The sequence below is a fragment of the Mycobacterium sp. 852002-30065_SCH5024008 genome, assembly GCF_001665645.1.
Lineage (GTDB): Bacteria > Actinomycetota > Actinomycetes > Mycobacteriales > Mycobacteriaceae > Mycobacterium > Mycobacterium paraffinicum.
Window position 1 is genome coordinate 1 of record NZ_LZSZ01000175.1, and the last position, 54,673, is coordinate 54,673.

At 67.4% G+C, this 54,673-nt stretch carries 59 protein-coding genes and 1 pseudogene (1 of these 60 cut by a window edge); 34 read left to right on the forward strand and 26 right to left on the reverse strand.

Annotated elements, in window-relative coordinates; genetic code table 11:
* Positions 1 to 126, forward strand: a pseudogene (locus A5781_RS22430) (cutinase family protein); the annotation flags it as partial.
* Between the two features lie 12 nt (positions 127 to 138).
* Here A5781_RS22430 and A5781_RS22435 read toward each other — a convergent pair.
* The 3 genes from A5781_RS22435 to A5781_RS22445 are packed head-to-tail and all read right to left on the reverse strand — an operon-like array spanning position 139 to position 2,202.
* Positions 139 to 906 carry an Rv3717 family N-acetylmuramoyl-L-alanine amidase gene (locus A5781_RS22435; RefSeq protein ID WP_067212107.1) on the reverse strand — a complete coding sequence of 256 codons (768 nt, stop codon included), beginning with the start codon at positions 904 to 906 and terminating at the stop codon, positions 139 to 141.
* A gap of 16 nt (positions 907 to 922) precedes the next feature.
* Complete coding sequence (locus tag A5781_RS22440; protein ID WP_067212115.1) at positions 923 to 1,579, reverse strand: enoyl-CoA hydratase-related protein; 657 nt, start codon at positions 1,577 to 1,579, stop codon at positions 923 to 925.
* On the reverse strand, positions 1,576 to 2,202 hold the full coding sequence (locus A5781_RS22445; protein WP_067212117.1) for a TetR/AcrR family transcriptional regulator: 627 nt from the start codon (positions 2,200 to 2,202) through the stop codon (positions 1,576 to 1,578). Before A5781_RS22445 ends, A5781_RS22440 begins: the two co-directional genes overlap by 4 nt.
* A 119-nt stretch (positions 2,203 to 2,321) precedes the next feature.
* Between A5781_RS22445 and A5781_RS22450 the strand changes: the two genes are divergently transcribed.
* The 3 genes from A5781_RS22450 to A5781_RS22460 all read left to right on the forward strand — a co-directional run bounded on the left by A5781_RS22450 (position 2,322) and on the right by A5781_RS22460 (position 4,256).
* Entirely contained in the window at positions 2,322 to 2,531 is a 210-nt protein-coding gene (locus tag A5781_RS22450; protein WP_231990780.1) for a three-helix bundle dimerization domain-containing protein, read from the forward strand.
* Positions 2,532 to 2,601: 70 nt separating this feature from the next.
* Entirely contained in the window at positions 2,602 to 3,027 is a 426-nt protein-coding gene (locus A5781_RS22455; protein WP_231990782.1) for a DUF6636 domain-containing protein, read from the forward strand.
* A 59-nt stretch (positions 3,028 to 3,086) separates the two neighbouring features.
* Positions 3,087 to 4,256: an acyl-CoA dehydrogenase gene (locus A5781_RS22460; protein ID WP_067212121.1), complete on the forward strand. Its 1,170-nt coding sequence runs from the start codon at positions 3,087 to 3,089 to the stop codon at positions 4,254 to 4,256.
* On the opposite strand, the gene A5781_RS22465 is transcribed toward A5781_RS22460, so the two are convergent.
* Positions 4,253 to 4,810 carry a TetR/AcrR family transcriptional regulator gene (locus A5781_RS22465; protein WP_067212124.1) on the reverse strand — a complete coding sequence of 186 codons (558 nt, stop codon included), beginning with the start codon at positions 4,808 to 4,810 and terminating at the stop codon, positions 4,253 to 4,255. The genes A5781_RS22460 and A5781_RS22465 overlap by 4 nt on opposite strands.
* Positions 4,811 to 5,038: 228 nt before the next feature.
* Between A5781_RS22465 and A5781_RS22470 the strand changes: the two genes are divergently transcribed.
* A complete protein-coding gene (locus A5781_RS22470) occupies positions 5,039 to 6,292 on the forward strand; it encodes a hypothetical protein (RefSeq protein ID WP_369817782.1) in 1,254 nt (417 codons plus the stop codon).
* 116 nt (positions 6,293 to 6,408) lie between these two features.
* Positions 6,409 to 7,257 (forward strand): SDR family NAD(P)-dependent oxidoreductase, encoded by an 849-nt coding sequence (locus A5781_RS22475; RefSeq protein WP_067212128.1) that lies wholly within the window; start codon positions 6,409 to 6,411, stop codon positions 7,255 to 7,257.
* Here the strand turns inward: A5781_RS22475 and A5781_RS22480 are convergent.
* Positions 7,254 to 8,213 carry an SMP-30/gluconolactonase/LRE family protein gene (locus A5781_RS22480; protein ID WP_067212137.1) on the reverse strand — a complete coding sequence of 320 codons (960 nt, stop codon included), beginning with the start codon at positions 8,211 to 8,213 and terminating at the stop codon, positions 7,254 to 7,256. The genes A5781_RS22475 and A5781_RS22480 overlap by 4 nt on opposite strands.
* Before the next feature lie 178 nt (positions 8,214 to 8,391).
* Positions 8,392 to 9,186: a hypothetical protein gene (locus tag A5781_RS22485; RefSeq protein WP_067212140.1), complete on the reverse strand. Its 795-nt coding sequence runs from the start codon at positions 9,184 to 9,186 to the stop codon at positions 8,392 to 8,394.
* Positions 9,187 to 9,408: 222 nt separating this feature from the next.
* Between A5781_RS22485 and A5781_RS22490 the strand changes: the two genes are divergently transcribed.
* Positions 9,409 to 9,852 carry a DoxX family protein gene (locus tag A5781_RS22490; RefSeq protein ID WP_067212143.1) on the forward strand — a complete coding sequence of 148 codons (444 nt, stop codon included), beginning with the start codon at positions 9,409 to 9,411 and terminating at the stop codon, positions 9,850 to 9,852.
* A gap of 169 nt (positions 9,853 to 10,021) precedes the next feature.
* Positions 10,022 to 10,282, forward strand: coding sequence for a hypothetical protein (locus tag A5781_RS25295; protein ID WP_197504020.1), 261 nt, complete (start codon positions 10,022 to 10,024; stop codon positions 10,280 to 10,282).
* Positions 10,283 to 10,389: 107 nt separating this feature from the next.
* On the opposite strand, the gene A5781_RS22495 is transcribed toward A5781_RS25295, so the two are convergent.
* Both A5781_RS22495 and A5781_RS22500 read right to left on the reverse strand, forming a co-directional pair.
* Positions 10,390 to 11,163: an evbL gene (locus A5781_RS22495; protein ID WP_067212147.1), complete on the reverse strand. Its 774-nt coding sequence runs from the start codon at positions 11,161 to 11,163 to the stop codon at positions 10,390 to 10,392.
* 416 nt (positions 11,164 to 11,579) lie between these two features.
* The gene (locus tag A5781_RS22500; RefSeq protein ID WP_067212150.1) at positions 11,580 to 12,032 is read right to left on the reverse strand and encodes a VOC family protein; all 453 of its coding nucleotides are present in this window, start codon (positions 12,030 to 12,032) and stop codon (positions 11,580 to 11,582) included.
* Positions 12,033 to 12,117: 85 nt separating this feature from the next.
* On the opposite strand from A5781_RS22500, the gene A5781_RS22505 reads away from it, so the two are divergent.
* The 4 genes from A5781_RS22505 (at position 12,118) to A5781_RS22520 (ending at position 16,633) form a co-directional block, all read left to right on the forward strand.
* On the forward strand, positions 12,118 to 13,371 hold the full coding sequence (locus tag A5781_RS22505; protein WP_067212151.1) for a cytochrome P450: 1,254 nt from the start codon (positions 12,118 to 12,120) through the stop codon (positions 13,369 to 13,371).
* Positions 13,372 to 14,550 carry an alpha/beta hydrolase gene (locus tag A5781_RS22510; RefSeq protein ID WP_067212156.1) on the forward strand — a complete coding sequence of 393 codons (1,179 nt, stop codon included), beginning with the start codon at positions 13,372 to 13,374 and terminating at the stop codon, positions 14,548 to 14,550.
* Positions 14,547 to 15,548 carry a tocopherol cyclase family protein gene (locus A5781_RS22515; RefSeq protein WP_067212158.1) on the forward strand — a complete coding sequence of 334 codons (1,002 nt, stop codon included), beginning with the start codon at positions 14,547 to 14,549 and terminating at the stop codon, positions 15,546 to 15,548. The genes A5781_RS22510 and A5781_RS22515 overlap by 4 nt, the downstream gene beginning before the upstream one ends.
* Positions 15,549 to 15,619: 71 nt before the next feature.
* On the forward strand, positions 15,620 to 16,633 hold the full coding sequence (locus tag A5781_RS22520) for an NAD-dependent epimerase/dehydratase family protein (protein ID WP_067212159.1): 1,014 nt from the start codon (positions 15,620 to 15,622) through the stop codon (positions 16,631 to 16,633).
* A gap of 327 nt (positions 16,634 to 16,960) precedes the next feature.
* Here A5781_RS22520 and A5781_RS22525 read toward each other — a convergent pair whose 3' ends face one another.
* The 5 genes from A5781_RS22525 to A5781_RS22545 form a co-directional block, all read right to left on the reverse strand.
* Positions 16,961 to 17,857 carry a 2-oxo acid dehydrogenase subunit E2 gene (locus A5781_RS22525; protein ID WP_197503933.1) on the reverse strand — a complete coding sequence of 299 codons (897 nt, stop codon included), beginning with the start codon at positions 17,855 to 17,857 and terminating at the stop codon, positions 16,961 to 16,963.
* A gap of 185 nt (positions 17,858 to 18,042) precedes the next feature.
* Positions 18,043 to 19,476, reverse strand: a complete 1,434-nt coding sequence (locus A5781_RS22530) for a serine/threonine-protein kinase (protein ID WP_067212168.1) — start codon at positions 19,474 to 19,476, stop codon at positions 18,043 to 18,045.
* A gap of 161 nt (positions 19,477 to 19,637) precedes the next feature.
* The gene (locus A5781_RS22535) at positions 19,638 to 20,783 is read right to left on the reverse strand and encodes a serine/threonine-protein kinase (protein ID WP_369817781.1); all 1,146 of its coding nucleotides are present in this window, start codon (positions 20,781 to 20,783) and stop codon (positions 19,638 to 19,640) included.
* A gap of 132 nt (positions 20,784 to 20,915) precedes the next feature.
* Complete coding sequence (locus A5781_RS22540) at positions 20,916 to 22,751, reverse strand: alpha/beta fold hydrolase (protein WP_067212171.1); 1,836 nt, start codon at positions 22,749 to 22,751, stop codon at positions 20,916 to 20,918.
* Positions 22,748 to 23,377: a TetR/AcrR family transcriptional regulator gene (locus A5781_RS22545; RefSeq protein WP_067212173.1), complete on the reverse strand. Its 630-nt coding sequence runs from the start codon at positions 23,375 to 23,377 to the stop codon at positions 22,748 to 22,750. Before A5781_RS22545 ends, A5781_RS22540 begins: the two co-directional genes overlap by 4 nt.
* A gap of 78 nt (positions 23,378 to 23,455) precedes the next feature.
* On the opposite strand from A5781_RS22545, the gene A5781_RS22550 reads away from it, so the two are divergent.
* Together A5781_RS22550 and A5781_RS22555 are read left to right on the forward strand one after the other, a co-directional pair.
* A complete protein-coding gene (locus A5781_RS22550) occupies positions 23,456 to 24,106 on the forward strand; it encodes a polysaccharide deacetylase family protein (protein ID WP_067212291.1) in 651 nt (216 codons plus the stop codon).
* A 16-nt stretch (positions 24,107 to 24,122) separates the two neighbouring features.
* Complete coding sequence (locus tag A5781_RS22555; protein ID WP_067212176.1) at positions 24,123 to 25,508, forward strand: FAD-binding oxidoreductase; 1,386 nt, start codon at positions 24,123 to 24,125, stop codon at positions 25,506 to 25,508.
* Here the strand turns inward: A5781_RS22555 and A5781_RS22560 are convergent.
* The 3 genes from A5781_RS22560 to A5781_RS22570 all read right to left on the reverse strand — a co-directional run bounded on the left by A5781_RS22560 (position 25,505) and on the right by A5781_RS22570 (position 27,880).
* Positions 25,505 to 26,320 (reverse strand): 1-acyl-sn-glycerol-3-phosphate acyltransferase, encoded by an 816-nt coding sequence (locus A5781_RS22560; protein WP_067212294.1) that lies wholly within the window; start codon positions 26,318 to 26,320, stop codon positions 25,505 to 25,507. The two genes, A5781_RS22555 and A5781_RS22560, sit on opposite strands and share 4 nt — an antisense overlap.
* Before the next feature lie 238 nt (positions 26,321 to 26,558).
* Positions 26,559 to 26,876 (reverse strand): antibiotic biosynthesis monooxygenase, encoded by a 318-nt coding sequence (locus A5781_RS22565; protein WP_067212180.1) that lies wholly within the window; start codon positions 26,874 to 26,876, stop codon positions 26,559 to 26,561.
* A gap of 368 nt (positions 26,877 to 27,244) precedes the next feature.
* Positions 27,245 to 27,880 carry a TIGR03085 family metal-binding protein gene (locus tag A5781_RS22570; protein WP_067212297.1) on the reverse strand — a complete coding sequence of 212 codons (636 nt, stop codon included), beginning with the start codon at positions 27,878 to 27,880 and terminating at the stop codon, positions 27,245 to 27,247.
* Positions 27,881 to 28,123: 243 nt separating this feature from the next.
* On the opposite strand from A5781_RS22570, the gene A5781_RS22575 reads away from it, so the two are divergent.
* From A5781_RS22575 to A5781_RS22585, 3 genes are read left to right on the forward strand one after another with little or no spacing between them, the layout of a single operon-like run.
* Positions 28,124 to 29,791, forward strand: a complete 1,668-nt coding sequence (locus A5781_RS22575) for a nitrite/sulfite reductase (RefSeq protein WP_067212182.1) — start codon at positions 28,124 to 28,126, stop codon at positions 29,789 to 29,791.
* A gap of 17 nt (positions 29,792 to 29,808) precedes the next feature.
* Positions 29,809 to 30,546 (forward strand): phosphoadenylyl-sulfate reductase, encoded by a 738-nt coding sequence (locus A5781_RS22580; RefSeq protein ID WP_067212185.1) that lies wholly within the window; start codon positions 29,809 to 29,811, stop codon positions 30,544 to 30,546.
* Positions 30,543 to 31,259 (forward strand): sirohydrochlorin chelatase, encoded by a 717-nt coding sequence (locus A5781_RS22585; RefSeq protein WP_067212190.1) that lies wholly within the window; start codon positions 30,543 to 30,545, stop codon positions 31,257 to 31,259. Before A5781_RS22580 ends, A5781_RS22585 begins: the two co-directional genes overlap by 4 nt.
* Here the strand turns inward: A5781_RS22585 and A5781_RS22590 are convergent.
* Entirely contained in the window at positions 31,256 to 32,188 is a 933-nt protein-coding gene (locus A5781_RS22590) for a LysR family transcriptional regulator (RefSeq protein ID WP_067212193.1), read from the reverse strand. The genes A5781_RS22585 and A5781_RS22590 overlap by 4 nt on opposite strands.
* A 103-nt stretch (positions 32,189 to 32,291) precedes the next feature.
* On the opposite strand from A5781_RS22590, the gene fdxA reads away from it, so the two are divergent.
* On the forward strand, positions 32,292 to 32,618 hold the full coding sequence (gene fdxA / locus A5781_RS22595) for a ferredoxin (RefSeq protein ID WP_067212196.1): 327 nt from the start codon (positions 32,292 to 32,294) through the stop codon (positions 32,616 to 32,618).
* A 21-nt stretch (positions 32,619 to 32,639) separates the two neighbouring features.
* Positions 32,640 to 33,914 carry an alpha/beta hydrolase gene (locus A5781_RS22600; protein WP_067212200.1) on the forward strand — a complete coding sequence of 425 codons (1,275 nt, stop codon included), beginning with the start codon at positions 32,640 to 32,642 and terminating at the stop codon, positions 33,912 to 33,914.
* Positions 33,915 to 33,918: 4 nt separating this feature from the next.
* On the opposite strand, the gene A5781_RS22605 is transcribed toward A5781_RS22600, so the two are convergent.
* Entirely contained in the window at positions 33,919 to 34,533 is a 615-nt protein-coding gene (locus tag A5781_RS22605) for a TetR/AcrR family transcriptional regulator (protein WP_067212203.1), read from the reverse strand.
* Positions 34,534 to 34,594: 61 nt separating this feature from the next.
* On the opposite strand from A5781_RS22605, the gene A5781_RS22610 reads away from it, so the two are divergent.
* Complete coding sequence (locus A5781_RS22610) at positions 34,595 to 35,023, forward strand: DUF1707 domain-containing protein (RefSeq protein ID WP_197504022.1); 429 nt, start codon at positions 34,595 to 34,597, stop codon at positions 35,021 to 35,023.
* A gap of 10 nt (positions 35,024 to 35,033) precedes the next feature.
* Entirely contained in the window at positions 35,034 to 35,795 is a 762-nt protein-coding gene (locus tag A5781_RS22615) for an SDR family oxidoreductase (protein WP_067212206.1), read from the forward strand.
* Between the two features lie 21 nt (positions 35,796 to 35,816).
* Here the strand turns inward: A5781_RS22615 and A5781_RS22620 are convergent, their stop codons facing one another.
* The 4 genes from A5781_RS22620 to A5781_RS22635 form a co-directional block, all read right to left on the reverse strand.
* On the reverse strand, positions 35,817 to 36,296 hold the full coding sequence (locus A5781_RS22620) for a hypothetical protein (protein WP_067212209.1): 480 nt from the start codon (positions 36,294 to 36,296) through the stop codon (positions 35,817 to 35,819).
* Between the two features lie 54 nt (positions 36,297 to 36,350).
* Positions 36,351 to 36,785 (reverse strand): protease inhibitor I42 family protein, encoded by a 435-nt coding sequence (locus A5781_RS22625; RefSeq protein WP_067212301.1) that lies wholly within the window; start codon positions 36,783 to 36,785, stop codon positions 36,351 to 36,353.
* A gap of 189 nt (positions 36,786 to 36,974) precedes the next feature.
* Positions 36,975 to 37,784 (reverse strand): SDR family oxidoreductase, encoded by an 810-nt coding sequence (locus A5781_RS22630; RefSeq protein ID WP_067212211.1) that lies wholly within the window; start codon positions 37,782 to 37,784, stop codon positions 36,975 to 36,977.
* 4 nt (positions 37,785 to 37,788) lie between these two features.
* Entirely contained in the window at positions 37,789 to 38,697 is a 909-nt protein-coding gene (locus A5781_RS22635; RefSeq protein WP_067212214.1) for an RNA polymerase sigma-70 factor, read from the reverse strand.
* A gap of 129 nt (positions 38,698 to 38,826) precedes the next feature.
* Between A5781_RS22635 and A5781_RS22640 the strand changes: the two genes are divergently transcribed.
* The gene (locus tag A5781_RS22640) at positions 38,827 to 40,419 is read left to right on the forward strand and encodes a Na+/H+ antiporter (protein WP_067212218.1); all 1,593 of its coding nucleotides are present in this window, start codon (positions 38,827 to 38,829) and stop codon (positions 40,417 to 40,419) included.
* Between the two features lie 33 nt (positions 40,420 to 40,452).
* Positions 40,453 to 41,610, forward strand: coding sequence for an AAA family ATPase (locus A5781_RS22645; protein ID WP_067212222.1), 1,158 nt, complete (start codon positions 40,453 to 40,455; stop codon positions 41,608 to 41,610).
* Between the two features lie 23 nt (positions 41,611 to 41,633).
* Here the strand turns inward: A5781_RS22645 and A5781_RS22650 are convergent, their stop codons facing one another.
* Positions 41,634 to 42,047, reverse strand: coding sequence for a VOC family protein (locus A5781_RS22650; protein WP_067212225.1), 414 nt, complete (start codon positions 42,045 to 42,047; stop codon positions 41,634 to 41,636).
* Positions 42,048 to 42,187: 140 nt separating this feature from the next.
* Between A5781_RS22650 and A5781_RS22655 the strand changes: the two genes are divergently transcribed.
* From A5781_RS22655 to A5781_RS22675, 5 genes are all read left to right on the forward strand, one after another.
* Positions 42,188 to 42,835, forward strand: a complete 648-nt coding sequence (locus A5781_RS22655) for a TetR/AcrR family transcriptional regulator (RefSeq protein WP_067212227.1) — start codon at positions 42,188 to 42,190, stop codon at positions 42,833 to 42,835.
* Positions 42,828 to 44,351 (forward strand): FAD-dependent monooxygenase, encoded by a 1,524-nt coding sequence (locus A5781_RS22660; RefSeq protein WP_067212230.1) that lies wholly within the window; start codon positions 42,828 to 42,830, stop codon positions 44,349 to 44,351. The genes A5781_RS22655 and A5781_RS22660 overlap by 8 nt, the downstream gene beginning before the upstream one ends.
* Positions 44,352 to 44,484: 133 nt before the next feature.
* Positions 44,485 to 46,167 (forward strand): acetolactate synthase AlsS, encoded by a 1,683-nt coding sequence (gene alsS / locus A5781_RS22665; RefSeq protein WP_067212233.1) that lies wholly within the window; start codon positions 44,485 to 44,487, stop codon positions 46,165 to 46,167.
* Between the two features lie 5 nt (positions 46,168 to 46,172).
* The gene (budA, locus tag A5781_RS22670) at positions 46,173 to 46,964 is read left to right on the forward strand and encodes an acetolactate decarboxylase (protein WP_082939480.1); all 792 of its coding nucleotides are present in this window, start codon (positions 46,173 to 46,175) and stop codon (positions 46,962 to 46,964) included.
* 91 nt (positions 46,965 to 47,055) lie between these two features.
* Positions 47,056 to 48,201, forward strand: a complete 1,146-nt coding sequence (locus tag A5781_RS22675; protein WP_067212236.1) for a glycosyltransferase — start codon at positions 47,056 to 47,058, stop codon at positions 48,199 to 48,201.
* Here the strand turns inward: A5781_RS22675 and A5781_RS22680 are convergent.
* Together A5781_RS22680 and A5781_RS22685 are read right to left on the reverse strand one after the other, a co-directional pair.
* Positions 48,198 to 48,629 carry a hypothetical protein gene (locus A5781_RS22680; protein WP_067212239.1) on the reverse strand — a complete coding sequence of 144 codons (432 nt, stop codon included), beginning with the start codon at positions 48,627 to 48,629 and terminating at the stop codon, positions 48,198 to 48,200. The genes A5781_RS22675 and A5781_RS22680 overlap by 4 nt on opposite strands.
* A 14-nt stretch (positions 48,630 to 48,643) precedes the next feature.
* Positions 48,644 to 49,111, reverse strand: coding sequence for a hypothetical protein (locus A5781_RS22685; RefSeq protein WP_231990786.1), 468 nt, complete (start codon positions 49,109 to 49,111; stop codon positions 48,644 to 48,646).
* A gap of 114 nt (positions 49,112 to 49,225) precedes the next feature.
* On the opposite strand from A5781_RS22685, the gene A5781_RS22690 reads away from it, so the two are divergent.
* Complete coding sequence (locus A5781_RS22690) at positions 49,226 to 50,080, forward strand: sulfurtransferase (protein WP_067212241.1); 855 nt, start codon at positions 49,226 to 49,228, stop codon at positions 50,078 to 50,080.
* A 3-nt stretch (positions 50,081 to 50,083) separates the two neighbouring features.
* On the opposite strand, the gene A5781_RS25305 is transcribed toward A5781_RS22690, so the two are convergent.
* Positions 50,084 to 51,148, reverse strand: a complete 1,065-nt coding sequence (locus tag A5781_RS25305; RefSeq protein ID WP_231990792.1) for a hypothetical protein — start codon at positions 51,146 to 51,148, stop codon at positions 50,084 to 50,086.
* On the opposite strand from A5781_RS25305, the gene A5781_RS22700 reads away from it, so the two are divergent.
* The 5 genes from A5781_RS22700 to A5781_RS22720 form a co-directional block, all read left to right on the forward strand.
* Positions 51,105 to 51,902: an alpha/beta hydrolase gene (locus tag A5781_RS22700; protein ID WP_067212245.1), complete on the forward strand. Its 798-nt coding sequence runs from the start codon at positions 51,105 to 51,107 to the stop codon at positions 51,900 to 51,902. The genes A5781_RS25305 and A5781_RS22700 overlap by 44 nt on opposite strands.
* 7 nt (positions 51,903 to 51,909) lie before the next feature.
* Positions 51,910 to 52,692 carry an SDR family NAD(P)-dependent oxidoreductase gene (locus A5781_RS22705; protein ID WP_067212248.1) on the forward strand — a complete coding sequence of 261 codons (783 nt, stop codon included), beginning with the start codon at positions 51,910 to 51,912 and terminating at the stop codon, positions 52,690 to 52,692.
* A complete protein-coding gene (locus A5781_RS22710) occupies positions 52,689 to 53,561 on the forward strand; it encodes an LLM class F420-dependent oxidoreductase (RefSeq protein ID WP_067212251.1) in 873 nt (290 codons plus the stop codon). Before A5781_RS22705 ends, A5781_RS22710 begins: the two co-directional genes overlap by 4 nt.
* Positions 53,561 to 54,292 (forward strand): hypothetical protein, encoded by a 732-nt coding sequence (locus tag A5781_RS22715; protein ID WP_067212310.1) that lies wholly within the window; start codon positions 53,561 to 53,563, stop codon positions 54,290 to 54,292. The genes A5781_RS22710 and A5781_RS22715 overlap by 1 nt, the downstream gene beginning before the upstream one ends.
* Positions 54,293 to 54,376: 84 nt before the next feature.
* On the forward strand, positions 54,377 to 54,673 hold the 5' portion of the coding sequence (locus tag A5781_RS22720) for a lipoprotein LpqH (protein ID WP_067212255.1). It continues 198 nt past the right edge of the window; 297 of the gene's 495 nt are visible here — the first part of the coding sequence; it begins with the start codon at positions 54,377 to 54,379; the stop codon falls past the right edge of the window.

Here is a 54,673-nt window from a genome sequence, read left to right on the forward strand (position 1 = left end):
GCCCACAACACCTACGCCGACGACGGCGCCATGATCGACAAAGGCGTCGCCTTCGCATCCAGCCACCTCGACGCGGGAACCGGCGGCCCCGCGGGGTCGCCGGTCAGGGGCTTTTCGGGCGGCTGAGCGACCGCTCGGCTAGCGTTGGCCGCCTTTGGTATTCAGGTAGGCGACGATCCCCTGGGTGACCGCGGCGGCATACTTCGCCCGGCCGTCCGGGCTTTGCATCCGCGCGGCGTCGTCGGTGTTTTTCATGTTGCCGAGTTCGACGAGGATCGCCGGGTACTGGGCCAGGTTGAGCCCCGCGAGGTCGTCCCGGCCATACAGGCCGCCCGAGCCGATGTAGTTGGCCGGCTGGAAACCGGCCTGCACTAACGCATCCCGCATCGTGTTGGCCAGCTGGACGGCCGGGCCGGCCTGCACCTCGTTCAAGGGCGGGCTCGAGTAGTTCACGTGGAATCCGCTGCCGGACGCGGGTCCGCCGTCGGCGTGGATGCTCACGATGGCGTCGGGACGCATTGCGTTGGCCGCCGCCGCGCGCTGGTCCACGCAGGGGCCGACGGAGTTGTCGTCACCTCGGGATAGCTGGGTGCGAACGCCCATCTGGTTGAGCGACTCGTTGATCAGCGCCACGACCGCCCAGGTGAACGCGTGCTCGGGATAGCCGTCGTTGGTGGCAGCGCCGGACGCCTGGCACGCCTTGGTTCCGCCCCGGCCGTTGGGGACCTGCTGGTTGATCGAGGCGTCGTTCACGGCGTTGTGGCCCGGGTCGAGGAAGACGGCCGAGCCGGCGACACCGGCGGCGGCGCGCGGAGCGGTCATGAGCCCGGCGCCGATAAGCACCGGCGCGAATTTCAGCACGTCGCGTCGCGAAACGGGTCCCGGCCGGCCGGGGTGGTCACGCATCGCGCGATGGTAGCAATCAGACGTCGGTCAACGCCCGGGCCGCTGCGCGGAACATGGTCTGCTTGATCGCGCCGAGCGTGCCGGGGTCCTTGCCGGCCAGCGGACGCAGCAGGTCGGTGGCCGCCGCGGTCACCTCGCCCTCGGCCGCGGTAGCGTCGACGATGCCGAATTCGGCGGCCTCTTCCCCGCCGAACCGCCGCCCGGTCGTCATCGAGGCCACCGCGGCGCGGGGCGTGAGCTTGGCCTGGATCAGCGCGGCCATGCCGTCGGTGAACGGAATCCGGATGTCGACTTCGGGGAAGCAGAAGAACCCTCGGTCGGCGCGCATCACTCGCACGTCGTGGGCCATGGCGAGCATCGCGCCGGCGCCGAAGGCGTGCCCGGTCACCGCGGCGGCGGTCGGCATCGGGAAGGTGAGGACGCGAGCCAGCAGGGCCTGCACCCGCGCGACGTACGCCTGAGTCTGGTCGGCATGGGCGCCCAGCCAGTCCAGGTCCAGCCCGTTGGTGTAGAACTTGCCGCCCGCGGTCGTGACCAGGCCCTGGGCACCGGCCTGCTGGATCTCGTCAAGCTGCTCGTTGATCGCATCGAGAAACTCCGGGGAGAACCGATTCTCGTCCTCGCCGAGGTGCAGCACCGCGATCTTGTCGTCCCAACTGCATGTCGGTGTCATGTCGTGTCCTTCTCTCTGGTTTTACGCCGGGGTTCCCCGACGTCGAGCACGGCGCGGACCGCGGCGCGTAGCCGCTCCCGCGCCTCCGGATCTTTGATCCTGTTGCGGCGCAACAGGATCGCGGTCGGCAGATCGACGATGCAGGTTGTGATGACGTCGACGGCCGTGGCGTCCTTGCGGTCCCACAGGCGGCGGGCCAGCCGAATCATCGATTCCACCAGCTGCCGGTCCAGGTCGCGCAGCTGTGCCGCAATGTCGGGCGGCGTATCGGGACCCAGCAGCTCGTCGCGGCGCACCGTGAGTAGCAGCTGCGACGACTCCGGGTAGCTTTCGGCGAATACCGCGGGCGCCTCGGCCGCCGCCACCACGGCGGCAACACCATCCCCATCGGGCGCGGCGTGGATCAATTCGCCTTGGGCGCTGAGGAATCGGTGCCCGGCCCGCAGCCAGGCGCGCCCGACGAGGCCCGCCCGCGAGCCGAAGGTGTGGTACAGCGCGCCGTTGGAGACCCCGATCGCGTCGCCGACGGCTCTGATCGTGACCGACGCGGGCCCGGACCGCACCGCCAACCGTTCGACGGCATCCAGGATTTGGTCCTGGTCGTGAACACGCGGCCGCGGCATTCCGGCATAGTAACAGAGCAGACGCTCTGTTATAGGCGTGCGCCCAGTTCACGCGATTGCAGCGCCCTCTTAACGCGAAACCCGTTTGATCGCGAGCGCCGATCGGGAACCCCCTGCCCATGGGTAAGGTCACTCAGGTCAACGAAAAGATGCTGTTGGCGGATATCGAGCGGCAACTGATCGACGAGTTCCCGCAGATCCCATCAGAGGTCGTCGACGCCCTCATCCGCGAAGAGCACGCCCGGTTCACGCACAGCCCCGTCCGCGATTTCGTTCCGCTGTTCGTGGAAAAACACACCCGCGAGCAACTGCGGGCGCGGTCCAACTGAGGAAACGGCTACCGGCCAGATTCTCGGCTTTCCGCCCCGGACGGGGCGGATCTGCGCCTACGCTCAGCAAATGGTCGGTCGCCAATGGGTCGCGCTGGGCATCGGCGCGATGGTCGCGGCGGCCACCGCCACGCCCGCGACCGCACGCGCCGACACCGTGAACTTTCAATCCCCGTCCGGGAACATCTACTGCGTTCTGGACAGCGCATTTGTCGCGTGCGACATCAGTGACTTCGATTACCAGCCGCCGCCACCCCCGGAGTGCGGCAAACACCTCGCCTGGGGAAATCGCTTCGTCCTGACCCAGGGTCAACCGGCCGCCATCCACTGTCACGGCGACACCCTGCGCGTCGCCGGCGAGCCGACACTCGACTACGGCCAGTCCAAGTCCGCCGGGACGCTCACCTGCGACAGCGAGCCGTCGGGCATGACATGCACCGACAGCAGCACCGGGCATTACTTCCGGGTGTCGCGGGATTCCTACGATCTGGGCTGAGAGCCGTTCCGCTCCAACCGCTTACATGACCGTACAAAATAGTATGGTACGGTCGCGCCATGTCCGCGGTCGATACTCGCCCGACGTATGGGATCACCGACGACTTCGTCGCCCGCTTGGCCGAGCGCGCCGACGAGGCCGAAAGGCTGCGCCGGCTGCCCGCGGCGACGATCAGCGAGTTCCGGGAAACCGAGCTGTTCCGGCTGTTGCTTCCGGCCCGGTTTGGCGGCATCCAGGCGTCGTTTCCCGGACTGCTGGAACCGATTCGGCGGATGGCGCACGGGTGCGCGTCCAGCGCCTGGACGCTCGGTTTCTACGCCCTGCACAACTGGATGCTGTCGCTGTTCGACATGCGGGTCCAGCAGGAGGTGTTTGCCTCGGGGCCGGTGCTCGCGCCCGCTCCCCTGGCCCCCACCGGCCGCGGCGTCCCGGCTGAGGGTGGGGTGCGCTTGACGGGCCGCTGGTCGTGGGCCACGGGTGCGATGGATGCGGATTGGGTGATGGTCGGGGCGCTCATCGAGCGACCCGATCGCATCGACCCGGCGCTGGTGCTGGTGCCCGCCGACCAGGTCGAGGTCGTGGACACCTGGCACACCGCCGGGATGCGGGGCACCGGGTCCCACGACGTCGTCGTCAGCGACGTCCTCGTGCCGGAGCACCGCATGGTCGCCGTGGCCGATATCTATGCCGGGACGACGCCCGGCGCCCGGGCCCATGACGTGCCGACGTACCGGTGGCCGATGGTCCCCGCGCTCGCGCTGGTGGCGTCGATGCCGGTGCTCGGTGCCGCCGAGCGGGTGACCGAGCTGTTCGCCGAACGACTGGGCGGGCGCGTCCTGGCGTATAGCGGTGCGGCGCAGAAGGATCAGCCCGCCGCGCAGATCCGGCTGGCGAGTGCGCGGGTTCGGTTGCGCGCTTTGAGGGCGCTCGTCGACGACACCGCCGACGGGATCGACCGGATGGTGGCCGCCGGCGAGCGGGTGCATCGATCGGTGCGGGCCGAGGCGCGGCTGGCGGCCGCCCACACGGTGCACGAGAGCAAGGCAGTGATTGCCGATTTGCTGGACGCCTCCGGCGCCAGCGCGCAATTCCTATCGAATCCGCTGCAGCGGTTCAAGCGCGACGTGGACATCGCGGCCGGGCATGTCGTCTTCGACTACGACGTGAGCCGAGAGTTGGCCGGCGCGTTGGCGATTGGCGCCAAGATCTCCCCGATCGCGATGGTCTAGTCCTTGAGCATCAGCTCGAGGAAGCGTTCGCGCTGCGCGATCTGTTGCGCCTGCTGCGCCGAACCGGCCAGGTGCAGCAGCCCGATGCCGGCGGCGAAGGTCAGCTCGGCGCGCAGCTTGGCGTCGTCGGGGCTGAAGCCGTAGTCGCTGTAGGCCTTGGTGACAGAGCGCAGCAGGCGCCGGTCGGCCGCGCGGATGTTGGCCGCGGCGGCCGGATCGGTGCGGGCCCATTCGCGCATCGCGCGTTCGAGCGTCCAATGCCCCGGGCTGGTCAGCGCGGTCATCATGGCGGACAGGCGTTCTCGCGGGGGCAGCGCGTCGAGCTCGGCCAGGGACTGCCGGTCCTTCTCGAGGAAGGTGTTCCACGATTCGACCAGCGCGGCCCGATAGCTGTCCATGTCCTGGAAGTGCCAGTAGAAGCTGCCCCGGGTGACGCCCGCCTGCTGGCACAGGCGCTCGATCTTCAGGGCGCGCACCCCCTGCTCGGCGAGCAGCGTGTAGCCGGCCTGCAGCCAGTCCTCCACGGACAGACGCGGGGGCTTGCGCGCGGTCACAGATGAAGGTTACGGGGGACGCTTCCGGGCGCGGATCCGTCTGTCATCAGGGGCCCTGCGTGGGTCCGGGTGAACTCCTACCCAACACCTGGCAAAGCGGAGCGGTCGGCCGCACACATGGGTGTAATGTCCGGGTTTGCTAGCCGACAAATTCCTGTTAACTCTTGGCACGCTTGCTGGGATGCCGAAGGATCAGGAGGTGCCGTGAGCACAGCCGAGGTGTCCGACCTGTCGGCGACGATCGACAACGACGAGGTCGTGGTGTCGTTGCACGACGAGGCCCTGCTGCTGGGCGGTGACCCCGCCGCTGTCGAGTCCTATCTGACCCGGCTACGCGCGACCGCCGGCCACGCCATGCGAGTCGCCGGTATCGACAGTGCCTCGCTCGCGAACGCGGCGATCGCCGGGCTGGCTTCCTTGCTGGCCGACTCCGGCAAGTACGTGCAGTTGCATCGCGACACCGTGGAGGCGCTGAAGGAAGGCAACCTCGTTCCCCTCAGCGACGGCTTCTTCCGGCTGACCACGGGCGCCGATGCCGGCGAGCTCCTGGCGCAACTGCAATGGCGACCGGAACTGCTCGGACCGGAGGTGATGCTGTCGGCGCAGATGATCGCGGTGCAGATGGCGTTGAAGTCCGCGGTCGCCGAGGTCGAAGACGCCGTCCGTCGCGTGGAGGACAAGGTGGAATCGGTGCTCGAAGTCGCCCGCGCGCAGCGCGCCGGCGATGTCCTGGGCACAAGCCTCACGATCTCGCGGATGGTCGACTCGTTGGACAAGTACGGGTCGCTGCCCGATGCGTACTGGGATTCGGTGGCCATGCTGGGGCCGGCGCTCAACGTCACCGTCGAGCAGCTGCGCAACCACGTCAGCCGCATCCTGGTGTCGTTCGATCACACCCTGGGTGTGCAGCAGCGCGCCGGGAAGCTGCGAAACGCCATCAGCGAGAACCGGCTTGGCGACACCCTGAGCCTGCTGGTCATCGCCGAGGAGGCGCTGCACAAGTGGCAGCGGCTGAACCTCGCCCGCATCGAGGCGAAGGAGCCCGAGCAGCTGCTCCGGGCTATCGACGAAGCTCGCGAGCTCGTCGACCACCACCTGCGCGAAGACCTCGACATCTACCGGAGCGCGAAGGAAGTCCTCGACCGGTTCGGGAAGACGGCGGCCATCGACGGCTTCCGCTTCTGGGCGGTGCGCGAGCTGGCCAAGCAACGCGGCGAGCTGCGCGACGAGCTCGACCGCTTCGCCGCGGCCCGTCAGCACCAGGTCGAGACCTGGGAGGACTTCCACATCCCGAGCGTGCTCGACGCCGCCCTGGCCACCCTCGAAGCCGTCGGAAGCGTTACGGGCCGAGCGCTTGTGGCCGCCGGCCGGGGGGTCGTCTACCTGGGCGGGCAGGTAGCGGGCCCGTTCCGGGGCAAAGGTAGCGATGAACCCTCTCAGGCGAGCAGCTCTGAACTCGAGGAACACCAGTCGGCGTCCTGACTGGGCACGGTGCGTCGTCATTGACTGTGGTCGGGGCTGCCTCGATACTCCACCAGTACCGCCGTCGACCATCAACGGCTCGCGGCTAAAGTGCTTGGCGCGCAGAGGAGGTCGACGTGATCGATTTGGGGCTATCCGGCAAGCGCGCGGTTGTGTCGGGTGCGGGCTACATCCCCGAGCGGGCGGGCCACGGCTGGTTCACGTCGTTGGCCCTGGCCGAAGCCGGCGCCTCGGTGGCCTGCATCGATATTGACGAGCAGCGCGCGGAGCACATTGCCGGCGAGATCGTCGGCAGGGGCGGCACTGCGGTCCCGATCGTCGCCGACATGACCGACCCCGTGCAGGTCGGTCGGGCGATCGATGACGCCGTCGCGGCGCTGGGCGGTGTCGACGTGTGCGTCGACATCATCGGTGGGGCGACCTGGTCAAAGGTCGAGGACTTCACCACCGAGCTGTGGGACGCGGCGATCCACTACAACCTGACCCAGGTGTTCTACCTTTTCCAGGCCGCGGCAAGGTACATGATCGCCCAGGGCAGCGGCGGATCGTTGGTGGCCATCGCATCGGTCGACGGCATTGCCTCGGCCACCTACCACGCCGCCTACGGCGCCGCCAAGGCCGGCGTCATCTCGCTGGTCAAAACCTTCGCAGATGAACTGGGCCGGTACGGCATTCGCGCCAATGCGGTCGCGCCGGGCAACGTGGGCTCCGGCAACGAGGACCAGCCGCCGAACGAATACGCCGTCAACGGAATCAACCCGCTCGCGGCCCCCCGCGCGCATGACGTCGCCAACGCCGCGTTGTTCCTGTCTTCTGAGCTGGCCGCCCGCATCACCGGTCAGACCCTAGTCGTCGACGGCGGTGCCACCATTCGCCAGCTGTGGGGGCTGGGCGAGTCGATGATCCCGGCCAACCCGGACGATGCGCTGCCCGGCTTCATGCGGCCCGGCCCGTCGGGCGGCTAGCGCTGGTGCATCATCGGCAGGCCCGGCACCGAGCTTCTCCCCTTGAGAACGTATGGGGTTGTGATCGAGCCGATGTAGATGTCGCGCATGTCGTGCCCGCCCCAGGCGATGCTGGTCGGGCCTTTCAATAGCGCGCCCTCGGGATCGTCGAGGACCACCGTGGCCGTGCCGTCCGGGCGGATCGCCACGATCCTGTTCGCCAAAACCAATGTGACCCAAAGGTTTCCCTCGGCGTCGAACGCGCACCCGTCGGCCATTCCCCACCGGCGACCAACCTCCGGGTCGGCCATGGACAGGCCGGCGTCGGGGCCATACTCGTCGGGGCGCCGGCCGCCCAGCGGAGGACCGTATTGCTCCTGGGGGCCGAGTGTTGCGCCTTCGATCGGGAATCGCACCACGTCGGCGGCCACCGTGCGGACCACGTACAGGTAGTCCTCATTGCGATCGAGCGCCATGCAGTTGGGGAAGCTCACCGCTTCGGCGACCACCTTCGCCGATTGGCGATCCGGTGCGACCCGAAAAATGAATCCATCGGCGGTGCCCCGCGCGATGGTATCCATGAGATCGTCAGCCATTGTGCTCACCGAACACCACAGCGCCCCAACGGAATCCACCAGGACAAAGTTCAACCATCGCAGCGGGCGTCCATCGAGTTGTCCGCCCAGCACCGTCGTGTTCGCGCCGGTCACCGGGTCGAGGTCCTGCAACACACCCAAGCCCCAATTGGCGATCAGAAAGTGGCCGTCGCGATCGAGCGCGATCCCGTTCGGCTCGCCGCCCGCCTTACCTATACGTCGAATCGTGTGTTCGTCGATGAGTTCTGCGACAGCAGAGGCCTTATCTGAGGCGAACACCTTGCCATCGCCGGCCACGAGGACGTGTTCGGGGCGATCGACGCCGCGCCCGACGGGGTGGAGATCGGTTACCGCGATTGTGGTCTCGCCCGTTCCGCTCATCGATTCCCCTCGTGGACTCGTAGCAGCCCAATGTCAGGCTAGTGGAGGTTACGAGCTCACCGGGTCGAGCAGCCCAGCATGAGACACCCTCATCCCGTCGGCTGATATGCACCCGCCCGTTTCGAGCTGCGGTCAAAGGGGCTGAGGAACCGAGTCGGCGCTGGGCGGGCCAGTGTGCTCAGGCCGTGGTGCCGCTGGCTATTTCTGACGATTGGGCAATGGCTGCGAATTGGCGTTTGAGCATTTGGTATCCCCAGGCGAGTACTAGCCAGGGCGCGATGAGCCAGGGCATGTTGAGCATGATGAACTTCACGCCCAGGTCAAAGAAACTCGAGGTGTTCACCGACGGCAAGCCGCCGATGATTTCGCTGCCGTAGTAGTACCAGGTCAGCACCGTGTGGGTGACGGCCGTGGACATGACGAGCAAAGTGCCGCGGTAGTCGGTGAATTGCGAGCGTTTGAGCATGATCAGACCCGTGACGCCGACGCAGGCGTTGATGACCGAGAGCACCTCGATCATCAAGAAATGGGGATTTGGGTTGAGGTAGCGCAGATCTCCACCGTCGATGTAGGCCCACCACGGGTAAGCCCAGGCGCTTTCGCGAGCGCCGGCGATCGGCTTGTGCAGGATCAGCCACCCCAACTCCCACGTCAGGTGGGTGGCGTAGGAGCAGATCACGAACGGCAGCACGACCCCCTGCAGGCGCTCGAACCTGGTCCAGCGCCGCAGCGACGGGATCGGCAGAAAGGCCGCAAAGATTCCCACGAAGTAGGCGGCCGTAGCTTGAGTGGCCAGCAGGTTGGCCATCAGCCCGCGGTCCATATGGCCGTGGAACACCAGGTACGTGTAGAGCGGGAAGCCCAGCACAAGCGAACCGAACGCCAAGGTCCACATCAATCGCAAACCCCGGGACGGCGCCAGGGCGCTGATGACAGGCTTCGCGGTAGCCGGGGGGACTGCGGTGGCGGTCATCAGTGCTCCTTGGTGACTTTCACAAGCAGAATAATGATTACTGCAGGAACGGACATAGTTACCCCCGCCGCCCAAGCCGCTACCGAAGCCGGCAAGATCACCCGACGTCCCGCGATCCAAGCGATGTATCACAGACCTCAAGTCGTCGGCGGTCACGTTTTGGCGTCGTGGCGTGTCGTAGCAGTAGACCACTCGTTACGACACATCGCCGGAGACTCTGAAATGACTGCGATCACAAAAACCCGCGAGATGCGCACTCGCGCCCAGGTGACCACCTACTGGATTGCCACCGCCCTGCTCGTCGCTGAGCTGACACTGGGAGGCATCTGGGATGTGCTCCGCGTTCCGTTGGTTCGCAACGTCGTGACGCACTTGGGCTATCCGACGTACTTCTTGGTTTTGCTTGGGACATGGAAACTGCTCGGCGCGGCTGCCCTCGTTGTGCCGCGGCTTCCGCTGGTCAAGGAGTGGGCCTACGCCGGCATCTTCTTTGTCTTTTCGGGGGCCATCGTGTCGCACTTGACCACGGGCAAGGATGTCCAAGAAGTCGCGATCTGCTCCATTGTGCTCGTACTGACGGTTGCGTCATGGGCCCTGCGTCCGGCGGCACGCACGCTCCACAAACGCGAACACGACCAGGACATAAGCGTGGCGGAGTCAACATGACCTTAGTGGCCGGCTGCTCGGGGCGCCCCGAACTTCTCTGAGCTGCAAGAGATGGCGCTGCCCAGCTGCGCGCGGATCGGGTCGATGTCAGGGGCGCTGCTGCGGCGCGACGTTCAGTGAGCTGCCGACAAGACGACCGAAAGATGTCGCCGTTGCGGCGCCACGCAGGGTGGAGCCGATCGCGTCGTCCACGATTGACGAAGGCCAACGCCTTGCCGAGGAGTTCGTCACCCAGTGTCACCAGGATCGTCGTTCCTATGTGTACCTCAATCTGCAACTCGCCGAGTACAATTCGCGGCTATCGCTCGATGTTGCCCTGTCGAATGCCGACGCACCCGGGACCTTAGTGGTTTTTCGCAATCAGCGTCCGGCAGCCGGCACAACGGTGGCAGTCTCCGCGCCACCCGGAGTGACGATGCCAACCGTCTGACCCCGACCGCACCCGGCGCTTCGGGTCAGCCAGCCGGATTCGGTTGGACGACAACGCATCCGGCCTACGCTGACCGACTCAATGCGTGCGATCCCCGCCTCGGTGCATCACCCATTGGCCGGTAAGGTCGCGGCGCTGGCTTTCAGCGACTCCAAAGCGGCGGCGCTGAGCCGGGCGAGTTCGTCCGCCTCGTCGGGAGTGAGGGCGGCTGCGAAAATTTCGGCCATCCGGCGGTTGGTCGCCTCCTCGACCTCGGCGTAGCGGTCCTTTTTGTCCGCGCCGTCGGCGAACGGCTCCGACCAGCCGAACATCGCGGCATACTGATGCCCCTTGTTGAGCATGTGGGCCTCCACGGGGGTGATACCCGAGATCGTGAGGGCGTTGAAATGCACTCCGGCCCGCAGCTCCCGCAGGACGTGCATCACCTGCAGCGTCCGCGCGGGCGGGTCCTCGTCCAGCGGCATGGTGCGCCACCCGGCGTACAGCGGCAGGCCCCCATCCGGTGTCGCCGCGACGATCTTTTCCCCCAGCGCGGCGATGCGGTCCAGCCCCTCGCCGCCGGCCAGGTGCCTACGCGCGAAGCCGGCGGCCTGTTCCCAGTACACCTCGGCCGCGCCCATCGCGCCGCGAACCGCGACGCCCTCCTCCCACAGGCTCCGCAGGGAGGTGGGCTCGAACACCACGAACACCGAACTGACCGCGACGCCGGTGGCCTCGCCCAGCACCCCGCCGCGCCCCGCAACGTATCCGGCGAGCGGGTTCTGGTAGCCGGCCGCGACGCTTTCGGCGAGATTCTCGGGGTGCAGCATGAACATCCCGACCGCTTGTCCGATGGACGAACCCGCGGTGACGGCGGCGTCGAGCACGTCGTTGTGACTCATGGCTTTTCTCCTTGTCAGGCAGTCGCGTTCATGTCAGTTTCCCTGCTGCGTGGGTCGCGTCGACGCTACTCCTGGTGGTCCGTAGCGACTGCGCAGGCAGCGGCGAACCTTTGCTCCGTCCGCGGACGCCAGTCCAAGCGATGTGTCGTTCACGCAATCAACAGGCCCACACGTAGCGCCCATACCCCAACAACCCGGCTCATCGTGCGACCCGAATTACTCGGGCGCCTGCGTTCCCATCGCCAGTGATGTCGACTGTGCCGGCGGTAGCGGTAACGGTCCCGCCTATGTCTCGGGACCCGTAACTGTGGCCGGAAAGGACATTTACGGCCTCGGCCGAGACGGTAATGGCGTGGGGTGCGAATAGCCGCTTCCCACCAGTACTCGTACTTCACCCGCGCGTCTCGCCGCCCGGTTTACGGCCGAGGCGGCAACGCCGCCAACCACCCATCCGAAAGCAGCTCCAATAGTTGCCCATCCGGATCACGAACCATCGCCATCGCCCCGGTCACCGTCGCGTCGACCACGGCTCCCCCGAACTCCTCAACCTTCTCCAACGCACCAGGAAGATCCGACACCGAAAACGAAATATGCGTCAGCCCAATCTGATCCATGACACGTTCGGCCCCGGCGTGGACCTGACGCTTCGAGTAGTCCATGAGTTCCAGCACGAACCCGTCGCGCACCAAGTAAGTCGCATGCACCCCGAGCGGCTCGGCAAGCTGCACAAGTTTGGCGGTGGGGCCGTCGGGCGGATCAAGCTCCCACCAAAACTGAAACCCAAGCACATTCTCGTAAAACCGCCTCGAACGCTCACGATCGGAGACACACAATCCGACATGGTTGAAGGTCGTCCGGTGACTACCCATCGCGGCCTTTCTCGACACAACCCCGAGCGTAATAATGCAAAGATAGTGTAGAAAGCCGAGCTCTCGTCCAGGTGGAGGACTTCAGATGGCAACCCGACCTGATGTCACCGACGACGCCATCGTCGACTTCGACCACCACTCCGACGCGTTCAACCTCAACGAACTGGCCATCAACGCCGAGCTGAGACAACGCTGCCCCGTCGCCTGGAACGAGAACTACGGCGGCTTCTGGTTCCTCAGCAGCTACGACGCAGTCAGCCACACGGCGAGAGATGGCGACACCTTCGCCCACAAATACGAGCCCAACGCCGCCGATGGCGTCGACTACCAAGGCGAGATGGGCGTCCCGCGGCCCGAAGGCCAGCCGGCCCTGGGCATCGGCGAGGTCGACGGCCCCTACCACCTAGCCCTACGGCACGCCCTAGCCCCGTTCCTCTCCCCCGGCGCAGTCCAAAAACTCAAGCCGTTCATGGAACAAAAAGCCCATGAGTTCCTCGACCAAAAAATCGAAGACGGACAGATGGACCTCGTCCTCGACTACGCCAGCCCGGTCCCCGCCATCCTCACCATGAAGCTGATGGGCCTGCCGCACGACAACTGGCACCTTTACGCCAACCTGTTCCACTCCGTCATGGCCGTCCCGCAAGACAGCCCCGAGTACCTCGACGCCATCGCCAAAGTCCCCGCCATGATGCAAGAAGTCCTCGAGTACGCGGCCAGCAGACGAGCCAGCCCGACAGACGACCTGACCAGCTTCCTCATCCAGTTCGAATTCGACGGCCAGCGCCTCACCGACGAACAGCTGCTCAACATCCTCTGGAACCTCATCGGCGGCGGCGTCGACACCACCACGTCCCAAACCGCGCTCACGCTCCAATACCTGGGCACCCACCCGGCCCTCAGGCAACCACTCATCGACCACCCGGAGCTCTACCGCACCGCCACCGATGAATTCCTGCGCTACTTCTCGGTCAACCAAACCCTCAGCCGCACAGTCACTCACGACGTCGAACTCAACGGCCAACACCTCCGCAAGAACGACAGGGTCGTCATCAGCTGGCTGTCGGCCAACCACGACGACAAAGAATTCCAAAAGCCCGACGAGATCATCTTGGACCGAACACCCAACCGCCACCTCGCCTTCGGCCTCGGCCCGCACCGCTGCATCGGCTCACACCTGGCGCGGCTGATGGCCGAGGTAATGGTCAGGGCCGTCCTCGACCGCATCCCCGACTACCAAGTCGACGTGCAAAACGTCCACCAGTACCTAGGCAACCCGAGCATGACCGGGCTCGGCACGCTGCCGGTCACCTTCACCCCCGGAGCGAAACGAGGCTAGATGCCAGACAGCGCTCGCAAATCCGCCAACCCGATGACGCAAGTGCTGGGTCCGTTCACCCGCACCGGCGGCTTCTACGCCCGCTCGTGGGGCACCTACCTGGATCGTCAACCCGACGAGCTACCGGTGGCCCGGCCCACCATCGCGCTCGCGGCGCAGGCATTCCGCGACGAAATCCTGCTGGCCGGCTTCAGCCTGTTGCGCCGGGCTCCCGACGCAAAAACGCTCGAACGGATCGACAGCGAAGTGCTTGCGGCGCAGGAGTTTTACGGTAACAAGGGCTGGCTCGACAATCCCGAGGGTTTCTTTGCCCCTCCCCCACTCCCCACCGACGTGACGGTCAAGCGCGTCAGCAGCATGGGACGCAACTACGAGCGGCTGTCCTTCGACAGCGACTACGAGCCCCACGAAGGCGAACCCAGCCGGGAACGGTGGCACAGCTACACCGGCAACAACCGCGAATACGCCCTGATGTTCCGGCACCGCCGGCCGCGCCCGTGGCTGGTCTGTATCCACGGCGCCGAGATGGGCCGGGCCGCGCTCGACCCCATGCTGTTTCATGCCTGGCACCTGTACCGGCATCTCGGCCTCAACGTCGCGCTGCCGGTACTCCCCCTGCACGGCCCCCGAGCAAGCGGCGGACCAAAGTTCCCCAGCGAGGACGTGCTCGACGACGTCCACGGCGCCGCCCAGGCGGTCTGGGACATCCGGCGCCTCATCGCCTGGATCCGCGCGCAACAGCCCGACGCCGCGATCGGGGTCAACGGCATCTCGCTCGGCGGTCTGATCTCGTCGCTGGTCGCCAGCCTCGACGACGGCCTCACCTGCGCGATCCTGGGCGTGCCGGCCGTCGACCTGGTGAACCTGGTCGGCCGCCACGCCGGCCTCAGCGGCCACGCCGCCCTGCGCCACACCATGAACTCGGCCAAACCCCTCGGCCGCATGATCTCGCCGCTGGCCCTGACCCCGCGCGTGCCAAAACAGGGCCGCTTCATCTACGCCGGCCTCGCCGACCGGCTGGTACACCCGCGCGACCAGGTCACCCGACTCTGGGAACACTGGGACAAACCCGAAATCCAATGGTACCCAGGCGGTCACACCGGATTCTTCCGTTCGCGGCCGGTGCAGCGCTTCATCGACGACGCGCTCGTGCAGTCGGGGCTGGCCGACAAGAGATGACTGCCTCCTACCTGCGATGGATAACGGCGAGCACGGCCAAGCCATTGGTCCATGCCTATCGGCGCACCGGTGCCGACGTGCCCTTCGGCGATCCGGTTCCTTCACACGGAACAGAAATGGAGGGCTGGTTCTGGCGCCTCACCGATGCCGCCTCGGGTCGCGTCGTCGTCGCACTGTGCAGCGTGAACCGGAATCCAGACGGGGACTGGGCGACCGTCGCGGTCGCACTGCATCCCGGCGGCGTGGTGCGTTCCGCGGCCATGGACGGTGCCCACGCCGAATCGTCCACGTTCTCAGTGCACGCCGGGACCGCTCCCGACTGCCGTCTGGCGGCGAACACCGATCGACTCCAGATCGACCTTGACGGCATCCACCTCGACCTGCACTTCGCCGATCCCTTCAATTGGCCCAAGGCCTTTGGTGGAGGCGGCGTCTTCTCTTCGGTCCCGTTTCTCAACCAATACTGGCATCCCTACCGACTCGGCGGAAAAGTTACCGGCACAGTCAAATTCAACGACGACACGTGGTCGTTTGACGGCGCCGAGCTGTACACGGAACGCAACTGGGGCGCGGGCTTCCCCGAGCGCTGGTGGTGGGGTCAGGCACACGATTTCGGCGACGCCGACGTCTCGGTCGCCTTCTCGGGCGGCCTTCTTCAGCTCGGCCCGATCCGCAGGGACGTCACCGGAGTCGTCGTGCGACTCGGCGACCGCGTCATTCGAGTAACCCCGCCGGTGCCCGTGCGATCGGACGTCGGCGACGGACACTGGACCGTGTCAGCACGCACACTCCGCTACCACATCGAGCTGGACGGAGACGGCACCCGCGCGGATCCGCACGTCTTGCCGGTGCCGCTGCCCGAGCAGCGCCGCAACATCGACACCGACTTTGAGCACCTCGCCGGCCGATTGCATTGCAGGGTGCGGGAGTACGGCCGGGTGGTGTTCGACGGCACCTGCGAGATCGCTGGCCTGGAGATCGGCAGCCGACCGGCATAGCTCGACTCACGGTCGGGAAGTGCGCCTGCCCTCTCATACCACCTGCCATCGCCCGGTAGAGTCACGAACTCGTGCAGATCGCAGTGACTGGTGGCACCGGATATCTCGGTGCACACGTCGTCCGTGGCCTACTCAATGCTGGCCATCAGGTACGGCTTCTGGCCGAGCCCGGGTGGGACAACCCCGAACTGCTGCGCAGGCTTTCCGAACTCGGCTCGATAACCGTGCTAGAGGGCGACGTCCGCGAGTCCGATACCGTGGCGACGCTCCTGGACAACAGTGACGCCCTGCTGCACGCTGCCAGCGTGGTCGGGACCGACAACCGGCGCGAGAACCTGATGTGGGAGATCAACGCGCTCGCGACCGAGTCGATCCTGCGTCAGGCACACGGCCGCGGGCTGGACCCGATCGTCACGATCAACAGCTACAGCTCCCTCTTCTCGCCGGCGGTCCCGGTGATCGGGCCGGACACTCCCACCGCGGCGGGTAGGTCGTCCTACGCCAAGACGAAGGGCTACGCCGATCGTGCTGCCCGGCGCCTGCAAGACGAGGGTGCGCCCGTTGTCATCACCTATCCGTCCAGCGTGGTCGGACCGGCCTTCATGACGGCCCCCGGTATCACCGAACAGGGCTGGGCGCCAATCATCCGCGCGGGTGTCGCGCCGCGACTGCGGCACGCCGGAATGATGATGGTGGACGTCCGTGACATCTCCGATGTGTATATCGCGTCGATGCAGCCGGGCCGCGGCCCCAAACGCTACGTGTGCGGCGGCGTGATGCTGAGCTTCGATGAGATGATCTGCGCGCTCGAGGCCGGCTCCGGGCGTCGCATCAGGCGAATTCCCGTGACCGGCGGAATGTTTCGGGCACTGGGCAGGATCGCGGACGCCGTCGGGAACCTACTGCCACTCGGGGCCGGATTCAGTTTCGAAGCGGCACAACTGCTGACCGCGGCGATACCAACCGATGACTCCCGCACCCTGGCCGAGCTCGGGGTGACCTGGCGCTCACCTCGCGAGGCGATCATCGCGACGTTCGCGCACCGCAGCGGAGAAGAACCCTGCGGAACACCCGCTAGCGGGTGAAAAGCCGTTCCTCGATGCCGAGCCGGCGTCGCTCTGCCACGTCGCACCTCCAAGAACGATCGACTTTGCCCGCGCTTCCTGGCCAACTTGGCTCGTCGGGCTCAGATCACTTCCTATGGAACCGGAATCGGCTTAATCGGGTTGCCCTGCTGGATCGACGAACAGTTCTCGACGGAGGCACTTCGGCGATAGCGAACGCTGCGAGTCTTCAGCACAGATGTCCGACAGCGGCTTTTTTTCGGTGTACGAGTAGAACGGACCGTCCTTCGGATGCGGCGGGGCGATGGCCGCGCGTGCAGGTGGTCGTGAGGCGGTCATGGCTTCCCCTCAAGCGCGGCGCTGCGCCTTAGCCTTCGATCGGCTCGGTGTGGTCGCCGGCCTCGTGCCGTTCAACCGCGCGGAGGCACGCTGCCCCGTGCGTGGTGAGCTTGTCGTGGGCACCGGATCGAATGCGGCGGGATCGGCGAGATACGCGCGGAAGATGCCGGCCATCGTCGCGGCCTGGTAGCCGTCGACGAACCGGTGATCCAGGCCGATCGACAGCGGCAGCACCGGACGCACGACGGGTTGGCCGCCCAGAGCCAACACCTTGTCCTTCACCGCGCCGATCATGATCCCGAGCGGCACGTGGCAGAACGTCGGCCAAGGGGCGGCGGCCGTGTCGAGGCCGTAGGTGCCCACGTTGCTCACGAGTATCGAGCCGTAAGGGCGGGCCTCCAGCCCAAGGAACGGAATGGGCAATTGCAGGCTCTCGGTGATGAAGCCCATCGCATCCATCACCGGACGAAGCAGCAGCGGCGGCAGTCCCTTGACCATCGCCTTGCTCTGCTTGAACTGCGGATCTTCGTCGTGGCGAATGCGTCCGACATGATCGGCGAGTTCCTTGGCGATGGCCCAGGGCGGCTTCTCGTTGATGCGACGCACCACGGTGCCAGAGAGATCGGTGCCAGCGGCTTCGGCTCCGGTTATGAGGTCCGTCCGCAGCGATACCACGAAGAAGCAGTCGACGGTCGGGGACGGCAGGAAGCCGCCGAACACGACCCGGCCGTTGAGACCCGGCAGCGCCTCGATGACCTTGCCCGCAGCCCTGCCGACGAGGTCCATGGGGGTGACGTGCTGACCCGTTGCCTCGCGGACCTGGCGCAGGTACTCGAGCAGCCGCACCGCTTCGATATCCATCGTCGCCCAAATCACCGGGTCTTTCCGCGGCCGCCAGGTGGCCATGGCAATCTTCCGCCAGACGGAGAACGGGATGACGGATGGAGTGGTCCACATTGTCGGAACTTCCTCTTCGAAGCAGGTACCCGAGTCTTCGCCCCAGAGCCGCAATACCGGCAGAGGACAAGGTCCCCTTGTCGGTGCCAAACGACGTCACGATGGCTAAACCGAACACGCTCCGCCCGTGGTGATCAGGACGCGGTTGCGTACTGCAACACCGGCTCCGACGAATCGACGTGGCTGCCGCTGACGATCCTGAGCCGATTCGGGCGCACCTCGTAGCGCACGCCGTCGACCGGGTTGGTCACATCGAACCCGTCCCCGACGCGCTCCGCGTTCGACAGCTCGATGTGCGCGCCGTCGCGAATCCGCTCGCCGCGGTAGTAGTAACTGCCGCTGAGGTTTTGACACACCACCGCCAGCGACTTGGCGGTGCGCACAACGGCGGCCGGCGGGTTCCCCGGGTCGCAACGAGCCGTCTCGCCGACGAAACCCAACCCGTCGGCGCCGCGCACCGGAGCCGACAGCGTCGGCGTCTTCGGCGGCGGCGGGCTCGACGGCGCGGGTGAAGGCTTCGAGGCGGCAGGCGGCGGCGAGCCCCCGCTCATCAACGCCGATACCAGCGCCACGATCAACCCGGCGATCACCAGCACCACCGCCGCCCCGGTCGCCACCAGCGGCGCCCGGCCACCCAACGAGGGTCGGCGCGGCGCCGTCGGCAAAGGCTCAACAACCGGATACGGGCTGTAACCGGTGTCGTCCGGGTTCGGATAGACCGCCTCGAACGGCCGGGTGCCAAGGGGCCCGGCGCCAACGCCGGCCGCGACGGGCTCGTACGCCGCGTTCACCGCCTCGCTGGCCGCCCGGGCGAGTTCACCCGCGGAAGCGAACCGCGCCGCAGGCTGTTTGGCCATGCCGCGGGCGACGACGTCGTCGAAGGCCCGGCCGATGCCGCGGCGCATGATGCTGGGTCGAGGCGCCGGCGACAACATGTGCGCGCTCTTCAGCTCGGCCGGGTCCGTGGCCTCGAACGGCGGATGCCCGGTGAGGCACTCGTAGAGCAGGCAGGCCAGCGAGTACACGTCGGTCTGCGGTCCGACCTGGCCGGTGGTGAACCGCTCGGGCGCCATATACACGCGCGAACCGTCGGCATGCCCAATGCCGAGGTCGACGAGACTCGCGAAGTGATCGGGGGTCAGCAGTACGTGTTCCGGCCGGACACCCAGGTGCACCAGTCCGGCGGCGTGCGCGGCGTCCAGCGCCCGCGCCACCTGCGCGACGATCGACGCGGCCCGCGGCGGCTCCAGCGGCCCGCGCTCGCGCAGCAGGTCCTTCAGGCTGCCGCCCTCGACAAGGTGCATGTCGACGTAGGAAACCCCGTTAATCGAACCGAAGTCGTGCACCGGGATGACGTGGGGCTCCTGCAACCGCGACGCGATCCCGCACTCCCGCCGAAAGCGTTGCTGGAAGCCGGGTTCCGCGGCCATCTCGGCAGGCAGCAGCTTGACCGCGACCGTCCGGTCCCTAACCGTGTCGTGCGCCCGGTAGACCTCGCCCGTCGCGCCCGCGCCGATCAGCGATCGCAGCTCGTAGGGCCCGAACCGGGTGCCAAGCCGCGAGGTCAATGGGCAGTCCTTTCGCTAGGTCGTAAAGGTCCAGCCGTGCGGGTTCCCGAATTGGGCGCCGACCTAACGTGCGGCGGCTCACGCGTGCGGCGGCACCGGGCACCAGAATAGGCCGCAATTGAAGTTGGGCGGGCCGGCCGGCGCCCGATCCCATATCGACCTCAGCCGCCGTGTCCGCCTTTGGGCTTTTTGCCCGGGTGACCGGGTGGCGGCGGCGCCGGCTGCGGGGTGCTGCTGGGCGTGATGGTGGCGGTGGTCGTCGGGGGCGGCGTCGGCGTGGTGGTGGTCGTGGTCGGTGTCGGCGGTGGCGCCGAGAACGGCGGATCGATTGCCAACAGGAGCAGCGCCAACAGGAACGCGGCAACGATCGCCGCGATCCACCACTTGCGCCGCGGAGCGTCCGGCTCCAGTGGCGCACCCGCGGGCGTGTAGGTCAGCACGGCCGGCGGCGGCGCCTCCATCACCCGGGTGTGAGCGGGCATCGCTGCTGGGGCCGCGCCGGCCAGCGCGGCTCGCATCGCCCCGGCCTGGTCGAACCGCCACGCCGGGTCGCGCGCCATCGCACGTTCGATCGCGGCGGCCAAGGCCGGCGGAACGTCCGGGCGCAGCGCGGCCAGCGGCGGCGGTGATGTGTGCAGGATCGCGTGTGCCAGCGCGCCCAGGTCCTCCTGCGGGAACGGCCGCCGCCCGGTCAGCGCCTCGTAACCCACCACGCCCACGGCATACAGGTCGTCGAACACCGTGGCCGGCTTGGACGTCAGCCGCTCGGGGCTCAGATATGCCATGCTGCCGACGACTTCGCCCGCCCTGGTGTAGGCGGCGCCGGACGTCTTGGCGATACCGAAATCGGCGAGCTTGGGTTCGCCGGCCGCGGTGAACAAGATGTTGCCCGGCTTGACGTCGCGGTGCAGGATCCCGGCGCTATGCGCCTCGGCAAGGGCGTCCAGGACACCGTCGAGCGCGACGTGCACGAACGCCGGTGGCAGCGGCCCGCGAGCGATGTGGTCGGCCAGCGACACACCCGGCAGCCGCTCCATAACGATGAACGGCAGCCCGTCGTGCTCGCCGATGTCGTGGACCACCACGACGTGGCGGCCGGTCAGCCGCGCCGCCGCGTGCGCCTCCGTTTCGAACCGCAACCGGCTGTCCGGCCGGTCGGCCACCCCCGGATAGAGCAGCTTGATTGCGACGGGCCGGTTCAGCTTCCGGTCCCATCCCTCACGCACCTCGGCCATCGCGCCGCGGCCCAGGACGCCGCGCAGCTCGTACCGACCGTCGCCGAGGAGCCCGCCCGGCCCCAGAGGCACTCCGGTACTGCCCTGGTCGCGGTAAGACTGGGTTCCTTGGAGGTCCGTGTCGATCTCCTGTCGGAAAGCTGACTCCCTGCTGGTTCGGGATAACCCCGCAATCCGGAATCGAAACCAGCTACTCGACAGGCGTTAAACAGCGGCGTTCCGCAACGGTTTTTGGACCGCCCCCGCGTACTCGCCGACGAAGCCGTTCCCCAACCACCACCTGGGCTCGGTGTGCTCGAAGATTTCCTCGCCGAGGGCCCGAGTGCGCACCGACCTCTTGACCGGAAACGGATTCATCCCCGACTTGTATTCGACCCCGACCATGGCGGGGACGGCCGGCCGGTCGCGCCGGGGCAGCAGTTCGAAACCGGCGTCCCGGAGCATCGCGTTCAACTCGGCTGGGCGAGGGAATCGCCGAAAGTCGTGGTTCGGTTTGTGCAGGCCGAACACGAACAGCGGCCCGATCGTGACGAAACACAGCCAGGTGCACAGGTTGCGATCCGGTGCGACATAGAACATCCGGCCGCCGGGTTTCAGCGCGCGAAACACGCTGTCCATCAGGCGGCGGTGCTGGGTGCAGTGGTCAAGCACTCCGTGCAGGTAGACAAGGTCGAACCGATTGGCGCCCAACACCTCCGGGTTACGGGCATCGCCGACGACGAAGGTCACACCAGGCTTGCCGGCAAAGCGCTTGCGGGCCGCGTCGATCGACTTGTAGTCGACGTCGATGCCGACGACGTCCCATTCACCCAACTCCGGATATCGTTCGAGCAACCCCGCGATCGCCCCGCCGCTGCCGCAGCCGACCACCGCCATCGCCGGCCGTTGACCATTCGCCGCCGGAAGGTAGTCACGCAGGAAGTCCCACGCGGCGTAGTCGATTTCGCCGACGAGCTCGGCGGTGAAGCGCCACTGATCGCTCACTTCGGCGTTGGAGAAGTAACGGACCCCGCGCTCGATCGTGCCGTTACTGATCCGCATCAGCACGCGATCGATGATCGAATACCGGTATTCCGGTTCGCCCGCCGCGTCGTTGGCCCGTTCACGATCGAGGAATTCGAAGTAGCTGCGCTCTTCGAGTTCGATTGGCGCTTGCCATGATTGGGCCTTGCCGAGCACACGCTCCCGAATCCACGAGTCGATCACGCGGCCGTAGACGCTGGTGTCAAACAACATGAGCTGATGGCCGCCACCGGGCATCACGAAAAAGTCTTTGGTCCCGCCGATCCGCTCGAAGCAAGCCCGGCAGTGCTCGACTCCGACGATTTCATCGTGCTCGCCGCAGGCGATCAGGACGGGTTTCGTGTTGGCGGCGGCGGGTTTTGGCGGCACATAGTTGAACACCGAGTGGTAGCTCTTGAACCCATACGACCAGACGTAAAGCGGGTCCTTCTTCTTGGTGTCCAGCAGTCCGGGGTCTTCTTGGTAGGCGGCCTTGAAGTCGATGAACCGCCGCAGCGGGACGCGTAGCCGATCGCCGACCTTGTCCGCCGCGAATTTCGCCAGCCGCGACCGGAAGAGCCGGATCGGCAGGCTCATCGGCGCCTCGTGGTTCAACAGGATGTTCATGCACACACCGGCCGCCACGGCCGGGCACGCGTCGAGCGCGTGGAATGCGACCTCCCCGCCTTGGCTGGCGCCGTGCACGACGACAGGCAGGGACGTCCGTCGTGCGGCGTAGTCGGTGACCGCCCTGGTGTCTTCGAGGAAGGCTTCGAAACTGAACACACCCGGCTTGCCCTCGGTGCGGCCGTGCCCGGTCAGGTCGAAGGAATAGACCGCCGCGCGGTAGTGGCGGCGCATGTGCTCGGCGAACGCGTCGTAACTCTCGCTGTTGCCGGCGGTGCCATGCACCAGCACCAAGACATAGTCGGCCTTCTCGTTGTCATAGCGGCGCACGAAGATTCGTTTGCCGCCGGATCCGGTCACTGCGTCTTCGACCATCGGCGGCACTGCCTGAATGGTGGTGTTCGGAGTCATCGGCTTTTCGAATCCAATCCTTCGGTGAAGCGCGCGGCGATCATCTCGGCGAAGGCGTCGAAGTCGGCGCGGAACCTTTCAGTGTCGGCGACGAACGGGCGCTGCATCGACATGCCGAGCAGCACGATTTCGCAGAGACGCACCGCCTCGTCGATCAAGTGCTGCGGCGCCTGGTCACCGGCGATGGTGCGCAGCAGCTCACCCAACTGCCGTCGCTGGGTGTCGCGATAGTCGACATACGCGGTGCGCAAGAACTCGTTGTGGTTGGCCGCCGCGGCGAACTCGACCATGAAGGTGACCGCGTCGAGGTCGTCGATGAACAGCGTGTACAGCAGGCCGGCCGCCTCGGCCAGGCCGTCACGAACGGACGGTCCCTGCGACAGCCGGGCCGACGCCGCGGCGAACATGTTCTTGGCCATGTCGTCGATGGCCGCCTGGAAGAGCTTTTCCTTGCTCTCGAAGTGATAGTGCAGCAGCGTCTGCGAAACGCCGGCCTTTGCCGAGATCAGCTTCATCGAGGATTTCTCGTAGCCGTACGCGCAGAAGCAGCGCATCGTGGTCTGCAGGATGCGCTGCCGGGTGTCACCGGCGGTGTCCCTGGTCTTCGGAATCGCTTCGGTCACCATCGACTCATCTCGTTGCTTCGAATACGGTACTGCCTGATCGATCAGTCAGGCAAGCGTGGCGCGATACCCTTTGAAGTGATGCGACCGAAAATCACCTTGACCTTCGACAACGGCCCGACCCCCGGTGTCACGGATCAGGTTCTCGATGTCCTCTCTCAGCGCCAGATGTCCGCCATCTTCTTCGTGGTCGGTGAGCAGGTTTCCTCGCCGGCGGGACGTCGGCTGATCGAGCGCGCGGTGAGCGAGGGGCACCGGATTGGCAATCATTCCTTCACCCACGGCCGGCCCCTCGGCGACCTCTCCGCGGCGGAGACCCTTCGCGAAATCGGCAGCACGCAGGAGGTTTTGGACGAGTTCAACGATGCCGATCGTTACTTCAGGCCGTGGGGAACGGAGGGCGCGCTCGAACGGCGCTGCCTGAATCAGACGGCGGTCGACTACCTCATCGCGGAGAAGTACACCTGTGTCCTGTGGAACAGCGTGCCGCGCGACTGGGCCGACCCCCGCGGATGGGTCGACCGGGCGCTCGCCGATGCCCGTGCCCATCGGCACACCGTGGTCGTATTGCACGACCTACCGACCGGTGCGATGGAGCGACTACCAGAGTTCCTCGATGAGCTCGACGATTCCGGTGTAGAGGTCACCACCGACCTCCCCGACGACTGCGTGCCGATCGTCCGTGGCCAGATGCGAACCCCCATCGATCACCTCGCTCCGGCGATAAGGTGAACCGAGGGAGGCCCCAATGAGCGACATGACGGCGCGGTTCTCCGAGATCGTCGGCGAGCACAACCTGCTGACCGGCGACGCCATCCCCGAGGACTACTGGCACGACGAGGTGTTGACGAAGCCGCCGCAACGGCCGGCGTACGTCGCCAAACCCGCTTCGGCGGAAGCGGTTTCGCAGCTGTTGAAGGCCGCCTCGGACCACGGCGTTCCGGTGACGGCCCGCGGGTCCGGGACCGGACTGTCGGGCGCGGCGATCCCTCGCACCGACGGGCTGCTGATCTCCTTCGAGCGCATGAACGCGATCCTCGAGGTCGACACCACCAACCAGGTCGCCGTCGTCCAACCCGGCGTCACGCTGACCGAACTGGACGCCGCGACCGGCGACAGCGGCCTGCGGTACATGGTGCACCCGGGCGAGCTGTCGTCCAGCGTCGGCGGCAACGTCGGCACCAACGCCGGCGGCATGAACGCGGTCAAGTACGGGATCGCGCGTAACAACGTGGTCGGGTTGCAGGCGGCGCTGCCGACCGGCGAGCTCATCCGCACCGGCGGCAAGATCGCCAAGATCTCCACCGGCTACGACCTGACCCAGCTCATCGTCGGATCCGAGGGCACCCTGGCCCTGGCCACCGAAGTGACCGTCAAGCTGCATCCGCGGCTCGACCACAACGCCGCCGTGCTCGCCCCGTTCACCGACTTCGACCAGATCATGGCGGCGGTGCCCAAGGTGGTGGGAAGCGGCCTCGCGCCCTACATCCTGGAGTACATCGACAATGTGACGATGGCCGCGCTCGTCCACACCCAGAACCTGGAGCTGGGCATCCCCGACAGCGTCCGCGACAGTTGCGACGCCTATCTCGTTGTGGCCCTTGAGAACCGGACCGCCAACCGGGTGGACGAGGACGTCGAAGCGGCCGGCGAGCTGCTGGCCGAGCTGGGTGCCGTGGACGCTTATGTGCTCGAAGGGGTATCGGCACGCAAACTGATCGAGGCACGCGAGAAGGCGTTTTGGACGGCGAAGGCGATCGGCGCCGACGACATCATCGACACCGTGGTGCCCCGCTCAGCGATGCCGAAGTTCCTGTCCACCGCGCGCGGCATGGCGGCGGCCGCCGGCGGCGGCGCGGCGGGCTGCGGGCACGCCGGCGACGGCAACGTGCACCTGGCGATCTTCTGTAAGGACCCGGACACGCGCAAGAAGCTCATGACCGACATCTTCGCGCTTGCAATGGAATTGGGTGGTGCGATCTCCGGCGAACACGGCCTGGGCCGCGCCAAGACCCCGTACTTCCTCGAACTGGAAGACCCGGTCAAGGTCGACCTGATGCGCCGCATCAAACGGAGCTTCGACCCCGCCGGCATCCTCAACCCGGACGTGGTCTTCGCGGCAGCAGAAAACTAGCCGACCACCGGAAAGTGGCGCTGAGCGGCGAGAGCTTTGAGCCCCTTCTGCATCACCGACCGCACGTGCGTGTCGAGACCTTTGATGTCGTGGACATCAGGGAATTTGGCGATGTCGATGGGCGGCAACACCTCGGTGACGATCTTGGTGGGCAGCGGCAAGTTGACCGGCGCTACGACACTGAGCCCGAACGGGAAACCGATGGTGATCGGCAAGATGTCCGTGCGGAACAGCTTGCGCTCCAGCTTGGTGAGCCGAAGCGCTCGTACCAGCCATCTGCCACGGCTCAAGAAGAACTGGCTTTCCTGTCCGCCGATGGACACGGCGGGAACGATCGGGACATTCGCCTCGATAGCCGTGGTGACGTAACCGGTTCGTCCGTCGAAGTCGATGGTGTTCTCCCGCAGCGTCGGCCGGTAGACATCGAAGTCGCCGCCCGGATAGACCAACACGATGGCCCCGGCAGCTAGCGCCTCGGCGGCGTTCTCGCGCGTCGCCCGGATCACCCCGGTGCGTCGCAAAAAGTCACCGGCCGGTCCGGCGAAGATGGTGTCGAAACCAAGAGAGTAGAGGGGGCGGTCGTAGCCGTACTTGTCGTAATAGTCGACGGCGAACACCGGCAGATCGAACGTCGTGAGGCCGCCGGAATGGTTACCCACCACGAGCGCCGGGCCCGGTGGGATGTTGTCCAGGCCGCGCACCTCGGAACGGAAATAACGTTTGACGATCGGGCGGGTCAGCGCGATGACGTGTTCGGTCAGACCGCGGTCCCATTTATCGACGTCGGTCGAGGCGTTGGGGTTGTGACTCATGTCTTTGGCCTCAGATGAGCTGATGGTACGCCCGCCGATCTGGGACGGCATAGTCTCGCCGCCCGGGTTCCTGCCGGCGATTTGCAGGAATACGCCGATGTGCCCGCCTCCGAGCGACAACCGCGCATTCGGTGAACCACCGTCGCGAGTTGTCGCTGTGAGGCGGGCACTTCGGGTGCTGCCTCGGCCAGGGACCGCTGTGGCGCCTGTGACTTAAGCCGCCGACGCAAAGTGCTTGTCAGCGTTCAAGTGTGAACACGACGTCGTAGAGACCGGGGTGTGCTTGCCCGTACTCTGCGTTGCGATCGAGGTAGCCCGCTTGGCGAAGCCGGTCGATCACCGACACTGCTGACTCGAGGCTGTCGCTTTGGGCATAATTCACAACGCGTGTTCCATCGTGACTCTTGTGCAGGCTTACGGAGAGCCACCCCGGCACCGTGCTGGCGAATCGCGCTGCTTCGCTCAGTCGATCGATGAGCGCTTGTTGGCCGCCGTCTGGCACCGTGAAAGTGTTGATTTGAGTGACGATTCCGGCGTTAGTTCGGATGAACGGCATGTTGACCTCCTGTTAGGGGCGCTGCCGCCGGAGGTTCAACGCAGTAGCTCTCGTGCGCGCGTCAAGCCGCCGACGCGTCTGCGCCAGTTGCTTGTCGCGGGTCCGCTGCGCGGTACGGAGCTTCCTCGCGGAAGGGAGCGGGCTTACCGGTGCCGCTCCTGGTCCTTTTCGACGATTTCGAGCGTACGGAGTGATTGTGAAGCCGCGCAAGCGTCGTTAGACCACATCAACCCGGACGTGCTGGGCCCCCTCCGAGCGGCAACCGGTGATGCCTGCCGCGCCGCTTAATTGTCGCTGTGAGGCGGGCACTTTGGGTGCCGCCTCCGCCAGGGACCCATGAGGCGCGTGTGACGTAACCGGCGACGGATTCACATCCCGAAGCGCGCGCGACGCACCGCCGCAACCCCTTCCGGCGGTCCGCTCACTTCGACATCCGCCGCCCCCTGCCGGCCAAAGAGATACAGCAGCAGCTCACCCGGTTGGCCGCGCAGGACTGCCGCCGGTGAACCCGGCCGCAGCGTCACCCGCGAGCCGGCCCACTCGACGTCGAGCCCGCTACCAGAAAGCCGCCGACTCAGAAAGCGCCCGCCGCGGCATACGTTCCGCCACAACGCCGCGTCCATGTCGGACGCCAAAGAACGCGGCCCGAGTCCCTGCGCCCTGCGCACGTCCTCGTGGTGCACGAAGAACTCGTTGAGATTGGCCAGCGCGCGCACCCATCCGATGCGGAAGAACCCGACGGGCGGGCCGGACCGGATCCGCGCGACGAGCCACCCGAAATCATGACGGGCCATGGCAACCCTGCGCCGCTCGGCGAACCGTTGGAAGGGGCCGGGCAGGACGAGACACGACCCCGCAACAACATCGCGCTCTCGCAACACCAAATGGGCGGCGAGATCGCGACAAGTCCAGTCCTCGATCAGCGTGGGCGCGGCGGGGCCGAGCTCGACGAAAAGATCACACAGTGCGGACCGTTCCCGCGCGTCTAGCGTCGGCCCAGCCACCACCGCAGGTTACTGCAATCACAGTGCGCGCCAAACCAATAAACGTGAACCGGCACACACAACCAACGGTTGTGCCCTCACAACAGCACGACCTCTACCCCCCTAGGCCTAACCCGGGCACTATGAAGCCATGAGACGTGGGCGCAACGGAGCGCCCGCGCTCACCTCTGACTGACAACATCATCGCGTCGATGCCGCGGCCAGCAGCCCTGCAGCCCCACGCACCGCGAAGGAGCACACCACATGACCACAGCACGTCCCGCCAAGACCCGCAGCGAGGGCCAGTGGGCGCTGGGTGATCGAGAACCGCTCAACGACACCGAGAAGATCAAGAACGACGACGCGCCGCTGAAGGTGCGCGACCGCATCGTCAACGTCTACGCCAACCAGGGCTTCGACAGCATCGACCACTCCGATCTGCGCGGGCGGTTCCGCTGGATGGGCCTGTACACGCAACGCGAACAGGGCTACGACGGCAGCTGGACCGGCGACGACAACACCGACAAGATCGAAGCCAAGTACTTCATGATGCGGGTCCGCACCGACGGCAAACCGCTGTCGGCGCACTCGATGCGCACCCTGGGTCAGATCTCGACCGAATTCGGCCGCGAAACGGCCGACATCAGCGACCGGGAAAACGTGCAGCTGCACTGGATCCGCATCGAGGACGTCCCCGAGATCTGGCGGCGGCTGGACTCCGTGGGCCTGCAGACCACCGAGGCCTGCGGCGACTGCCCGCGTGGCATCCACGGTTCGCCGCTGGCCGGCGACTCGCTCGACGAGGTGCTCGACCCCTCCCCCGCGATCGACGAGATCGTCCGGCGCTCCATGGGCAATCCCGAGTACGCGAATCTGCCGCGCAAGTACAAGACCGCGGTCTCGGGCCTGCAGGACGTCTCCCACGAGACTCACGACGTCGCGTTCGTGGGCGTCAACCACCCCGAGCACGGCCCCGGCCTGGATCTGTGGGTGGGCGGCGGGTTGTCGACCAACCCGATGCTGGCCCAGCGGGTAGGCGTGTGGATCCCGCTCGACGAGGTGCCCGACGTCTGGGAGGCCGTCACCCAGGTGTTCCGCGACTACGGCTACCGGCGGATGCGCGCCAAGGCCCGGCTGAAGTTCCTGATCAAGGACTGGGGCGTCGAAAAGTTCCGCGAGGTCCTCGAAACCGAATACCTCAACCGCCGGCTGATCGACGGCCCGGCCCCCGCGCCGGTCAAGCACACCATCGACCACGTCGGCGTGCAGAAAATCAAGAACGGGCTCAACGCGATTGGCGTCGCGCCGATCGCCGGACGCGTCTCGGGCGCCACCCTGTCGGCCGTCGCCGACCTGATGGAAAAGGTCGGCTCCGACCGGGCCCGGCTGACCCCGTTCCAGAAGCTGGTCATCCTCGACGTGCCCGACGCCTTGGTCGACGAGACCGTCGCCGCGCTGGACGCCCTGGGCCTGCCGTCGCGGCCGTCGTCGTGGCGCAAGAACACCATGGCCTGCACCGGCATCGAGTTCTGCAAGCTGTCGTTCGCCGAAACCCGGGTGCGAACACAGACTTTGGTGCCCGAGCTGGAACAGCGCCTGGCTGACGTCGACTCCGAGCTCGACGTGCCGATCAGCGTCCACCTCAACGGCTGCCCGAACTCGTGCGCGCGAATTCAGGTCGCCGACATCGGCTTCAAGGGCCAGTGGATCGACGACGGCGAGGGCAATTCCGTCGAGGGCTTCCAGGTCCACCTGGGCGGCGGCCTGGGCGAGGCGAGCGGATTCGGCCGAAAGCTGCGCCAGCACAAGGTGACCAGCGACGAGCTCGGCGACTACATCGACCGGGTGACCCGCAGATTCCTCGAAGCCCGCGACGGCGGCGAGACTTTCGCGTCCTGGGCGCTGCGCGCCGACGAGGCCGACCTGCGATAGGAGTTGAGGACCCCGCCATGGTGGCGATGAACTTCACCACGGAGCAGCTGCGTGAGCTGGCCGAGCGCGGTGCTTCCGAGATGGAGGGCGCCGGCGCCGTCGACATCCTGCGCTGGACCGACGAGCACTTCGGCGGCGTCGACGGTCCCCGCGGCTGGGCCAACTGCAAGTACGTGGTGGCCGCCAATATGCAAGACGCGGTGATGATTTCGCTCGCCTCGGACGTGCGGCCGGGGGTGCCGGTGCTGTTCCTGGACACCGGCTACCACTTCGCCGAAACCATCGGCACCCGCGACGCGGTCGAGTCCGTCTACGACATCCACCTGCTCAACGTCGAACCCGAACACACCGTGGCCGAGCAGGACGAGCTGCTGGGCAAGGACCTCTTCGCCCGCGACCCCAACGAATGCTGCCGGCTGCGCAAGGTCCTCCCCCTGCGCCGCGCGCTGCGCGGTTACGCGGCGTGGGTCAGCGGGCTGCGCCGGGCAGAGGCGGCCACCCGCGCCAACGCCCCCCTGATCAGCTTCGACGAGTCGTTCGAGCTCATCAAGGTCAACCCCATCGCGGCCTGGACCGACGACGACGTCCAGGACTACATCGAGCGGAACAACGTCCTGGTCAATCCGCTCGTCGAGGAGGGCTACCCGTCCATCGGCTGTGCCCCCTGCACCGCCAAGCCGGCCGAGGGTGACGATCCTCGCAGCGGCCGCTGGCGGGGACGAAACAAGATCGAATGCGGGTTGCACGCATCATGAGCACCCTCGTACTCACCGCCCACGGCAGCCGGGACCCACGGTCGGGCGCCAACGCGCAGGCCGTCGCCGACCGGCTGGCCGGCATGCGCCCCGACCTCGACGTGCGGCTGGCGTTCCTGGAGCTCAACGAACCGAACTTCGCCGACGTCCTGGCCGGGTTGCCGGACAGCCGCCGCGCGGTGGTCGCCCCGTTCCTGTTGGCCAGCGCCTACCACGCGCGCCTGGACATCCCCAAGCAGATCACGAAAGCCGGAGCCCACGGCATCCGCCAGGCCGACGTGCTCGGCGAGGACGACCGGCTGGTGTCGGTACTGCGCGGACGCCTGGCCGAGGTCGGGGTTTCCCCGCACGACGACGACCTCGGCGTGATGGTGGTCGCGATCGGCTCGTCCAACGCCGCGGCAAACGCGCGCACGTCAAAGGTGGCGCCCCGGTTGGCCGTCGGCACCCGGTGGGTCGGGGCGACGATGGCCTTCGCCACCCGGCCCGAGGCCTCCGTGGAACGCGCCGCCGGCCAGTTGCGCCGCCGCGGCGCCCGCCGGCTCGTCATCGCGCCCTGGTTCCTGGCGCCCGGGCTGCTCACCGACGGCGTCTCAACGTATGCGCGGGACAACGGTATTCCGATGGCCGCGCCGCTGGGCGCCCACCCGCTGGTGGCCGAGACCCTGCTCGACCGCTACGACGAGGCGCTGGAAGCCGACGCGGCAGCCTAGCGGCTGTTGATGTGGCTCAACAGATCTCGAACCGCCCCGGCCGGCGGCGTGCGCCCGCCCACCCAGATCGCGCGAAACTTGCGCCGTAAGTCCAACTTCGGAATGGTGACCGCGCTCAGCCGCCCGACCGCCAGGTCGTCGGCCACCGCCAGCCGGCTCATGGCCGCCGGTCCCGCGCCGGCCAGCACGGCCGCGCGCATCGCCGCCGCCGACGTCAGCTCCAATACCGGTGGCGCTTGCTCCATGTCGTCGCCCAGCACCTGACGCAACGCCACCGTCAGCGAATCGCGGATGCCCGAATGCGGTTCGCGGGCCACCAGTGGCGTCTCCGCGAGTTCGCGAGCGGTGACACCCCGTGCCCGTCGCGTCCACTTGTGGCCCGGCGGCACCACGATCACCAGTTCATCCTGACCCACCACACAGGTTCCCAAACCCTTTGGTGTGCCAGGGTTTTCGACAAACCCGAGATCCGCGCTGCCGTCGCGGACCGCGGCGATCGCGTGCTCGCTGTTGGTCGCGGTCAAACTCACCTGCGAGGCAACGACGCCGCGCCGCGTCGCCTCGGTCTGCAGGGACAACAGCCAATGCGGCATCAGCTGCTCGGAGATTGTCTGGCTGGCCGCGACGCGGATCCGCTCACGGCCCTCCTTGCGCAGCGATCCCATGCCCGCGTCAAGCTCGGTGGCGACCTCGAGCAACCGCCTCGCCCAGTCCGCGACGATCAGGCCCGCCGGCGTCAGCTGCGAGCCGCGCGTGGTCCGCACCGCCAGCGTCACCCCGATCTGGGCCTCCATCGACGCGAGCCGCCGCGAGATGGCCTGCTGGGTCAGCCCGAGTTCGCGCGCGGCGCGGCCCAGGCTGCCGGTCTCGGCGATCGCCAAGAACACCTCGAACGAGGCGAGCTCGGGCATTCGCGGGCTGAGCGGCATGGCTGATCACATCACAATCAATTCGTGTGACACAACGATAGCTTGTGACTCCACAACGCCGGGACCTCTACTCGCGTCCGGTTGCGGCGAGAACCATGGGGTCATGGCCTACGTGATCGCCGAGCCCTGCGTCGACATCAAAGACAAGGCGTGCATCGAGGAATGTCCCGTCGACTGCATCTACGAGGGCGCGCGGATGCTCTACATCCACCCCGACGAGTGCGTCGACTGCGGCGCCTGTGAGCCGGTGTGCCCCGTCGAGTCCATCTACTACGAGGACGACCTGCCCGGCGAATACGGCGAGTACACCCAGATCAACGCCGACTTCTTCACTGAGCTGGGCTCGCCCGGCGGCGCGTCGAAGGTCGGGCTGACGGAGAACGATCCCGCCGCGGTCAAGAACCTCGAGAGCCGGGCAGAAGCCACGTAGGGCATTTCGTAAGGTGAGCGGATGCGGACAGCTCGAATACTCCACGTCATCCGGCAGATAGGGTCGCTGATCGTCACGGCGGTGACCGCGGTGTCCACGCTCAACGCCTACCGGCCGCTGGCGCGCAGCGGCTACCTATCGCTCTTCTCGTTTATGTTCGGGCTGGTCGTCACCGAGTTGCCGTTGCAGACCCTGGTCAGCCAGCTCGGCGGTCTGGCGTTGACTGCTCGCCGCCTGACTCGGCCGGTGCAAATCGCCGCGTGGGCGGTGGCAACCGTGTCGGCCATGGGCCTGCTGAACTTCAGCCGCGCCGGGCATAAGGCCAACGTGCCGCTGACCCAGGCGTTGGACGCGGGTCTGGGCGCGGCTCGCCGCACCGAGTCGGGGGACCTGTGGCGCCGGCCGGCCGGCGGCGGGACCGCCAAGACGCCGGGGCTGCTGCGGATGATGCGGATTTATCGCGACTACGCCCATGACTCGAACATCAGCTACGGCGAATTCGGCCGCGCCAACCACCTGGACATCTGGCGCCGTCCCGACCTCGACCCGATTGGAAAGGCGCCGGTGCTCTTCCAGATCCCGGGCGGCGCCTGGACGACGGGAAACAAACGCGGACAAGCCCATCCACTGATGAGCCACCTCGCGGAGTTGGGCTGGGTCTGCGTGGCGATCAACTACCGGCACAGCCCGCGCAACACCTGGCCGGACCACATCATCGACGTCAAGCGCGCCCTGGCCTGGGTCAAGGCGCACATCGCCGAGTACGGCGGCGACCCCGAATTCATCGCCATCACCGGCGGTTCGGCCGGCGGCCACCTGTCATCGCTGGCCGCTCTCACCCCCAATGACCCTCAGTTCCAGCCCGGCTTCGAAGACGCCGACACCCGGGTGCAGGCGGCCGTGCCGTTCTACGGCGTCTACGACTTCACCCGGTTCAACGACGCGATGCACCCGATGATGCCCGCCCTGCTCGTCAAATCGGTTGTCAAGCAACGCCCTTCGACGAACCTGCAGCCGTTCATCACCGCGTCACCGGTCAACCACGTTTCGGCCGAGGCTCCCCCGTTTTTCGTCTTGCACGGCCGCAACGACTCGCTGGTGCCCGTCGAGCAGGCGCGTGGATTCGTCGAGCGGCTGCGGCAGGCGAGCAACCAGCCCGTCGTGTACGCCGAATTGCCGTTCACTCAGCACGCTTTCGACATCTTCGGTTCGGCGCGCGCGGTGCACAGCGCGGTCGCCGTGGAACAGTTCCTGGCCGAGGTCTATGCGACGCGCCGCCAGGCCAACGTGGCCTAATGGCCTAACCGCCCAGCATTTGGGCCACCACGCCGGCGATGATGGCCTCCGGGTCCTGCTCGATGCCCACGCTGAGCAACTCGCCACCGATCGCGAGCGACGCGACGCCGTGCACCAACGACCACAGCGGCGCGGCGAGTTCACGCGGGTCTTGACCGCCGAAGATGCCCGCCTGTTGGCACGTCACGATCGCGTCGAGCAGGTCGCCGAACGCCTGCTCGCCGGCGACGGCCAGGTCGGGGTGGTCGGCCTTGGAGAGTTCGGCGCCGAACATCACCCGGTAGTGATCCGGGTGGGCGACGGCCCAGCGCACATATGCGCGGCCGAGTTCGACCACCCGGTCCTTCGGGTCGGGCGCGGCGTCGGCGGCCGCGGCCAGTTCGGCGTGTAGGTCGCGAAAGCCCTGTTCGGCCACGGTCGCGAGCAGCGCGGCCTTGTCGGCGAAGTGCCGGTACGGGGCGGCGGCGCTGACGCCGGCGCGCCGTGCCGCCTCGGTCAGCGTGAAGCCTTTCGGCCCCTTCTCGGCCACCAGCGACAAAGCGGCGCTGCTCAGGGCGCGTTTGAGGTCGCCGTGGTGATAGCTGTCCCGCCGCGCCGCAACTTTCCGCTCACGTGCCATGTTGACGACATTAACATTAGGGACTATGTTAAAGCCATTCACATCTTTGGAAGGGGATGAAATGGACCAGCAACTCATGACCTCCCGGGCCGGCGACCGTGACCGGGAGAGGGCGGTAGAACGCCTCGGCCAAGCATTCGCGCAGGGCTACCTGCAGCTGGATGAGTACGAGCAACGGGTGCAGGCGGTGTTCGGCATGCACACCGCCGAGGAGCTCACCCAGCTCCTCGCCGACCTGCCGCTCGAGCGGATCCGGCGCGCGGACCCGCGCCGCCGCGCCGCCCGCGTCGAGGCCGCCCGCAGCGGCGTTCGCATTCACCTCGCCGCCTACCTGGCGATGACCGTCATCGTGCTCACCGTGTGGGCGGCCGTCGCGGCGACCACCGGTGCCACCTACTTCTGGCCGATATGGCCCATCCTCGGCGCCGGGATCGGCCTCGTCAGCCACGCCCTGGGCATTCGCCCCGCCGTGAAAACTCTTGCGAGGTAAGGGGTCAGCCATGTCATGGGCAGTCATCACCGGCGCCAGCTCCGGGCTGGGCGCAATTTTCGCCGACCAGCTGGCGCAGCGGGGCATGTCGTTACTGCTCGCCGGACGTGACGAAGCACGGCTGAGTGCGGTGGCCCAGCGGGTCGACCAGCAAGTCGAACTGGCAGTCGGCGACCTTGGCACACAGGCCGGCGTCGATGCCCTCGTCGCCCGCCTGGACGGGCGACAGGTCGACGTCCTGGTCAACAACGCCGGCTTCGGCACCTACGGCCCGTTCGCCGAGCTCGACGCCGAGCGTGAGCGCGAGCTGGTCGCAGTCAACGTCGACGCGCTGGTGCGGCTGAGCCACGCGGTGCTTCCCGGCATGCTGGCCCGCGGCCGGGGCGGCATCCTGAATGTCGCGTCCACCATCGCGTTTCAGCCCGGGCCGTATCAGGCCACCTATGGCGCGTCCAAGGCGTTCGTGTTGTCGCTGAGCCAAGCGATGTGGGCGGAGACTCGCGGGTCGGGGGTCACCGTCACGGCGTTGTGCCCCGGACCCACCCGGACTGGGTTCGTCGATGCGCTGGGATCGGACGTCTCGCACACCGCGATCTATCGCCGACTCGCGGCGCCCGAGCCCGTCGTGGCCGCCGGGCTGCGCGCCCTGGACCGGGGCCGCGCCGTCGTCGTGCCCGGGTGGCGCTATCGGCTGATGACGACGAGCACACGATTGATGCCCGGGTGGGTCTCGTCGCTCGTCAGCGCACGGATGCTGCGGCCGGCCGCGTGACGGAAACCGTTGTCCCGCAGCCTAGGTCTTGGGGCGCACCCCGGCCGCGCGATACACGAAAACCGGCTGGACCGGATAACGCAGCGTCGTCGTGGGCAGCGTCTCCAGCACCTCGTCCGGGATGGTCTTCTTGTAGTTGAGCCTCATCGACCCGCTGAAGGCGGGATCGACACCGTGCAGGTCGATTTCCAGCTTCAGCCCTTTGCCGGTGATGGTGGCCCGGGCCGGCCCCTCGCCGCTGTCCCATGCGCAATCGATCGATCGCAGGTTGGCGTCCCCGCGCGCGGGAAGTGTGGCGACGATCCGGGCGGACGTGAACGCGAACGCGCCCGTGTAGCGGGATACACCGGAAGCCGAATAGACCCCCGGCACATGGCCGCTGAAGTGCCGGCTCACCCCAACTTTGCCGGCGCTGAAGATGACGCCCTCGGCTTCGAGCTCGTCGCGCAGCGCCGCGGGCAGTTTGCCGATTTCGGACAAGTTACGGAGAAAGCCGAACACGCACCAGACCGTAGCGCGAGGTCCGGCCGGTGCGCACTCGTTTGCCGGAGAGGTTTACTGCACCGTGACGTCGGCCGTATAGGTGCAGGAGGGTTTGGAATCCTTGTCGACGAAGCTGGTGTAGGACGTGCCGATGGTGGTGGTCCCCGGCTTCAGCGCGGTGAACTTCCACACCTCGGTGCCGGGCGCCCCCAACGCGTCGGAACTCGGGGGCACGAACTCGTGACTGATTTGCTTCAGGATCCCCGGATCGCCGACCTTCATCTCCGGCGCCCACCGGTACGGCGTGGTGTAATTCGAGCCCAACTTCACGATCAGCGTGTTGCCGACGGCCAAGGTCATGCTCTGCTTGATGACGTCCTGGGTGAGCACGTTGTTCATGGGCACCTGGAGCGTCTTGGTCGACGGCGGGTTCCTGGATGCGAAGTGGCAGCCCACCACCGTTGACGAAACGAGCACGGCGACTGCTATCAGCAGCCTCATCCTCACAAGATTCATCGCCTCCATTATGGCGGGAAGCCTGATGCCGAGATCGGTCTGTATGGCTGGAAGCTTGATGCCCAGGTCCGAGTGCCAAGCGGAGGTGGGCCGGCCGACTCGCGACGAGTCCGACCACTGCCTCCACGAACGTCAGAAACCACAGCCCGGCCCGAAGGGCGGGACTGGTCAACCGGGCAGTCATCGCGGCGCCTTGCGCGGACGGTGCGGCAGGTAAGCGCGGATCGCGTCCTGGTAGGGCAGTTGGCCCGCGTCGACCTGCTCCTGGAGGTACTGCTCGAAGGTGATCGCGCCCGCGGCGTGCTCCGGGGTTAGTAGGGCGCCGCCGCGCAGTCCGCGAAACACCTTGCCGGGCAACCGGATCGGGACGATGCGTCGACGTTTACCCACGATCGCCAGGTAGCTGCAGGCAAGGTCTTCGAGTGCGCGCGCCTGCGGGCCGCCGAAATCCGGCGCACGTCCGATCGGCTCGCCGAGCGCCAACCGGGCCAACCGCTCGCCCACGTCGCGCACGTCGACCGGTTGGAACTTCAGGCCCGACGGCAGGACCATGACCGGCGGTTTCGCGAGCATGCGCAATATGACGGCGATCAGATCGTGAAACTGGGTCGCCCGCTGCACCGTCCACGGCAGGCCCGACTCAGCGATCGTGCGTTCGTTGGCGAGCATCATGCGGTACAGGGCGAATGGGACGCGGTCGATTCCGACGATGGAGACGTAAACCAGATGCGGTGAGCCCGCCCGTTTGGCTGCAGCGACCAGATGCTCGCAGGGATAGACGCAGTGCACGATCGTGTCGACGCCGTCGACGGCCGCATCGAGCCCGTCGCCGGTTTGCACGTCGCCCACGACATGCTCGACGTCGGTGCGCTGGTGCCGCCGTCGTCCGCGGCTCAGAACGCGGACGTCCTTGCCGGCGGCCGTCAGCTGGTCGACGACGACGCGACCCACGGTGCCGGTGCCGCCTGTGATCAGTATTCGATTGGTCATACCCTTATGAACCGGGCAGACCCGCCGGATGTGACAACTGCTCGGCGAGGAACCGCAATTTGTCGGGATTTCCCATCGCCCGCAGGGCTGCGATTTGGTCGCCGACGATCTCGAAAGACAGCACGCCGGTCAGCGTTTCGCCGTCGAATGCCAGGATCGCCGGCTCGCCGTTGACCTCGGCGACATCGAGGCGCAGCCCCAGCCGCGGGATGTTCCTGCCGAACGCGCGGGCCACATAGGAGGCCACGCGGTCGCGGCCCGAGATCGGGCGTCGGGCGGCCGCCACCTTGCCGCCCCCGTCGGCCGTCGAGGTCACGTTGTCGGTCAAGATCTCGACGAGCCCGGCGACGTCGCCGGCGCGGGCGGCGCTGAAGAAGCGGTCGACCAGGCGTCGCCACTGCGTCCGATCTGGTTGGAAACGCGGCCGCGGTTCACCAAGGCGCTGCCGCGCTCGCCGGTACAGCTGGCGGGCATTGGCCTCCGACGTCTGCAGGATCTCGGCAATCTCGGAATGGTTGTAGGCGAATGCTTCTCGGAGAACGAACGCCGCGCGCTCCGTCGGGCTGAGGCGCTCCATCAGGCTCAGCAGCGCGATCGAAATCGACTCTCGTTGTTCGGCGGTATCCAAGGGACCGAGTGTGCGGTCGTCGGTGAGGACCGGCTCCGGGAGCCACGGCCCCGGATAGACCTCTCGACGGGCGCGCGCCGAAGTGAGCCGGTTGAGACACAGGTTCGTGACGGCCGTGGTGAGCCACGCCGGCAGCGACTCGATCGCCTCCGCATCCGCGGTGTGCAGTCGCAGGTAAGCATCCTGGACCGCATCTTCGGCCTCGCTCGCCGAACCCAGCAGCCGATACGCCAACCAGAACAGGCGCGGCCGTTGAGACTCGAACGCCTCCGCGACGTCGCTCACGCCGCCAACACTGCCACGTTTCGGGCGCGCGTTTGCCCGCCCCGCACTCGGGGCTGAAGTGAATTGTTACGAGGCTCTGCGCCCAAACCCCGATCGGCGCAAAGCCCGCATGTCCGGCAGGATGGGCAGGTGTTTGGCCTCGTCCTGATCGTTGCGCTCGTCTCCACCGTTATCGTCGGGACGGTCCTCGGCCGGCGCTACCGCGTTGGCCCCCCGGTGCTGCTCATCGTGCTCGGCACGCTGCTGGGCCTGATCCCCAGCTTGGCTCACGTGCACGTCAACGGGGAGATCGTGCTGCTGCTGTTCCTGCCGGCGATCCTCTACTGGGAGGGTCTGAACACCAGCTTCCGGGAGATCCGAGCGAACGCGCGCATCATCGTGTTCCTCAGCGTCGCCCTGGTGATCGCGACGGCGGTGGCCGTGTCGTGGACGGCACGGGCGCTGGGCATGGACTCCCACGCGGCGGCCGTGTTGGGCGCCGTGTTGTCCCCCACCGACGCCGCCGCCGTGGCCGGCTTGGCCAAGAAGTTGCCACGCCGATCGGTCACCGTGCTCAAGGCCGAGAGTCTCATCAACGACGGCACGGCCCTGGTCCTGTTTGCCGTCACGGTCCACGTCGCGATCGGCGGAGCGCAGATCACCCCGATCGACCTGGTTGGTCGTTTCGTCGGCTCCTACCTCGGCGGCATCGCCGCCGGACTTCTGGTCGGCGGAGCGGTCACGCTGCTGCGCAAGAGGCTTGACGCGCCCCAGGAGGAAGGGGCGCTCAGCCTGCTGACGCCGTTTGCGGCGTTCTTGCTGGCGCAGAGCATGGATTGCAGCGGGGTGGTTGCGGTCATGGTCGCGGCGTTGATGCTCGCCTACGCCGGGCCGGTGGTGATCCGCGCGCGATCCCGGCTGCAGGCCTACGCGTTCTGGGACAGCGCGACCTTCTTGCTCAACGGCTCGTTGTGGGTGTTCGTCGGCGTCCAGATACCGGGGGCGCTGCGCGGCATAGCCGGCGTGGACGGCGGGATACGCCACGCCTTGTTCATTGCGCTCGCGGTCACCGCCGTGGTGATCCTGTCGCGCATCTTCTGGGGCGAGATCACCGTGTGGCTGATCCGGCTGATCGACCGCCGAGAAGCGCAGCGGGAACGCCGGGTCGACTGGCGTCAGCGTTTCGTCACCGCCTGGGCGGGATTCCGCGGGGCCGTGTCGCTTGCCGCGGCGCTGGCCGTCCCGATGACCACGCTCAGCGGCGCGCCATTCCCCGACCGCAGCCTGCTCATCTTCATCGTGGTCGTCGTCATCCTCGTGACGGTCCTCGTCCAGGGCACCACGCTGCCCGCAGTGGTGCGCTGGGCGAAGATGCCCGAAGACGCGGCCCACGCCGAGGAATTGCAGCTGGCTCGCACGCGTGGCGCTCGAGCCGCCCTCGACGCGTTGCCGACGGTCGCCGACGAGGTCGGCATCAGCGACGACCTCCGCCGGCGGCTGCAGAAGGAATACGAAGAGAAGGCCGCGCTGGCCCTCGCCACCGAGAACGACTCGACGAACAGCCATCTCGTCAAGAAGAAGGATCTCGTCCGTCGGGTGCGGCTGGGCATGCTCGAGAGCAAGCGCCGCGAGATCACCGCGCTGCGTAACGAGAACCTCATCGACGACATCGTGCTGCGCGAGCTGCAGAACGAGATGGACCTCGAGGAAGTGCAGCTGCTCGACGCCGCCGACAACGAGTAGGGCCCGTCGGTCGTCGACCGTACAGTCTGCTCCATGTTGCAGACGGTGGCGATCCGCGGCTATCGCTCGCTGCGTGAGGTGATAATGCCGCTGAGTCGTCTGTCGGTGGTCACCGGCGCCAACGGCGCCGGCAAGTCCTCGCTGTACCGCGCGTTGCGGTTGCTGGCCGATTGCGGCCGCGGCGAGGTGATCGCCTCGCTCGCCCGCGAGGGCGGGCTGCAGTCCGCGCTGTGGGCCGGACCCGAGGAGCTCAAGGGCGCCCGCCGGACCGGCAAGGTCGAGGGCACCGTGCGCACCCGGCCGGTATCCCTCGAATTGGGCTTCGCCTCAGACGATTTCGGCTATCTGGTCGACCTCGGAATGCCGCAGATGGCCGGGTCCAAGTCGGCCTTCGGCCGCGATCCGGAGATCAAGCGGGAAGCGTTGTTCGCCGGGCCGGTGCTGCGCGCCAGCGCGACGCTCGTGCGCAGAACGCGCGATTTCGCCGAGGTGAGCGCGGATTCGGGACGCGGCTTCGACGAGTTGTCCCGTTCGTTGCCCACGTACCGCAGCGTGCTGGCCGAGTACGCCCACCCACACGCGCTGCCCGAGCTTGCGGCCGTGCGCGAGCGACTGCGCGGCTGGCGGTTCTACGACGGCTTCCGCGTCGACGCCGGGGCGCCGGCCCGGCATCCGCAGGTGGGAACGCGCACCCCGGTGCTCTCCGATGACGGCAGCGATTTGGCCGCCGCGATCCAGACGATCATCGAGGCGGGTTTCGACGACCTGAGCCGCGCCGTCGGCGACGCCTTCGACGGCGCCACCGTGTCGGTCGCCGTTCATGACGGGCTGTTCGACCTGCAGCTGCGGCAGCGGGGCATGCTACGGCCCCTCCGCTGCGCCGAATTGTCCGACGGCACACTGCGATTCCTGCTGTGGGCCGCCGCCTTGTTGAGCCCGCAGGCGCCGTCGCTGATGGTGCTCAACGAACCGGAGACCTCGCTGCACCCCGACCTGGTGCGTCCGCTCGCGGGCCTGATCCGCACCGCCGCCGCGAGGACGCAGGTCCTGGTGGTCACCCACTCTCGTGCGCTGCTCGAAGCCACCGGCGACGACACCGTCGAGATCGAGCTCTACAAGGAGTGGGGCGAGACACGTATCGCCGGGCAGAACCTGTTGACGACGCCGCCGTGGGACTGGGGCAAGCGCTAGTTGTTCAAGGGGCGCGCTCTTTTTCACGAATGCATCGCGGGCGCGTAAGAGATGCCGATGATCGTGCCCTCGATGGACTGCAGTCGAGCGACGGTTTGGCCCCACGGCTCGGTATGCGCTTCGTGCAGCAGCGTGAAGCCCTTCTGCGTCAACTCGTTTGCTGCGACCTGGACGGTGTCGGCGTCCGCGACCTCGAACTCGACGCTGGCCTGCGGCACCGGCCGCTCAAGTGGCCAGTCAGGCACGCCAAAGCAGGCTTGCGCAGCCTGAGTCAGCGGCCAGACGCCGAAGGACTTGCAGCCGTCGATGCCTTCACCGTGGAGATAGCCGTCGGCTTCCGCGGTTAGGGGCAGACCAAGCGCGTCCACGTACAAGCTTCGGCTGACCGCCGGCTCGGGGGTGATTACTGCAACGCTCGTGATGAATTGCACATCCATGGCTTCACCTTCCAACGCGAATTCGGCTGACCCACCGATCGTGACATCCGGTACCCACACTCCAGGCTAGTCACATTCCTCAGATATTGCCCGGTAGGCAATCTTGCCCACCGGGCAAGTTTGGTTGTACCTTGGTCCGCATGACCGAACAGCCGCGCGGATTGCGGGAGCGCAAGAAGGCCGACACGCGCCGCGCCCTCAGCGACGCCGCGCTCAACCTCGCCTTCGAACGCGGGCTGGACAACGTGACGCGTGAGGACATCGCCAACCTGGCCGGAGTTTCGTTGCGCACCTTCAACAACTACTTCGGCGGCAAGTACGAGGCACTCGCCTACCGGCAGACCGAGCGCATGCGCCGCAGCGTGGCCGCGCTGCGGCAACGCCCGGCCGACGAGCCGCTGTGGACGTCGATCACGCATGTCGTGCTCGAAGCCTTGGAGGCCGACTTCGGCGACGTATACGGAGAGGAAAACCTGGTGCCGAGCCGCCAGGAGCTCGTCGAGGTGCGCAAAATGCTGATGAACCCCCAGGTGCGTAATGCGTTGCCGCAGGACCTATTCGATGAGTGGCTCGCGGTGATCGCTGAACGCACCGGCACCGATCCCGAGCAGGACCTGTACCCGCGGCTGCTGGTGGCGATCGTGCGTGCCGTCGGCGACGCCGCGGCCGAGGCCTACGTGCGAGCCGACCCGCCGGTCCCGATCACCGACCTGATTCGCGAGGGCTTCGTCGCCGTGAGCGCCGGCCTGCCCGAACCCACCAAGCGCACGGAGAAAACCCATGAGTGACGAACACGCCGACATCGTCATCTCCGGCGCCGGCCCCAATGGGCTCCTGCTGGCGTGCGAGCTCGCGCTGGCCGGCATCCGGCCCGTCGTGCTGGACGCCCTGCCCGGGCCCAGCTCCGAGCCGAAGGCGAACGGCCTTGTGGGGCAGGTGGTTCGGACACTCGACATGCGGGGCCTGTATCGGGAGTTCACCGGCGACCCCAACGCACCACAGCCGGTCTACGGCTGGATCTTCGCAGCCATGACTTTGGACTTCTCCGGCCTGTCCGACAACCCCATGTACGCGCTGCCCATTCAACAGCCCCGAGTGGTGCGGCTACTGGAGAAGCGGGCCCGCGACCTTGGCGTGGATCTGCGCTGGGGACACGAACTGACGGATTTGGATCAGGAGCCGGAAGCCGTTGGGGTGCAGGTGTCTTCGCCCGAGCGTGATTACCGCATCGACGCCGACTACCTGGTGGGTGCCGATGGCGGACGCAGCCTGGTGCGCAAGACGGTGGGCATCGACTTCCCCGGCACCACCCTGGACATCGTGGGCCGGCTCGCCCACGTGCACGTCCCGGACGAGTACCGCCGCGCCGACGGCGGCCTCGACATTCCCGGGTTCGGCCGGGTCGCCTTCGGTCACACGCGGTTGGACCGGGGCGGACTGATCTACGCCGAGTTCGAACCCGGCCGATCGCTGTTCGGGACCTTCGAATTCGGGCCGCCGGTCGAGGACAAACCGATGAGCGTGGCCGAACTGCTCGCAAGCGCCCGCCGCGTCCTGGGCGTCGATGTCCCGTTCGAGGAGCCGAAAGGCCCTGGGCCGCACGCCCTTCGCCGGATCAACGGCCAGAATACCCGCCACGCCGAGCACTATCGTGACGGCCGGGTCCTGTTGCTCGGCGACGCCGCCCACGTGCACAGCGCCATGGGCGGGCCCGGCCTGAACCTGGGCCTGCAAGACGCCATGAACCTGGGCTGGAAGCTGGCCGCCCACCTCAACGGCTGGGCGCCGGACGGGCTGCTCGACACCTACGAGTCCGAGCGACATCTCGTCGGCGAGCGCGTCATGATGCATTCGCAGGCGCAGACCGCGCTCATGTTGCCGGGTCCCGAAGTCGCCGCGCTGCGCACGCTGCTGGGCGAACTTTTCAGCCTCCGCGACGTCGCCAAGCACATGGCCGCGCTGCTGGCCGGCACCGACGTGCGGTACGACGTGGGTGACGAGCACCCGTTGTCGGGTTGGCCCGTACCCGAGTTGACCCTCGCGGACGGCCGACGGGTCGCCGAGCTGCTGCACGACGCGCGCCCGGTGCTGCTCGACTTCGACGGCGGCGCCGGGGCCGCGGCGTCGGCCTGGGCCGATCGGGTCGACATCGTCACGGCGACGCTCGATGACCCGCCCGCCGCGGCATTGCTGATCCGGCCCGACGGATACGTCGCCTGGGCGGCCGGCGAATTCGGGCCCGCCGACCAAGCCGGCCTGCACGCGGCGCTGCGGCGCTGGTTTGGGCCCGAGTCGAACGGTTAGGGCGCGGGTCGCCATCGAGTGTGCACCTGTGGCGACCTCGCTCGGCGTGTCGCCGCCCTAGACGCACACTCAAAACCCTCAACGCACACTCGGTCGTATCGCGTCTCGCCGCGACCCGTGCTTGGCTGGGTACATGGCCCCCACGACCCCCGGTGAGCCCGTGCGCAGCGCGCAGAAGGTCGTCGACGTCTTGTCCGCTCAGGGCGTGCAGTACGTCTTCGGCGTGCCCGGCGCGAAGATCGACGCCGTCTACGACGCCCTGCTCGACTCCGGCCCGCAGCTGGTGGTGTGCCGCCACGAACAAAACGCCGCCTTCATGGCCGGGGCGATCGGTCGCCTCACCGGCATCCCCGGCGTGGTGCTTGTGACGTCCGGCCCCGGCACCACCAACCTGGCCACCGGCCTGCTGACCGCCAACACCGAACAAGATCCGGTGGTCGCGTTGTGCGGTGCGGTGCGCCGCCAGGATCGGCTCAAGCGCACGCATCAGTCCATGGACGCCGCCGCCATGCTCCGGACGGTCACCAAGTTCACCGGCGAGGTCAACGACCCGGACAACGCCGCCGAGGCCACCATCGGCGCGTTTCGCGCCGCACAAAGCGAACCGCGCGGGGCGGCCGCAGTGGTGCTGCCCGCCGATGTGTTGGGCGCCCCCACCACGGCGAGCATCCCGGGCCGACAGCCGATTCCGCCGTTGGCGGCCGCCCCCGCCGCGGCCATCGCGACGGCGAGCGAGCTGATCCGCGCCGCCCGGCGGCCGGCCTTGTTGGTCGGGATGCGCGGCGCCGACCCGGACAGCTGCCTGGCGCTGCGCGCCCTGGTCGCCACGACCGGGTTGCCCGTCGTCGAGACCTTTCAGGCCGCGGGGGTGATCTCCCGCGCGTTGGAGGACAACTTCCTCGGCCGGGTCGGACTGTTCCGCAACCAGCCCGGCGACGTCGTCCTCGGGCACGCCGACGTCTTGGTCGCCATCGGGTACGACTCGGTCGAATACGACCCCGTGCTGTGGAACAACGATGCCGCACGCACCGTCGTGCACATCGACTCGGTTCCCGCCGACATCGACAACCACTACCAGCCGACCGTGGAACTGCTGGGCAACATCGCGGCGACGCTCACCGCGCTGACCGACCAGCTGGCCGGCCTGACCCTGACGGACGACTATCAGGACGAGATCGCCACGCAGCGAAAAGCGTTGAGTGACATCGACATCGCTGCCGGTAGCGCCACGCCCGCGGGCCCGGGCCTCAACCCCGTCGCCGTCTTGCTGCGGCTGCGTGAAGAGCTCGACGACACCGCCACCGTCACCTGCGATATCGGCTCGGTCTACATCTACCTGGCCCGGCATTTCCGCGTCTATGAACCGCGACGGCTGCTGTTCTCCAACGGCCAACAGACCCTGGGCGTGGCGCTGCCGTGGGCGATGGCCGCCTGCCTGGTGCGGCCGGGAACGCCCGTGGTGTCCGTCTCCGGCGACGGCGGATTCCTGTTCTCCGCCCAGGAACTCGCGACCGCGACCCACCTCGGGTTGACGTTCACCCACATCGTCTTCCGGGACAACAGCTACGACATGGTCGGCTTCCAGGAAGCCCTCAAGTACGACCGCAAATCGGGTGTCGAACTGAGCGGCTACGACCTGGTCTCCTACGCGGCGGCCTTCGGCGCCCGCGGCTACCGGGTCAATACGTTGGACGAGTTCACCACCACCCTGCGCCAGGCGTTGGCCGAGGACGGGCCGTCGTTGATCGACGTTCCCGTGGACTACAGCCGGAACACCGACCTGGCCGCACAGCTGCACGACGACCCCTTCGAGTAAGGACCATGGACACACATACCGGCGCCTATGAACGCTTCCGGCATTGGGCAACAACGCTTCTCGCCCATCAGCGTGCGGATAACGCCGAGGTGTATCAGTTCTCGACGATCGGCGCACTGCTCGAGGGCGTGTACGACGGCGACGTCACCGTCGCCGAGATCCTGCGCCACGGCGACTTCGGCCTGGGCACCTTCAACCACCTCGACGGCGAGATGGTCGTTCTCGACGGCGTCTGTTACCGGTTGCGCGCCGACGGCACCGCCAGCCGGGCCTCGCCGACCGATCGCAGCCCCTTCGCGGCGGTCACCCGGTTCCACAGCGACTTTGAGATCGCGATCCAAGCCCGCACCGGCCGCGCGGATGTGACGGCCGCGGTCGACCGAGAAATCAAGAGCGCCAACCTGATTTACGCCATCCGCATCACCGGGCACTTCGCCGAGCTGCACACCCGCACCGTGATGGCGCAGAAGCCGCCCTACCCGCCGCTGACCCAGGCCACCGAGGAGCAGGCCGAGACCGTCTTCACCGACGTGTCGGGCACGGTGGTCGGATTCCGCACCCCCGACTTCGAGCAGGGCATCTCGGTCGCCGGTTATCACCTGCACTTCCTCGACAGCGACCGCACCGGCGGGGGTCACATCCTCGATTTCACCCTCGAACGCGGAGAGGTCGCGGTCAGCGGGGCTTCGCAATTGCATCTGAGCCTCCCGACCTCCGGCGATTTCCTCGGCGCGCAGCTGTCCGGCGCCGACGTCGCCGAGCGGATCAACAAAGCCGAGGGCCCCAACGCCGACTGAACGCAGCCGGTTCAGCGGAATTCATGGACTGTTCAGGCCAGCGCCAAGTCCACATTGTTGAATGCACACGCGAACCGCGTGTCCTCACGTTATGCGCGTTGTACAGGTCGCCAATTTCTATGGCCCTCGCTCCGGCGGCCTTCGCACCGCGGTGGACCGGCTGGGCGCCGAATATTGCGCCGGCGGCCATGACGTGTTCCTGATCGTTCCCGGGCAGCGTGCCGAGCGCAGCCGGCTGCACACCGGTGTGGTGCGAATCACCCTGCCCGCCCGGCTGATTCCCCTCACCGGCGGCTACCGCGCCGTGCTGCCCGGGCCGGTCAAGGCGCTGTTGGAGGCGTTGCGGCCCGACGCCCTGGAGGTCTCCGACCGGCTGACCCTGCGATCCCTGGGACGGTGGGGGCGCGACCATGGCGCCACGACGGTCATGATTTCCCACGAGCGCCTGGATCGGCTTGTGGGACAGATCCTTCCGCGCCGCGCCGCGGTGAAATTCGCCGATCTGGCCAACGCGCGCACAGCGGCCGATTACGACACGGTGGTGTGCACCACCGGTTTCGCGCGGGAGGAATTCGACCGCATCGGCGCGATGAACACCGTGACCGTCCCGCTGGGCGTGGATCTGCAGACCTTCCACCCGCGCCGGCACTCGTATCTGGTACGGCGGCGCTGGGCCACCCCGACCCAGCTGCTGGTGGTCCATTGCGGCCGGCTGTCGGTGGAAAAGCGGGTCGACCGCAGCATCGACGCGATCGGCGAGTTGCGCCACGCCGGGGTCGATGCCCGGCTCGTCGTCGTGGGCGAGGGGCCGTTGCGGGCCAGGCTGGAGCGGCAGGCCGCCCGCCTACCGGTGGACTTCACCGGCTTCGTCTCCGATCGGCACACGGTGGCCGGGCTGCTGGCCTCCGCCGACGTGACCCTGGCACCCGGGCCGCACGAGACTTTCGGGCTCGCGGCCCTGGAGTCGCTGGCCTGCGGGACACCGGCCGTGGTCTCGCGCACCTCGGCGTTGACCGAGATCATCACCGCGGACAGCGGTGCTTCGGCCGACAACCACCCGGCCGCCATCGCGCGGGCGGTCAGCGCCGTCACCAGCCGTCCCGAGCACCACCGCCGCGTCTCCGCGCGGCGCCGTGCCGAGGACTTCACCTGGCACCGGGCAGCAACGGGCATGCTGGCCACGTTGGGGGCACCCACACTGGATGAGGACCCCGGCGACGCCGAGCACACGGCTTAGTCACCCCCGGAACGCTCCGGCTTCCAGCCGACGTACGTCAGGTACAGCCCGGCGGAGGCGAGGCAGGCGAATAACACCCAGATCGCCACGGACATGCCTGAGGTGTAGATCGCATCACCGGCAGCATCGTAGGCCCGGGGCACGGTCAACAACAGCACCCCGCGTATCACGAAAAACCAGCCCACACCCGACACAATGACGGCCGCCAGGCTGCGCCAATACTGGTGAAACGCGATGATGAAAATCCCGCTCATCAACAGGATCGCGCCATAAAGCCAGGGCCACATGGGATTTGCCTTGAACTCCGTGAACAGCTCCCGCATGTACGAGCCGCGCACGGCGACCGTGATCGGCACGATCGTGAGGTAGGGGCCCAGCACGCGGGCGAACATGCGAGTACGGGTCTGCGATTGCTCGGATGCGCTCATTAGCGCTGAACTCCTTAAAAGTCGGAGGCTGCCCACGATCCGGGCGGATACGGCGGAACCACGCCGGCGAAGGCGCCATCGGTGAGCCTGCACAGGGTGTCGGAAATCGTTCCGGCATTGGCCAATACCTTCGCGTCGCTGCCCGGCGCGACGCGCGCAACCACCGCCTGCCAGAAATAACCGACGCCGCCGTGTTCGTACCAGACGAACCAGTCGGCGTCGCGATTGCCGGCGCGAATCAGCCGGCGGAACGGCAACGTCGGATCGCTGACCGAGTCGGTCGCGTTGAACGGCGCCCCGATGTCGGCGATGGGCGGCAGCAGCTTGGTCAGCTCCGGCGGCAGTTGGGACACGTGCTGCACTTCCCGCACGGGTGTCGTCAACGCGCACTGGGTGTTTGGCATCGCTTCCGCGGGGACCGCCGCCACCAGAGCCAACGCGGCCGCAAGACAACCGCTGAGTGCATAGCTGATGCGCGCCACGATCTGCTCCATCCGCTCTACCGCTCACCAGGACGCTACGCCACCCCTTGGGAGAACGGCGCCGCTTTTCGCGCGGCCACTAGGCTCGGTGCAGACGATCAGGGAGGCGAATCGGTGGGAACCCGAGACCAGGTGTTGATCACCGTCGCAGAGCTGGCTGGCCTCCTCGAGGCCGGCGATCCGGTAACCATCCTCGACGTGCGATGGCGCCTCGACGAGCCCGACGGGCGGCCGGCCTACCTGGACGGCCACCTACCGGGCGCGGTGTACGCATCCCTCGAAGACGAGCTCAGCGATCACACGATCGCCGGACGCGGCCGCCACCCGCTGCCGTCGGGAGGCGATCTGCAGGTCGCCGCCCGCCGGTGGGGAATCCGGGACGGCGTGCCGGTCGTGGTCTACGACGACTGGAATCGTGCCGGCTCGGCGCGCGCCTGGTGGGTGTTGACGGCCGCCGGCCTGCCCGACGTCCGCATCCTCGACGGCGGCCTGGCCGCCTGGCGAGCGGCGGGACGGAGCCTCGAAACGGGGCGGGTGACACCGCAGCCCGGGAATGTGACTGTGCCGCACGATGATCTGTACGCCGGAAGCCGGCCCGCCCTGACCGCCGAGCAAGCCGGCGACGGCGCCGTGACGCTGCTCGACGCGCGGGCGCCCGAACGCTTCCGCGGCGAAATCGAACCGCTCGACCCCGCCGCCGGCCACATCCCCGGCGCCACGAACCTGCCCAGTACCGCCGTCCTGGCGGCCGACGGCACGTTCGTCGGCGGCGACGCGCTCAGTCAAATTCTCGCCGAACACGGCGTCGATCACGGCGGCCCGTTGGGCGCCTACTGCGGCTCGGGCGTGACTGCCAGCGTCACGGTAGCCGCGCTCGCCGCGCTGGGCCGGGAGGCGGCGCTGTTTCCCGGGTCGTGGTCCGAATGGTGTTCGGACCCCGCCCGTGCCGTCGCCCGCGGTCCCGAGTAACGGTCACCACCCGTCCCAGCTCTGCAGGAAGGCGGCGGTCACCCGGGCGGCGTTATTCGCCGCGATCCGCTTGTAGCAGAAGAACTGGAACGGAAAGCCCGGCAGGTGGAGCGGATCGCCCGGCCCGTCCGTAATGGCCCGGATGCCCAGGAACGGGACACCGTGCGCATCGGCGACGGCCTGCGCCGCCGCGGTCTCCATGTCCGTCGCATCGTAGGCCGGGTCCGACGTCGAGACGATGTTCAGGTTGCTGATGAGCGCGCTCCTGAGCCAGCGGCCCGCCGCCTGCCGGAAATTGCCCGTGTACCGCAGCGACCGATCGGGCGCGCGGCGGGGCTGGCAGCCGAAAACATCGCCGCCGTTCGGGATACAGGGAAACGCCACGCCGTTGTTGTTGTCCCAACTGCAACCGTCGCCACCGACGACGATTCGCGGCCGGCGTCGCAGATCGATCCTGCCGGCGACGCTTTCCAGTGCGACGGAGAGCTTCTCGGCCGTGGCCAGCATGGCGGGATCGACCGGGTGAAACGTCGTGCCGTTGTCCAGTGTCCAGCGCGCCGGTACGGCCACGTCCGCGATGCAAATGCGCGCCGCCCCGCCGGCGACCCCCGAAAACACAACCGCCTCAATCTCGTTGGACGATCCGCGCGCGAAGCGAGCCAACGCGGCCTCGGTGGTGTCGACGGCGTTCACCAGACCGATGCCGGTCATCGAAACGATCACCTTCTTGTCGGCGATCGCGCCGAGATAGAAGTGCCGCCGGTCGGCCACGACCACCGGGTCGTGGTCAAGAGTGGTGTGGGACAGCACCGCGTCGGCTTCGGCCGGAAAGGCGGACAACACCAGCGTGCGCCGCTCACCGCGATCCGCACCAGCACGCATCGACCCAGTAAACGCCACCACAGCCGCGGGCGGGACCGACTTCGGTCGCGGCTTTGCTGATTCCGGCCCTTCGCGGGCGGGCCAGCGGTTAGTCTCAGCGGCGTTGCAGGCAACCCTGGGCGCGCCACAGAGGAGCACGTTCATGCTCGAAGTGATCGACAGAACGCCGCGCCGCGAATCCCACAAGCCGCCGGTGCTATTCATCCACGGTGCGTGGCACGGCGCCTGGTGCTGGGACGAGCATTTCCTGGACTTCTTCGCGGACAAGGGCCACCGAGCGTTGGCGCTGAGCCTTCGCGGTCACGGAAAGAGCCCGGCTCTCAAGTCGATGCGGTTGTGTTCGATCGCGGACTTCGTTGCCGACATCGCCACGGTCGCGGACCGGTTGCCGCAACGACCGGTGATAGTCGGCCACTCCATGGGCGGCTTCGTCGTCCAGAAGTACTTGGAGTCGCACGACGCTGCGGCCGCCGTGCTGCTGGCGTCGGTACCCCCGAACGGAATCCGCGGATTCTTGGCGCGCAGGCTCAAGCGACACCCGTGGTACACCGCCAGCGGCCTGGCCAGGACCAGGTCGTTGTGCGGTGTCGGCGCCACACCGGAATTGGCCCGCGAGACCTTCTTCTCGCAGTCGAACTCCGAAGCCGACGTGGCGCGCTATGCCGCCGAACTCTGCGAGGAGTACGCCCTTAAGATCGCGATTGACATGTTGTGGCACGACCTGCCCAGACCGGCGCTCGTCAGCACACCGCTGTTGGTGTTGGGGGCTGAAGACGACGTGTGCTTCACGGCACGGGAAGTCCGGGCGACCGCGGCCGCCTACGACACCGAAGCGGAAATCTTCCCTAAGATGAGCCACGACATGATGCTCGACCCTGGGTGGCGCGCCGTCGCCGAGAGAATCCACGCCTGGCTCGAAACATGCGTGCCCGCAAGTTGACTGCGCAATGAGCGGCCGGCTTGACGGCAGGGTCGCGATCATCACCGGCGCCAGCACCGGCCTGGGGCCCGTGCTGGGCGCGCTGTTCGTCCGGGAGGGCGCCAAGGTGCTGCTGGCCGCGCGACGCGAAGAGCTGGTGCGCGAGGCTGCCCACGCCGCGGGGCCCGGCGCCATCGCGATGCGCGCGGATGTGACCGACGAGCAAGACATCGCGGCCATGGTGGCGCGAGCCGTCGCCGAATTCGGCCAGGTCGACATTCTGTGCAACAACGCCGCCGCGCCCGGACAGGACCGCTGGATCTGGGAGCAGACCCTGGAGAACTGGAACGCCACGATCGCCATCGACGTCACCGCGGCGATGCTGTGCACCCGGGAAGTGCTCAACCAGTCGATGCTGGCGCGCCGTCGCGGCGTCATCCTCAACTTCTCTTCCACGGCAGGCTATTCCGGCATCGTCCGCAAGACCCACTACGTCACCGCCAAGGCATCCCTTCGGGCGTTCACCAAGACCGTCGCGCTGGAGGTCGGGCCCTACGGAATCCGGTGCAACTGCATCGTGCCCGGCGCCATCGATACCGAGCTGTGGCGGCAATGGGTGCAACGCACGGCCGACGAGCGGGGGATCGATTTCGCCACCCAGCGGGCCAAGGCCCTTAAAGGCGTTGCCCTGCAGGATATCTCCGCGCCCGAAGATGTCGCCAACCTGGCGTTGTTTCTGGCCAGCGACGAAAGCCGCACCATCACCGGCCAATCCATCCCCGTCGACGCCGGAGGGTACATGCAGGGATGAGCGCCCCACGACTCTCGGTGGCCACACCCGTAGTGACGATGTTTCCGAAGACCAGCGGCGACTGGGAGAAACACGCTTCCATCGACGATCTGGCGCGGATCGCCGAGGCGGCGGATCGGCTCGGCTACCACCACCTGACCTGCAGCGAACACATCGCGCTGCCCGCGGCCGAGGCGCACCGCCGCGGTACCCGCTATTGGGATCCGCTGGCCACCTTCGGCTACCTGGCGGCACGCACCCAACGAATCCGGTTGGCCACCAACGTGCTGGTGCTCGGATACCACCATCCGCTCGAGATCGCCAAACGCTACGGCACGCTGGACAAGGTGAGCAGCGGCCGGCTCATCCTCGGCGTCGGAGTCGGCAGCCTCAAAGAGGAGTTCGAGCTCATCGGCGCACCCTTCGACGACCGCGGACCGCGAGGTGACGACGCCCTCAAGGCGCTACGCGCCTCGCTGTCCGTGCCCGAACCCGCCTACCACGGCGAGTTTTACTCGTTCGACGGCATGGTCGTCGATCCGTGCGCGGTGCAGGACCGTATCCCGATCTGGATCGGGGGCCGCACGCTGCGGTCGCTGCGCCGCGCCGCGAACCTGGCCGACGGCTGGGCGCCCTTCAACGTGACCCTGCCTCAGGCGCGAGACTGGTTGAGCCGCTTCGATCTTCGATCCGATTTCGAGGTTGTCCTGCCGCCATCGACGGCACTGGACCCGATCAAGGAGCCGGAGCAAACCCGCGACGCCATCGGCGAGGCCGTCGCGCACGGCGCCACCATCGTGCCCGCCGTCTTCCGCCACATCTCGCTGCAGCATTACCTGGACAACCTGCAGGCGCTCGCCGAACTGCACTCCCCCGGCGGCGCCGCGTGATCCGCGTCAGGGCAGGCATATTCAGCCTCACCGCCGCCGCGCCGGCCGACGACGACGGCAGCTATCTGCGTTGGCACCTGCTGGATCACATGCCGGAGCAGTATCAACTTCCCGGCATCCTGCACGGGTTGCGCTGGATCGCCGACGGCGACTATCCCCAGCACCGACTGGCGGCCCGCGGCCCGCTGGGTGAGATCGGCAACGCGGTGCACTATCTGGTGAGTGACCCCGTCGAGGAGACCTTCGACGACTTCGTCGCCCTCGGCCGCGCGCTGCGCGAGAACGGCCGCTTTCCCGTCGTCAGGCCGTCCCTGCAAGTTGCCGGCCTGCGCTTGCTGCAATGGCACAGCGCCCCGCACGCGCTCGTCTCCGCCGAGGTGGTGCCGTTCCGGCCGCACCGCGGCATCGTGCTGATCGTCGAAGAACCCGTTGACGGACGCCGCCCGGAGGGGTGGCTGCAGTGGTTGCATGCCGAGCACCACCCGGCGCTGCTCGGCGTGCCGGGCACGGCCGGCGCCTGGACATTCGGTTCCAGCGTCGGCTGGAGCCGCCTACCGCGGGGCTGGCGAACTGAGCACCAATACATTACCGTCGTCTACCTCGACGACGACCCGCTGACCACGACCCGTGCCCTGGCCCCCGTCATCGAAGAGCGGTGGCGAACGGGCGCGGTACGGCCCATCTTCGCCGGACCGCTGCGCAGCATGGTCAGTTGGGAAGCCTGGCGGTGAACCCCCCGGTTGACTGGTCGCCAGAGAAATGAGACCTTCCCGAAACGAAGGGAACCTATCGTCCTCGCTGACAACGGAGGTGAGATGACCAATCGGTGTGTCCTCGCGGCCGCCGGGATCGTTCTGGCGGCCGGTTTGTCCGGCTGTTCGGACAAGGGCGGCCAGCCGGCGTCCGCCCCGAGTTCGAGCCCGGTTGCTGTGACCACGACCGTCATGATCGACGGAAACAAACACACCATGACCAAGGCGGTCAGCTGCGCCAGTTCGGCGGCGCAACCGAACGCATCGCCACCGGAATCCGGGGACTTGACCACCCGCATCACCGTGCACGACGACACGGCGTCTGTGTCGCTGGCCCTGTCCGACGAGAAGCCGCCCATG

What these genes read in the sequence shown, in the direction of transcription:
- A5781_RS22550 (WP_067212291.1), top strand. Translation starts at nt 23,456, where the DNA reads ATGCGACCGAAAATCACCTTGACCTTCGACAACGGCCCGACCCCCGGT.
- A5781_RS22700 (WP_067212245.1), top strand. Translation starts at nt 51,105, where the DNA reads ATGCTCGAAGTGATCGACAGAACGCCGCGCCGCGAATCCCACAAGCCG.
- A5781_RS22655 (WP_067212227.1), top strand. Translation starts at nt 42,188, where the DNA reads ATGACCGAACAGCCGCGCGGATTGCGGGAGCGCAAGAAGGCCGACACG.
- A5781_RS22555 (WP_067212176.1), top strand. Translation starts at nt 24,123, where the DNA reads ATGAGCGACATGACGGCGCGGTTCTCCGAGATCGTCGGCGAGCACAAC.
- A5781_RS22605 (WP_067212203.1), bottom strand. Translation starts at nt 34,533, where the DNA reads ATGGCACGTGAGCGGAAAGTTGCGGCGCGGCGGGACAGCTATCACCAC.
- A5781_RS22440 (WP_067212115.1), bottom strand. Translation starts at nt 1,579, where the DNA reads ATGACACCGACATGCAGTTGGGACGACAAGATCGCGGTGCTGCACCTC.
- A5781_RS22615 (WP_067212206.1), top strand. Translation starts at nt 35,034, where the DNA reads ATGTCATGGGCAGTCATCACCGGCGCCAGCTCCGGGCTGGGCGCAATT.
- alsS (WP_067212233.1), top strand. Translation starts at nt 44,485, where the DNA reads ATGGCCCCCACGACCCCCGGTGAGCCCGTGCGCAGCGCGCAGAAGGTC.
- A5781_RS22650 (WP_067212225.1), bottom strand. Translation starts at nt 42,047, where the DNA reads ATGGATGTGCAATTCATCACGAGCGTTGCAGTAATCACCCCCGAGCCG.
- budA (WP_082939480.1), top strand. Translation starts at nt 46,173, where the DNA reads ATGGACACACATACCGGCGCCTATGAACGCTTCCGGCATTGGGCAACA.
- A5781_RS22505 (WP_067212151.1), top strand. Translation starts at nt 12,118, where the DNA reads ATGGCAACCCGACCTGATGTCACCGACGACGCCATCGTCGACTTCGAC.
- A5781_RS22490 (WP_067212143.1), top strand. Translation starts at nt 9,409, where the DNA reads ATGACTGCGATCACAAAAACCCGCGAGATGCGCACTCGCGCCCAGGTG.
- A5781_RS22485 (WP_067212140.1), bottom strand. Translation starts at nt 9,186, where the DNA reads ATGACCGCCACCGCAGTCCCCCCGGCTACCGCGAAGCCTGTCATCAGC.
- A5781_RS22585 (WP_067212190.1), top strand. Translation starts at nt 30,543, where the DNA reads ATGAGCACCCTCGTACTCACCGCCCACGGCAGCCGGGACCCACGGTCG.
- A5781_RS22455 (WP_231990782.1), top strand. Translation starts at nt 2,602, where the DNA reads ATGGTCGGTCGCCAATGGGTCGCGCTGGGCATCGGCGCGATGGTCGCG.
- A5781_RS22575 (WP_067212182.1), top strand. Translation starts at nt 28,124, where the DNA reads ATGACCACAGCACGTCCCGCCAAGACCCGCAGCGAGGGCCAGTGGGCG.
- A5781_RS22460 (WP_067212121.1), top strand. Translation starts at nt 3,087, where the DNA reads ATGTCCGCGGTCGATACTCGCCCGACGTATGGGATCACCGACGACTTC.
- A5781_RS22565 (WP_067212180.1), bottom strand. Translation starts at nt 26,876, where the DNA reads ATGCCGTTCATCCGAACTAACGCCGGAATCGTCACTCAAATCAACACT.
- A5781_RS22705 (WP_067212248.1), top strand. Translation starts at nt 51,910, where the DNA reads ATGAGCGGCCGGCTTGACGGCAGGGTCGCGATCATCACCGGCGCCAGC.
- A5781_RS22580 (WP_067212185.1), top strand. Translation starts at nt 29,809, where the DNA reads ATGGTGGCGATGAACTTCACCACGGAGCAGCTGCGTGAGCTGGCCGAG.
- A5781_RS22515 (WP_067212158.1), top strand. Translation starts at nt 14,547, where the DNA reads ATGACTGCCTCCTACCTGCGATGGATAACGGCGAGCACGGCCAAGCCA.
- A5781_RS22600 (WP_067212200.1), top strand. Translation starts at nt 32,640, where the DNA reads ATGCGGACAGCTCGAATACTCCACGTCATCCGGCAGATAGGGTCGCTG.
- A5781_RS22540 (WP_067212171.1), bottom strand. Translation starts at nt 22,751, where the DNA reads ATGACTCCGAACACCACCATTCAGGCAGTGCCGCCGATGGTCGAAGAC.
- A5781_RS22630 (WP_067212211.1), bottom strand. Translation starts at nt 37,784, where the DNA reads ATGACCAATCGAATACTGATCACAGGCGGCACCGGCACCGTGGGTCGC.
- A5781_RS22680 (WP_067212239.1), bottom strand. Translation starts at nt 48,629, where the DNA reads ATGAGCGCATCCGAGCAATCGCAGACCCGTACTCGCATGTTCGCCCGC.
- A5781_RS22560 (WP_067212294.1), bottom strand. Translation starts at nt 26,320, where the DNA reads ATGAGTCACAACCCCAACGCCTCGACCGACGTCGATAAATGGGACCGC.
- A5781_RS22510 (WP_067212156.1), top strand. Translation starts at nt 13,372, where the DNA reads ATGCCAGACAGCGCTCGCAAATCCGCCAACCCGATGACGCAAGTGCTG.
- A5781_RS22450 (WP_231990780.1), top strand. Translation starts at nt 2,322, where the DNA reads ATGGGTAAGGTCACTCAGGTCAACGAAAAGATGCTGTTGGCGGATATC.
- A5781_RS22500 (WP_067212150.1), bottom strand. Translation starts at nt 12,032, where the DNA reads ATGGGTAGTCACCGGACGACCTTCAACCATGTCGGATTGTGTGTCTCC.
- fdxA (WP_067212196.1), top strand. Translation starts at nt 32,292, where the DNA reads ATGGCCTACGTGATCGCCGAGCCCTGCGTCGACATCAAAGACAAGGCG.
- A5781_RS22590 (WP_067212193.1), bottom strand. Translation starts at nt 32,188, where the DNA reads ATGCCGCTCAGCCCGCGAATGCCCGAGCTCGCCTCGTTCGAGGTGTTC.
- A5781_RS22525 (WP_197503933.1), bottom strand. Translation starts at nt 17,857, where the DNA reads ATGGCCACCTGGCGGCCGCGGAAAGACCCGGTGATTTGGGCGACGATG.
- A5781_RS22675 (WP_067212236.1), top strand. Translation starts at nt 47,056, where the DNA reads ATGCGCGTTGTACAGGTCGCCAATTTCTATGGCCCTCGCTCCGGCGGC.
- A5781_RS22710 (WP_067212251.1), top strand. Translation starts at nt 52,689, where the DNA reads ATGAGCGCCCCACGACTCTCGGTGGCCACACCCGTAGTGACGATGTTT.
- A5781_RS22545 (WP_067212173.1), bottom strand. Translation starts at nt 23,377, where the DNA reads ATGGTGACCGAAGCGATTCCGAAGACCAGGGACACCGCCGGTGACACC.
- A5781_RS22495 (WP_067212147.1), bottom strand. Translation starts at nt 11,163, where the DNA reads ATGAGTCACAACGACGTGCTCGACGCCGCCGTCACCGCGGGTTCGTCC.
- A5781_RS22435 (WP_067212107.1), bottom strand. Translation starts at nt 906, where the DNA reads ATGCGTGACCACCCCGGCCGGCCGGGACCCGTTTCGCGACGCGACGTG.
- A5781_RS22645 (WP_067212222.1), top strand. Translation starts at nt 40,453, where the DNA reads ATGTTGCAGACGGTGGCGATCCGCGGCTATCGCTCGCTGCGTGAGGTG.
- A5781_RS22445 (WP_067212117.1), bottom strand. Translation starts at nt 2,202, where the DNA reads ATGCCGCGGCCGCGTGTTCACGACCAGGACCAAATCCTGGATGCCGTC.
- A5781_RS22660 (WP_067212230.1), top strand. Translation starts at nt 42,828, where the DNA reads ATGAGTGACGAACACGCCGACATCGTCATCTCCGGCGCCGGCCCCAAT.
- A5781_RS22480 (WP_067212137.1), bottom strand. Translation starts at nt 8,213, where the DNA reads ATGAGCGGAACGGGCGAGACCACAATCGCGGTAACCGATCTCCACCCC.
- A5781_RS22610 (WP_197504022.1), top strand. Translation starts at nt 34,595, where the DNA reads ATGGACCAGCAACTCATGACCTCCCGGGCCGGCGACCGTGACCGGGAG.